The 54712-nt window shown below is 68.9% G+C and carries 62 protein-coding genes and 1 pseudogene (1 of these 63 cut by a window edge); 29 read left to right on the forward strand and 34 right to left on the reverse strand.

What is annotated here, in order from left to right; genetic code table 11:
• The 6 genes and pseudogenes from FNH05_RS00300 to FNH05_RS00325 all read right to left on the reverse strand — a co-directional run.
• Positions 1–589 (reverse strand): annotated as a pseudogene (locus tag FNH05_RS00300) (hypothetical protein); the annotation flags it as partial.
• Positions 586–1215 carry a DUF3558 domain-containing protein gene (locus tag FNH05_RS00305; RefSeq protein WP_144584695.1) on the reverse strand — a complete coding sequence of 210 codons (630 nt, stop codon included), beginning with the start codon at positions 1213–1215 and terminating at the stop codon, positions 586–588. The pseudogene FNH05_RS00300 and the gene FNH05_RS00305, both read right to left, overlap by 4 nt.
• A gap of 16 nt (positions 1216–1231) precedes the next feature.
• Positions 1232–1762 (reverse strand): hypothetical protein, encoded by a 531-nt coding sequence (locus FNH05_RS00310; RefSeq protein WP_144584696.1) that lies wholly within the window; start codon positions 1760–1762, stop codon positions 1232–1234.
• Positions 1763–1985: 223 nt separating this feature from the next.
• Positions 1986–2645: a bifunctional 4-hydroxy-2-oxoglutarate aldolase/2-dehydro-3-deoxy-phosphogluconate aldolase gene (locus tag FNH05_RS00315; protein WP_144584697.1), complete on the reverse strand. Its 660-nt coding sequence runs from the start codon at positions 2643–2645 to the stop codon at positions 1986–1988.
• Complete coding sequence (locus FNH05_RS00320; RefSeq protein ID WP_144584698.1) at positions 2645–3214, reverse strand: nicotinamidase; 570 nt, start codon at positions 3212–3214, stop codon at positions 2645–2647. The genes FNH05_RS00315 and FNH05_RS00320 overlap by 1 nt, the downstream gene beginning before the upstream one ends.
• On the reverse strand, positions 3211–4518 hold the full coding sequence (locus tag FNH05_RS00325) for a nicotinate phosphoribosyltransferase (RefSeq protein ID WP_144584699.1): 1308 nt from the start codon (positions 4516–4518) through the stop codon (positions 3211–3213). The genes FNH05_RS00320 and FNH05_RS00325 overlap by 4 nt, the downstream gene beginning before the upstream one ends.
• 97 nt (positions 4519–4615) lie before the next feature.
• On the opposite strand from FNH05_RS00325, the gene clpS reads away from it, so the two are divergent.
• The 8 genes from clpS to FNH05_RS00365 are packed head-to-tail and all read left to right on the forward strand — an operon-like array spanning position 4616 to position 9021.
• Positions 4616–4915: an ATP-dependent Clp protease adapter ClpS gene (clpS, locus tag FNH05_RS00330; protein ID WP_144584700.1), complete on the forward strand. Its 300-nt coding sequence runs from the start codon at positions 4616–4618 to the stop codon at positions 4913–4915.
• Complete coding sequence (locus tag FNH05_RS00335; protein WP_144584701.1) at positions 4912–5469, forward strand: DUF2017 domain-containing protein; 558 nt, start codon at positions 4912–4914, stop codon at positions 5467–5469. The genes clpS and FNH05_RS00335 overlap by 4 nt, the downstream gene beginning before the upstream one ends.
• Entirely contained in the window at positions 5466–6461 is a 996-nt protein-coding gene (locus FNH05_RS00340) for a P1 family peptidase (RefSeq protein WP_144584702.1), read from the forward strand. Before FNH05_RS00335 ends, FNH05_RS00340 begins: the two co-directional genes overlap by 4 nt.
• A gap of 47 nt (positions 6462–6508) precedes the next feature.
• Complete coding sequence (locus tag FNH05_RS00345) at positions 6509–6760, forward strand: ATP-dependent Clp protease adaptor ClpS (protein WP_246127365.1); 252 nt, start codon at positions 6509–6511, stop codon at positions 6758–6760.
• Complete coding sequence (locus FNH05_RS00350) at positions 6753–7241, forward strand: DUF2017 family protein (RefSeq protein WP_144584703.1); 489 nt, start codon at positions 6753–6755, stop codon at positions 7239–7241. Before FNH05_RS00345 ends, FNH05_RS00350 begins: the two co-directional genes overlap by 8 nt.
• 46 nt (positions 7242–7287) lie before the next feature.
• Positions 7288–7728 carry a M67 family metallopeptidase gene (locus tag FNH05_RS00355; protein ID WP_144584704.1) on the forward strand — a complete coding sequence of 147 codons (441 nt, stop codon included), beginning with the start codon at positions 7288–7290 and terminating at the stop codon, positions 7726–7728.
• Positions 7729–7778: 50 nt separating this feature from the next.
• Positions 7779–8057: a MoaD/ThiS family protein gene (locus tag FNH05_RS00360; RefSeq protein ID WP_144584705.1), complete on the forward strand. Its 279-nt coding sequence runs from the start codon at positions 7779–7781 to the stop codon at positions 8055–8057.
• A gap of 13 nt (positions 8058–8070) precedes the next feature.
• Positions 8071–9021, forward strand: a complete 951-nt coding sequence (locus tag FNH05_RS00365; protein WP_144584706.1) for a PLP-dependent cysteine synthase family protein — start codon at positions 8071–8073, stop codon at positions 9019–9021.
• 87 nt (positions 9022–9108) lie between these two features.
• On the opposite strand, the gene FNH05_RS00370 is transcribed toward FNH05_RS00365, so the two are convergent.
• Together FNH05_RS00370 and FNH05_RS00375 are read right to left on the reverse strand one after the other, a co-directional pair.
• Positions 9109–9471, reverse strand: coding sequence for a group I truncated hemoglobin (locus tag FNH05_RS00370; protein ID WP_144584707.1), 363 nt, complete (start codon positions 9469–9471; stop codon positions 9109–9111).
• A gap of 104 nt (positions 9472–9575) precedes the next feature.
• On the reverse strand, positions 9576–10424 hold the full coding sequence (locus tag FNH05_RS00375) for an arylamine N-acetyltransferase family protein (RefSeq protein ID WP_144584708.1): 849 nt from the start codon (positions 10422–10424) through the stop codon (positions 9576–9578).
• A gap of 127 nt (positions 10425–10551) precedes the next feature.
• Here FNH05_RS00375 and FNH05_RS00380 point away from each other — a divergent pair, with 127 nt between their 5' ends.
• The 3 genes from FNH05_RS00380 to FNH05_RS00390 all read left to right on the forward strand — a co-directional run bounded on the left by FNH05_RS00380 (position 10552) and on the right by FNH05_RS00390 (position 12872).
• Positions 10552–11217 carry a rhomboid family intramembrane serine protease gene (locus FNH05_RS00380; RefSeq protein WP_144584709.1) on the forward strand — a complete coding sequence of 222 codons (666 nt, stop codon included), beginning with the start codon at positions 10552–10554 and terminating at the stop codon, positions 11215–11217.
• The gene (murI, locus tag FNH05_RS00385; RefSeq protein WP_144584710.1) at positions 11214–12014 is read left to right on the forward strand and encodes a glutamate racemase; all 801 of its coding nucleotides are present in this window, start codon (positions 11214–11216) and stop codon (positions 12012–12014) included. Before FNH05_RS00380 ends, murI begins: the two co-directional genes overlap by 4 nt.
• A 90-nt stretch (positions 12015–12104) precedes the next feature.
• The gene (locus tag FNH05_RS00390; RefSeq protein WP_144584711.1) at positions 12105–12872 is read left to right on the forward strand and encodes an MBL fold metallo-hydrolase; all 768 of its coding nucleotides are present in this window, start codon (positions 12105–12107) and stop codon (positions 12870–12872) included.
• On the opposite strand, the gene FNH05_RS00395 is transcribed toward FNH05_RS00390, so the two are convergent.
• A complete protein-coding gene (locus FNH05_RS00395; RefSeq protein ID WP_144584712.1) occupies positions 12840–13805 on the reverse strand; it encodes a lysylphosphatidylglycerol synthase transmembrane domain-containing protein in 966 nt (321 codons plus the stop codon). The genes FNH05_RS00390 and FNH05_RS00395 overlap by 33 nt on opposite strands.
• Positions 13806–13941: 136 nt before the next feature.
• On the opposite strand from FNH05_RS00395, the gene rph reads away from it, so the two are divergent.
• Complete coding sequence (rph, locus tag FNH05_RS00400; protein ID WP_144584713.1) at positions 13942–14721, forward strand: ribonuclease PH; 780 nt, start codon at positions 13942–13944, stop codon at positions 14719–14721.
• Complete coding sequence (gene rdgB, locus FNH05_RS00405; protein ID WP_144584714.1) at positions 14718–15317, forward strand: RdgB/HAM1 family non-canonical purine NTP pyrophosphatase; 600 nt, start codon at positions 14718–14720, stop codon at positions 15315–15317. Before rph ends, rdgB begins: the two co-directional genes overlap by 4 nt.
• Positions 15318–15417: 100 nt before the next feature.
• On the opposite strand, the gene bcp is transcribed toward rdgB, so the two are convergent.
• The 3 genes from bcp to FNH05_RS00420 all read right to left on the reverse strand — a co-directional run bounded on the left by bcp (position 15418) and on the right by FNH05_RS00420 (position 16861).
• Positions 15418–15897, reverse strand: coding sequence for a thioredoxin-dependent thiol peroxidase (bcp, locus tag FNH05_RS00410; protein ID WP_144584715.1), 480 nt, complete (start codon positions 15895–15897; stop codon positions 15418–15420).
• A 22-nt stretch (positions 15898–15919) separates the two neighbouring features.
• Positions 15920–16447, reverse strand: a complete 528-nt coding sequence (locus tag FNH05_RS00415) for a hypothetical protein (protein WP_186382291.1) — start codon at positions 16445–16447, stop codon at positions 15920–15922.
• Positions 16448–16678: 231 nt separating this feature from the next.
• Positions 16679–16861: a hypothetical protein gene (locus FNH05_RS00420; protein WP_144584716.1), complete on the reverse strand. Its 183-nt coding sequence runs from the start codon at positions 16859–16861 to the stop codon at positions 16679–16681.
• A 180-nt stretch (positions 16862–17041) separates the two neighbouring features.
• Between FNH05_RS00420 and FNH05_RS00425 the strand changes: the two genes are divergently transcribed.
• Positions 17042–17773, forward strand: a complete 732-nt coding sequence (locus FNH05_RS00425) for a hypothetical protein (RefSeq protein WP_246127367.1) — start codon at positions 17042–17044, stop codon at positions 17771–17773.
• Positions 17774–17821: 48 nt separating this feature from the next.
• Here FNH05_RS00425 and dprE2 read toward each other — a convergent pair whose 3' ends face one another.
• Both dprE2 and FNH05_RS00435 read right to left on the reverse strand, forming a co-directional pair.
• Positions 17822–18565 (reverse strand): decaprenylphospho-beta-D-erythro-pentofuranosid-2-ulose 2-reductase, encoded by a 744-nt coding sequence (gene dprE2, locus FNH05_RS00430; protein ID WP_144584717.1) that lies wholly within the window; start codon positions 18563–18565, stop codon positions 17822–17824.
• Between the two features lie 90 nt (positions 18566–18655).
• Positions 18656–19192, reverse strand: coding sequence for a DUF4383 domain-containing protein (locus FNH05_RS00435; RefSeq protein ID WP_246127369.1), 537 nt, complete (start codon positions 19190–19192; stop codon positions 18656–18658).
• Between the two features lie 646 nt (positions 19193–19838).
• On the opposite strand from FNH05_RS00435, the gene FNH05_RS00440 reads away from it, so the two are divergent.
• Positions 19839–21176, forward strand: a complete 1338-nt coding sequence (locus tag FNH05_RS00440) for an HNH endonuclease signature motif containing protein (RefSeq protein WP_246127377.1) — start codon at positions 19839–19841, stop codon at positions 21174–21176.
• Here FNH05_RS00440 and FNH05_RS00445 read toward each other — a convergent pair.
• The 8 genes from FNH05_RS00445 to FNH05_RS00480 all read right to left on the reverse strand — a co-directional run bounded on the left by FNH05_RS00445 (position 21136) and on the right by FNH05_RS00480 (position 28566).
• Positions 21136–21534 (reverse strand): NUDIX hydrolase, encoded by a 399-nt coding sequence (locus FNH05_RS00445; protein WP_144584719.1) that lies wholly within the window; start codon positions 21532–21534, stop codon positions 21136–21138. The genes FNH05_RS00440 and FNH05_RS00445 overlap by 41 nt on opposite strands.
• 9 nt (positions 21535–21543) lie before the next feature.
• Positions 21544–22299, reverse strand: a complete 756-nt coding sequence (locus tag FNH05_RS00450; protein ID WP_144584720.1) for a creatininase family protein — start codon at positions 22297–22299, stop codon at positions 21544–21546.
• 85 nt (positions 22300–22384) lie between these two features.
• Positions 22385–23680 carry an FAD-binding oxidoreductase gene (locus FNH05_RS00455; protein ID WP_144584721.1) on the reverse strand — a complete coding sequence of 432 codons (1296 nt, stop codon included), beginning with the start codon at positions 23678–23680 and terminating at the stop codon, positions 22385–22387.
• A 12-nt stretch (positions 23681–23692) separates the two neighbouring features.
• Positions 23693–24730 (reverse strand): ABC transporter substrate-binding protein, encoded by a 1038-nt coding sequence (locus FNH05_RS00460; protein ID WP_246127379.1) that lies wholly within the window; start codon positions 24728–24730, stop codon positions 23693–23695.
• Positions 24731–24858: 128 nt separating this feature from the next.
• Positions 24859–25707, reverse strand: coding sequence for an ABC transporter permease (locus FNH05_RS00465; protein WP_246127380.1), 849 nt, complete (start codon positions 25705–25707; stop codon positions 24859–24861).
• Positions 25704–26453 carry an ABC transporter ATP-binding protein gene (locus FNH05_RS00470; protein ID WP_144584723.1) on the reverse strand — a complete coding sequence of 250 codons (750 nt, stop codon included), beginning with the start codon at positions 26451–26453 and terminating at the stop codon, positions 25704–25706. Before FNH05_RS00470 ends, FNH05_RS00465 begins: the two co-directional genes overlap by 4 nt.
• Positions 26450–27679 carry an amidohydrolase family protein gene (locus tag FNH05_RS00475; RefSeq protein WP_144584724.1) on the reverse strand — a complete coding sequence of 410 codons (1230 nt, stop codon included), beginning with the start codon at positions 27677–27679 and terminating at the stop codon, positions 26450–26452. Before FNH05_RS00475 ends, FNH05_RS00470 begins: the two co-directional genes overlap by 4 nt.
• Positions 27679–28566 (reverse strand): MBL fold metallo-hydrolase, encoded by an 888-nt coding sequence (locus FNH05_RS00480; protein WP_222426463.1) that lies wholly within the window; start codon positions 28564–28566, stop codon positions 27679–27681. The genes FNH05_RS00475 and FNH05_RS00480 overlap by 1 nt, the downstream gene beginning before the upstream one ends.
• A 44-nt stretch (positions 28567–28610) precedes the next feature.
• Here FNH05_RS00480 and FNH05_RS00485 point away from each other — a divergent pair, with 44 nt between their 5' ends.
• A complete protein-coding gene (locus FNH05_RS00485; protein WP_144584726.1) occupies positions 28611–29225 on the forward strand; it encodes a helix-turn-helix domain-containing protein in 615 nt (204 codons plus the stop codon).
• A 186-nt stretch (positions 29226–29411) separates the two neighbouring features.
• On the opposite strand, the gene FNH05_RS00490 is transcribed toward FNH05_RS00485, so the two are convergent.
• Positions 29412–29858 carry a MarR family winged helix-turn-helix transcriptional regulator gene (locus FNH05_RS00490; protein ID WP_144584727.1) on the reverse strand — a complete coding sequence of 149 codons (447 nt, stop codon included), beginning with the start codon at positions 29856–29858 and terminating at the stop codon, positions 29412–29414.
• A 166-nt stretch (positions 29859–30024) separates the two neighbouring features.
• Here FNH05_RS00490 and FNH05_RS00495 point away from each other — a divergent pair, with 166 nt between their 5' ends.
• Positions 30025–30972, forward strand: a complete 948-nt coding sequence (locus FNH05_RS00495; RefSeq protein WP_144584762.1) for an alpha/beta hydrolase — start codon at positions 30025–30027, stop codon at positions 30970–30972.
• A gap of 41 nt (positions 30973–31013) precedes the next feature.
• On the opposite strand, the gene FNH05_RS00500 is transcribed toward FNH05_RS00495, so the two are convergent.
• Positions 31014–31964, reverse strand: a complete 951-nt coding sequence (locus tag FNH05_RS00500; protein ID WP_144584728.1) for a nucleoside hydrolase — start codon at positions 31962–31964, stop codon at positions 31014–31016.
• A gap of 37 nt (positions 31965–32001) precedes the next feature.
• Between FNH05_RS00500 and FNH05_RS00505 the strand changes: the two genes are divergently transcribed.
• Positions 32002–32757 (forward strand): acyltransferase, encoded by a 756-nt coding sequence (locus FNH05_RS00505; protein ID WP_144584729.1) that lies wholly within the window; start codon positions 32002–32004, stop codon positions 32755–32757.
• A 9-nt stretch (positions 32758–32766) separates the two neighbouring features.
• Here the strand turns inward: FNH05_RS00505 and FNH05_RS00510 are convergent, their stop codons facing one another.
• Complete coding sequence (locus FNH05_RS00510) at positions 32767–33306, reverse strand: NADPH-dependent FMN reductase (RefSeq protein WP_222426464.1); 540 nt, start codon at positions 33304–33306, stop codon at positions 32767–32769.
• 146 nt (positions 33307–33452) lie between these two features.
• A complete protein-coding gene (locus FNH05_RS00515) occupies positions 33453–34877 on the reverse strand; it encodes a short-chain fatty acyl-CoA regulator family protein (protein WP_144584730.1) in 1425 nt (474 codons plus the stop codon).
• 226 nt (positions 34878–35103) lie between these two features.
• On the opposite strand from FNH05_RS00515, the gene aceA reads away from it, so the two are divergent.
• The 3 genes from aceA to FNH05_RS00530 all read left to right on the forward strand — a co-directional run bounded on the left by aceA (position 35104) and on the right by FNH05_RS00530 (position 38735).
• Complete coding sequence (gene aceA, locus FNH05_RS00520; RefSeq protein ID WP_144584731.1) at positions 35104–36381, forward strand: isocitrate lyase; 1278 nt, start codon at positions 35104–35106, stop codon at positions 36379–36381.
• An 84-nt stretch (positions 36382–36465) separates the two neighbouring features.
• Positions 36466–38070, forward strand: a complete 1605-nt coding sequence (aceB, locus tag FNH05_RS00525; protein WP_144584732.1) for a malate synthase A — start codon at positions 36466–36468, stop codon at positions 38068–38070.
• 209 nt (positions 38071–38279) lie between these two features.
• Positions 38280–38735 carry a nuclear transport factor 2 family protein gene (locus tag FNH05_RS00530; RefSeq protein ID WP_144584733.1) on the forward strand — a complete coding sequence of 152 codons (456 nt, stop codon included), beginning with the start codon at positions 38280–38282 and terminating at the stop codon, positions 38733–38735.
• Between the two features lie 18 nt (positions 38736–38753).
• Here FNH05_RS00530 and FNH05_RS00535 read toward each other — a convergent pair whose 3' ends face one another.
• The 5 genes from FNH05_RS00535 to FNH05_RS00555 form a co-directional block, all read right to left on the reverse strand.
• Positions 38754–40007: a glycosyltransferase family 4 protein gene (locus FNH05_RS00535; RefSeq protein WP_144584734.1), complete on the reverse strand. Its 1254-nt coding sequence runs from the start codon at positions 40005–40007 to the stop codon at positions 38754–38756.
• Positions 40008–40125: 118 nt separating this feature from the next.
• Entirely contained in the window at positions 40126–41607 is a 1482-nt protein-coding gene (locus FNH05_RS00540) for a 1,4-alpha-glucan branching protein domain-containing protein (RefSeq protein WP_144584735.1), read from the reverse strand.
• A complete protein-coding gene (locus tag FNH05_RS00545) occupies positions 41604–42377 on the reverse strand; it encodes a class I SAM-dependent methyltransferase (protein ID WP_144584736.1) in 774 nt (257 codons plus the stop codon). Before FNH05_RS00545 ends, FNH05_RS00540 begins: the two co-directional genes overlap by 4 nt.
• Positions 42378–42402: 25 nt before the next feature.
• Positions 42403–43230: an ATP-binding protein gene (locus tag FNH05_RS00550; RefSeq protein ID WP_246127386.1), complete on the reverse strand. Its 828-nt coding sequence runs from the start codon at positions 43228–43230 to the stop codon at positions 42403–42405.
• 91 nt (positions 43231–43321) lie between these two features.
• Positions 43322–44164, reverse strand: coding sequence for a DegV family protein (locus FNH05_RS00555; RefSeq protein ID WP_144584737.1), 843 nt, complete (start codon positions 44162–44164; stop codon positions 43322–43324).
• 212 nt (positions 44165–44376) lie between these two features.
• On the opposite strand from FNH05_RS00555, the gene FNH05_RS00560 reads away from it, so the two are divergent.
• From FNH05_RS00560 to mnmA, 6 genes are all read left to right on the forward strand, one after another.
• Positions 44377–45162 (forward strand): electron transfer flavoprotein subunit beta/FixA family protein, encoded by a 786-nt coding sequence (locus FNH05_RS00560; protein WP_144584738.1) that lies wholly within the window; start codon positions 44377–44379, stop codon positions 45160–45162.
• Positions 45163–45180: 18 nt separating this feature from the next.
• On the forward strand, positions 45181–46140 hold the full coding sequence (locus tag FNH05_RS00565) for an electron transfer flavoprotein subunit alpha/FixB family protein (RefSeq protein WP_144584739.1): 960 nt from the start codon (positions 45181–45183) through the stop codon (positions 46138–46140).
• A gap of 172 nt (positions 46141–46312) precedes the next feature.
• A complete protein-coding gene (locus tag FNH05_RS00570; protein WP_144584740.1) occupies positions 46313–47095 on the forward strand; it encodes a GNAT family N-acetyltransferase in 783 nt (260 codons plus the stop codon).
• Positions 47092–47958, forward strand: a complete 867-nt coding sequence (locus FNH05_RS00575) for a lysophospholipid acyltransferase family protein (protein ID WP_144584741.1) — start codon at positions 47092–47094, stop codon at positions 47956–47958. The genes FNH05_RS00570 and FNH05_RS00575 overlap by 4 nt, the downstream gene beginning before the upstream one ends.
• Positions 47959–48029: 71 nt before the next feature.
• Positions 48030–49226: a cysteine desulfurase family protein gene (locus FNH05_RS00580; RefSeq protein WP_144584742.1), complete on the forward strand. Its 1197-nt coding sequence runs from the start codon at positions 48030–48032 to the stop codon at positions 49224–49226.
• Entirely contained in the window at positions 49226–50320 is a 1095-nt protein-coding gene (gene mnmA / locus FNH05_RS00585) for a tRNA 2-thiouridine(34) synthase MnmA (protein ID WP_144584743.1), read from the forward strand. Before FNH05_RS00580 ends, mnmA begins: the two co-directional genes overlap by 1 nt.
• Here mnmA and FNH05_RS00590 read toward each other — a convergent pair.
• Positions 50310–50753 carry a GNAT family N-acetyltransferase gene (locus tag FNH05_RS00590; protein ID WP_222426465.1) on the reverse strand — a complete coding sequence of 148 codons (444 nt, stop codon included), beginning with the start codon at positions 50751–50753 and terminating at the stop codon, positions 50310–50312. The genes mnmA and FNH05_RS00590 overlap by 11 nt on opposite strands.
• 45 nt (positions 50754–50798) lie before the next feature.
• Between FNH05_RS00590 and FNH05_RS00595 the strand changes: the two genes are divergently transcribed.
• Entirely contained in the window at positions 50799–52301 is a 1503-nt protein-coding gene (locus FNH05_RS00595; RefSeq protein ID WP_144584745.1) for a fatty acyl-CoA synthetase, read from the forward strand.
• A 271-nt stretch (positions 52302–52572) separates the two neighbouring features.
• Here the strand turns inward: FNH05_RS00595 and FNH05_RS00600 are convergent, their stop codons facing one another.
• Complete coding sequence (locus FNH05_RS00600; protein WP_144584746.1) at positions 52573–53616, reverse strand: MBL fold metallo-hydrolase; 1044 nt, start codon at positions 53614–53616, stop codon at positions 52573–52575.
• 86 nt (positions 53617–53702) lie between these two features.
• Positions 53703–54329, reverse strand: coding sequence for an LURP-one-related/scramblase family protein (locus tag FNH05_RS00605; RefSeq protein ID WP_144584748.1), 627 nt, complete (start codon positions 54327–54329; stop codon positions 53703–53705).
• A 171-nt stretch (positions 54330–54500) separates the two neighbouring features.
• Between FNH05_RS00605 and FNH05_RS00610 the strand changes: the two genes are divergently transcribed.
• Positions 54501–54712 carry part of the coding region annotated (locus tag FNH05_RS00610; protein ID WP_144584750.1) for a uroporphyrinogen decarboxylase/cobalamine-independent methonine synthase family protein on the forward strand (this coding region is incomplete at its 3' end). 811 nt of the annotated region lie beyond the right edge of the window, so 212 of the 1023 annotated nt are shown.

The raw sequence follows: 54712 nt of genomic DNA on the forward strand, positions 1-54712 counted from the left end.
CGATGGACGGGGTCGCGGTGCTGGGGGAGGTCATGGCGACATCGAGCGCGCTGGGATCGAGGGTGCCGTAGGACGCGGGCAGGCCCGAGGCGTGGGTGGACGACGTGTCCGTCCAGGTATTCATCACGTCGACATTCGCCTGCGCGGCCTTGTTCGCGGCGGCGACCTTGTCCTCGTAATTTGCTTTCGCTGAGCCGAGCGTGACAAAGTTTTCGAGGGTGGACGGCGCCTCGGGGATTGCCGGCACCGGCTGGACCTTGTTTTTCGTGTCGTAGAACGCCTGGGACTGGTTCGCGATCATCGCCGACGCGATGGACATGTGGGAGGCCGCGTCGGCGTGCGCGATCGCGAGCGGCCCGGCGCTCCGTTGTGCGGCATCCCCGGCCGCGCCGGTCCAGCCCTCCTCCATCGAAGAGGCGAGGTGCTTGATCTGGTCGACTCTGTCCTGGTACTGCGACATGACCAGTGACAGTTGAGTGCCCGCCTGCTCGAGCTTCGCCGGGCCTTCCGCGTTCCGGAAATTCTCGTAGATCTGTTGTCCGGACATCGACGACAAGGGGGCGAAGACCTCCGTGAACACGTCACTCATTGTGCCCCCTTGACAGTCTCCACCACAGCATTTGCCACTTTGGCCACGGACGAACAGGGATCCTTGCCGGCGGACCCGATGAGCTGCAGATCTATGATGTGAGTCGCGTCGACGCCAAGCGCCAGTTGGCAGCGACCAGTCCGTCGGTCATCTCTGATCGAGGCGTACGCAGCGGGGTAGCCATCGATCGTGGTCGCCTCGAAGTAGCCATCCTTGAACCAGCCTGTCGGGTTCAGGTCATAGAGGTTTTGCAGACCGTTCTTGCTGTCCGGGACAAGATAAGAAACCGATACCGAATAGTCGAGGTTCGGGCCGTACTTCCAGGTACACATCTTGTCGTTGCCGGTCGGGCTTGACGTGCCTTGCGGGTTGATGGTCAGGTCGCTGGCCTGCTGTGCAGCGATGCTGAGGCACGGATCGGCCGCGAACCTGGACACGTCCAGGAGTTTGGGGATTGTGGGCATCTTGTTCGCGCCGTTGCCGACCGTGCTGGAGATCGAGGTTCCGGGCGCGGTTGTGCCAGTGGCCGGGCTGGGATTGCCGTCGCTGGGCTGCGTGCACCCGCTTGCCGTCAGCATCGCCAGGCAGGCGAGCGCCGCGGTGATGCCGGTCTTTCCTTTGAGCACTGTTCTCCTCTTCCGGTCAGAGCGCGCTGCCGTCCGTCTTGGGGGCTCCGCTGTTCAGGCCCTTGCCGGTGTCCTCGTCCTGCTGGACGTAAGTACCGTTCGCCTTGCGAAGCGCATAAACGTAGGCCTGACAGTACTGTTGCATCGCCTGGTTCTGATCAATCGCCGCAACAATCGACTTTCTTGTGGCCTCGGCGTTCCGGGTTGCCGGATGATCTGGCGACGGTGGCCACGCCTTGAGAGCGGCATCTTTCAGGTTGCGTTCGTCGTCTCGAAGAACGTCGCGGAGCTTCTCCCACTCCGTGATCAGGTCGGCAATCTTCTCGGGGCTGAAGTGGTAGCCGCCGGAGCCGGGTGTGGCGGTCGCGACCTGTTGCGCGCCGGTCGGGGCCAGCCCGACGGACTGGGTCTGGATCTCGGCGTTCAGGCGATCTATGGCGATCTGGGTGTCGATCGCCTGCTCGGCGGCCGAAGGTGGAGCAACGGTCGACGGATCGACGTGACCGTCGAGCACTCCCTGGATCTGACTGCTTCCCTCACCGGCCATGTTCGCTACTCTCCGTAGTTTCTAAGGCACCCTGGGAGAGCATAGCGAGCCAGGCCGCGGCGGACAGCGGTTTCCGGCAAATCGGCATTATCGTGAGCGTCCGCCGCGCCGCGGGCAAGGGGCGAGGTGCGGGCGTGGGGGCCGGCGGGCTCACTGCATCAGTGCTTGCCGTGCCGGGGCGGGCACTGGGAATCGCCACCCCGGCACGGCCGCACGCAGTGGTCTAGACGAACTTCCCCGCGAGGGCCGCCAGTTGCGAGGCGCGCTTGCCCAACTCGTCCAGCCGCCCCCCGATGATCGCGTCGCCGATGACCGGCTCCCCGGCCGCGACCGCGAACGCGCCCGCGCCGAGGTAGGACTCCACCTCCGCGAGGGTTACGCCGCCGGTGGGTACCAGCGGGATCTCCGGCAGCGGCACACGCACCGCCTGGATGTAGTCCGGCCCGCCCAGCGGTGCCACGGGGAACACCTGCACCACCGCGGCGCCGTGACGCCAGGCGGCCTCGATCTCGGTCGGCGTCAGCGCCCCGCACACCACCGGCAGCCCGTACTGCTGCGCCCGGTCCAGCACCTCCCGTGAGAAACCCGGCGTGGCAAGGAAATCCGCGCCCACCGCCGCGCATGCGTCCACATCGGACACCGTGCGGACGGCGCCGGCACCGACCATGGTGTCCGGGCCGAGTTCGATCTGCATGACCGAGATCGCGTCCAGCGCACCCGGGGTGGTCAGCGCGGTCTCGATCACGCGGATGCCCGAGTCGTAGAGCACCTGCGCCACGTCCGGGAAGTAGTCGGTGTCGTCGGCGCGCAGAACCGTGATGACCCTGCTCGCGGCCAGCCGCTCACGGAACCGGATGTTCTGCTTCTTCAACGTCGCGCGCATCAGCCGACCCGAGGGGTTCCGGTGAGGGCCACACCCGCGGCGGACAGTTCCGCCAGTGCCCGCTCGACGGTGTCCGCGGCGACGCCCGCGGTCAGATCCAGCAACACCCGCACCGAAAAACCGGCGCGCGCGGCGTCCAGTGCGGTCGCCCGCACACAGTGGTCGGTCGCGATGCCCACCACGTCCACGGCGCTCACCTCCCTGGAGCGCAACCATGCTTCGAGCGTCTCACCACTGTCGGTGGCGCCTTCGAACCCCGAGTAGCCGTCGCTGTACTGGCCTTTGTCGAACACCGCGGCGAGCGCCGAGGTGTCCAGTGCCGGGTGGAAGTCCGCGCCCGGCGTGCCCGCCACGCAGTGGCGCGGCCACGAACGCACGAAGTCCGGCTCGTCGCTGAAGTGGTCACCGGGATCGATGTGGTGGTCACGCGTGGCCACCACGTACTCGTACCCGCCCGCGGTGAGGTACCCGGTGATCTTCTCCGCGGTCGCCGCGCCACCGGCCACGGCGAGGGAACCGCCTTCGCAGAAGTCGTTCTGCACGTCCACCACGATCAGTGCCTTGCTCACTTCTTCTCCTCGAGGAACACGGTGGGGATCGCGGGTTCGCCGTGGGACAGCTTCAGTCCCTCCCACGGCAGGCTCACCAGGCCGCGCCGCAGCCGCCGGCGGGCATCATCCAGCGTAGGCAGGTTCTCCACCGGCTGTCCCGCCTTCAGCAGCGGAATCTGCAGGATGCGGTCGTGCGCACCGGGCTCCGGTGGCGCCGCGGTGGGGAAGACGACCTCCTCGATCGCGGTGCCGGTCGCCTTGTGGCGTCGCAGCGCGCCCTTCTGACCACCCCGGGAAGCCTTGTTCTCACTGCGTTTCGCCACCGGTCTGCCGTCGACTTCGACCAGTTTGTAGACCATCCCGGCGGTGGGCGCGCCGGATCCGGTGACCACGGAGGTGCCGACGCCGTAGGCGTCCACCGGTTCGGCGCGCAGCGCGGCGATCGCGTGCTCGTCGAGATCGCCCGACACCACGATCCGGGTGTCCTTGGCGCCCAAGGCATCGAGCTGTTCCCGCGCCTTGCGGGCGAGGACCCCGACATCCCCGGAGTCGATGCGGATCGCGCCCAGTTCCGGGCCCGCCACCCGCACCGCCGTTTCGATCCCCGCCGTGATGTCGTAGGTGTCGACGAGCAACGTGGTGTCCGTGCCCATCTTTTCCACCTGGGCGCGGAAAGCATCCTCTTCGCTGTCGTGCAGCAACATGAAGGCGTGCGCGACGGTGCCGCGCGTGGGAATGCCGTACCGCCGCCCCGCCTCCAGGTTGGAGGTGGTCGCGAAGCCGGCCAGATAGGCGGCTCGCGCCGCGGCCACGGCCGCGTACTCGTGGGTGCGGCGGCTGCCCATCTCGATGATCGGCCTGCCGTGTGCGGCGGCCGACATGCGCGCCGCGGCGGAGGCGATGGCGCTGTCGTGGTTGAGGATCGACAGGATCAGCGTTTCGAGCACGACGGCTTCCACGAAGCTGGCGCGCACGGTCAGGATGGGCGAGCCGGGGAAGTACAGCTCACCCTCGGGGTAACCCTCGACGTCGCCGGTGAACTCGTAGTCCGCCAGCCACGAAAGGGTCTGGTCGTCCACCACAGAGGTGGCGGAAAGCTGGGCGATTTCCGCATCCGTGAAGCGGAAATCGGCGATCGCGTCGAGCACTCTGCCGGTGCCGGCGACGACGCCGTAACGGCGCCCGTCGGGCAGGCGGCGGGCGAAGACCTCGAACACGCACGGGCGGTCGCCGGTGCCATCGGAAAGGGCGCTGGCCAGCATGGTGAGCTCGTAGTGGTCGGTGAGCAGTGCCGTGCTACCCGGCGTCTCGGGGAAAGCCATGGCGATCAGCCTATGAGGTAGCCCTAGCGCACCCCGAGTCACCCGAACGGACCGACCACCGATCCACGGCCCCGGAGATCCGTGACACCATGGACCCATGACCACGCCTGTCTTAGCCGAACAGACGCAGGTTGATCCCACCGGGGCCGAACTCGGTGCCGAGGACAGACCGTGGCAGACCGTCGTGTGGAACGACCCCGTCAACCTGATGTCCTACGTGACCTACGTCTTCCAGAAGCTGTTCGGGTACACCCGCGACCACGCGACGAAGCTGATGCTGGACGTCCACCACAAGGGCAGGGCGATCGTCTCGTCGGGGACAAAGGAAAAGGTCGAAGGTGACGTGACCCGGCTGCACGCGGCCGGCCTGTGGGCGACGATGGAGCATTCTTCGTGAAGACCTGGACGCGGCAGGGCGGCCGGCTGCTCGCCGGATTCGAACAGCAGGAGGCGGCCGTGCTGCGCGGGCTGGTCAGCCAGCTCGAGGACATGCTGCAGGCCCGTGCCGAGGAAGCCCCACAGGATCCCCTGTCCGAACTGACCGGGATCCGCACCGGCCCGTCGGCTTCACCGGACGACCCGGTGCTGTCACGGCTGCTGCCCGACTACCACCGGCTCGACCCGGACAACCCGACCAAGGAGGATCTCGACTCCGCCGGGGCGTTGCGGTCGCTGCACGAGCCCGAACTGGTGGACGCGAAGGTCGGGGTCGCCAAAGTGGTGATGCAGACCCTGCCCCGCGACGGCGGGGACGTGCAGCTCACCCTGGAGGAGGCCGACGCCTGGCTGTCCGCGCTCAACGACGTCCGGCTGGCACTGGGGACCGCGCTGGACGTCACCGAGGACATGCCCGACGAACTGCCCGAGGAAGATCCACGCTCGCCGCACCTGGGTGTGTACCACTGGCTGACCTGGGTACAGGAGAGCCTCGTCCAGGCGATCACCGCGTGATCACCGACGTACCGGGGGTGCTCGTCGGCCACCACCACCGGATCGGACCGGGCTGGGCGACGGGCACCACGGTGGTCCTGACGCCCGAGGGCGCGACGGGCGCCGTGGACCAGCGCGGCGGCGCGCCCGGCACCCGGGAAACCAATCTGCTGGAGCCGGAAAACCTCGTGCAGCGGGTGCACGCGATCTGCCTGTCCGGCGGCAGCGCCTACGGGCTGGCCGCGGCGGACGGGGTCATGCGCTGGCTGTCCGAACGCAACCTGGGGCTGCCGGTGGGGACCGAGCCCCACCAGGTGGTGCCGATCGTGCCGGGCGCGGTGATCTTCGATCTGCCGCGCGGCGACTGGGGAAACCGGCCCGACGCCTCGTTCGGGTACCGGGCCTGCGAAGCGGCCACGGCCGGCCCGGTGCCGCAGGGCACCGTCGGGGCCGGCGCCGGTGCTCAGGTCGGTTCCCTCAAGGGCGGGATCGGCACGGCGAGCGAAGTGGTCGACGGGTTCACCGTCGGCGCGCTCGCGGTGGTGAACGCGGCCGGTGAGGCGGTGCGGTTCGACACCGGCCTGCCCTACGCGGCCGATCACGAGGTGGACGGCGAGTTCGGCGTCACCTGGCCGGACCGGCCGGGCCAGGCTTCGGCACCCGGCACCGATCTGAACACGACCATCGGTGTGGTCGCGGTGGATGCCGCGTTGTCCAAGGCGGAATGCCGCCGCATCGCCGTGGCCGGGCAGGACGGTTTGGCGCGGGCGGTCCGCCCCGCGCACACCATGTTCGACGGCGACACCGTGTTCGCACTGGCCACCGGAGCCCGTGAACTGCCCGCCGGACAGGGACCGTTCGGCGAACGGTCCCGCGCGCTCGCGCTCGACGCGCTCTGCTCCGCCGCGGCACGGGTCTTCGCCCGCGCGATGGTGCACGGACTGCTCAATGCCGAGCAGGCGGGCGGCGTCCCCGCTTACCGCGATGTGTGGCCGGAGGCGTTGCCCGCGTAACCGGCGCGAGCGGTAACGGCGGGACGCGCAAAAGGGATCTCATCGCCGTGGAAGATGAGCGGCCCTGGGCGGTCGTGGTGCACAACGACGACGTGAACACCCACATCGGGGTGGCTTACGCCGTCCGTGAGGCCTATGGCCTCCCCGCGGAACGCGGACTGATGCTGGCCGATGACGTGCACAACGCCGGCGAGGCGGAGCTGACCTGGTGCTCCGGCCGGGAACAGGCGGAAGAGACGGTCCGGCAGCTGCAACTGCTCGGGCTGCGGGCCACCGTGCGCGGAACATCTCGTGGCTGACTTCGTCAACGCCTGGCCGACCGGTGACGGCGGCGCCACGATCGTCATGTCGGACAACGCCGCACTGAGCCTGCGCTCGCTCGTCACCCGGTTGCGCACCGCGCTGGAACCCGGCCGGAAGTCGCTTCCGGATCATCGGCTGTTCCCGGACGCCTACGCCGGCAAGCGCGAAAGCGAAGACTTCCGCGCTCGCCACGGAGCCGAGATGCGCGCCGAGGTCATCGCGGCGGCCGACCGGGTGCTGGCCCACTGGGCGGGCGAGCCGCAGGTGACGCTGGACCCTGGCAGGCTGCGGGACTGGTTCCTCGTGATGGGGCATGCGCAGAGCCTGTTCCGCAAGCCGAACCGCTGGCACCGGCGCCGCCTCGACCGGCTGTTCTCCGACCCTCGTACTGGCGAAGGCATGGAGGTGTTGTGGCTGCAGCGGGTGCAGTACCTGCTCGCCACGGCCGCGACGGGAACCCCAGCTCCGCCGTGCTGAGTCTCACTCTGTGAACACCCTGTGTCCGGCACGTAGGATATCGCTCGTGCTTCGGATCCGCCGTGAACTGGTTGACGAGATCGTCGCGCACGCGCGCCGGGACCATCCGGACGAGGCGTGCGGGGTGATCGCTGGGCCCGAGGGCACCGACCGGCCCGAGCGCCACATCCCGATGCTCAACGCCGCGCGCTCCCCGACGTTCTACGAGTTCGACTCCGGTGACCTGCTCAAGCTCTACCGCGAGATGGACGCCAACGGTGAGGTACCGGTGGTCATCTACCACTCCCACACCGCGACCGAGGCCTACCCCTCGCGGACCGACGTGTCCTACGCCTCCGAGCCGGAGGCGCACTACGTGCTCGTGTCCACCCGCGACACCGACACCGAGGAGTTCCGCTCCTACCGGATCGTCGACGGCGTGATCACCGAGGAGCCCGTCGAGATCGTGGACGGCACTGTCGACGGCACTGTCGACACTACGGAATAACGCGACCGTTCCCAGCGTCTGCCCTTACAGAAACCAAGCGGAGGTAACCCATGGCCGTGACCGTGTCCATCCCGACCATCCTGCGTACGCACACCGACGGCCAGAAGTCCGTCGAGGCGTCCGGCAAGACGGTGCTCGAGGTGATCGACGACATCGAGTCCAGGCACGGCGGTCTCAAGGCTCGCCTGGTCAAGGAGGACAAGCTGCACCGCTTCGTCAACGTCTACGTCAACGACGAGGACGTGCGCTTCGCGGGCGGCTTGGACGCCGAGGTCAAGGACGGCGACACCGTGACGATCCTGCCCGCGGTGGCCGGCGGATCGCGCTGAGCAACGAATCTCCATGGCTCGCTACGAATCGCTGCTGGACGCCCTCGGCGGCACCCCGCTGGTAGGTCTGCCCCGGCTGTCGCCGGGGCCCGACGTACGCCTGTGGGCCAAGCTCGAGGACCGCAACCCGACCGGCTCCGTCAAGGACCGCCCGGCACTGGCGATGATCGAGGCCGCGGAGCGGGAGGGCAGGCTCCGCCGCGGTTCGACGATCCTCGAGCCCACCTCCGGCAACACGGGCATCTCCCTGGCGATGGCCGCGAAGCTCAAGGGCTACGGCCTGGTGTGCGTCATGCCGGAGAACACCTCCGCCGAGCGCAAGCAACTGCTGCAGGCCTACGGCGCCCGGATCGTGTTCTCGCCGGCCGCGGGCGGCTCCAACGAGGCGGTGCGCCTGGCCAAGGAACTGGCCGAGAAGAACCCCGAGTGGGTGATGCTCTACCAGTACGGCAACCCGGCCAACCCGGACGCGCACTACCGCACCACCGGACCCGAACTGCTCAAGGACCTCCCCACGATCACGCATTTCGTCGGCGGTCTCGGCACCACCGGCACCCTGGTGGGGGTCGGCCGGTACCTGCACGAGCAGAAGCCGGACGTGCAGATCATCGCGGCCGAGCCGCGCTACGGAGAACTGGTCTACGGGCTGCGCAACCTCGACGAGGGGTTCGTGCCCGAGCTGTACGACCCCGAAGTGCTCAACGGCCGCTACTCCGTGGGCGCCTATGACGCACTGCGCCGCACCCGCGATCTTCTGGAGCAGGAGGGCATCTTCGCCGGTATTTCCACCGGCGCGGTGCTGCATGCCGCGCTCGCCGTCGCGGAAAAGGCCATGGCCAGGGGAGAGCGCGCGGATATCGCGTTCATCGTGGCGGACGCGGGCTGGAAGTACCTGTCGACCGGCGCCTACAGCGGCACGCTGGACGAGGCCGCGGAACGGCTCGACGGCCAGCTCTGGGCCTGACGCGCCGGCTGCCCCTCGAACGACGCCAGGACGAGACTGCCGGAAGGGTTCCCCGGGCGGGGCCGCCGCGGGGAACCCTTCACGGTTTCAGGCGGCCGACGAAACGATGTCGCCCGACAACGGGGCCACCGCGCCGATGATCGCGTCGACCAGGTCCTGCGGGACCCCAGCGGCGATCAGCGACTCCGTCAGGTACTTCGCGACCAGGTCGAACTCGTGCCGACCGATGCCCCGGCCGCGGTGGACGTCCTTCATCGACAGACCCGTGTAGGGCTCCGGGCCGCCCAGCGCCGCCGCGAAGAACTCGACCTGCTTGCCCTTCAGGCGCGACATGTTCGAGCCGGTGAAGAACACCGCCAGTTCCGGATCCGCGAGCACGCGCTCGTAGAAGTCGTCGACAACGGCGATCAGGGCTTCCTGCCCGCCGATCTGCTCGTAAATACTTGCCACGCTGGCCTCCGGTTCGTGCTGGGATGCCCCTTCAGGGAACCGCCGGCGTGTTTCCCGTAAGTAAGCGCGGCGTCAACGGTTTGCAAGCGAGTTCTCACCGGGAGTTATTTGCTTTGCCGCGCGAGGTGAGCTTCGTGCTGGTCCACCGCCTTCCGCCACAGCTCGTCACGCTGTTCCGGCCGGTAGGAAGCCGAGGACAGGCCGAACACGTCGGTGAGCGCCGACCACCACTGCTCGGGCGACTCCAGCACCGTGCGTGACGTTCCCGACGCCTCGATGCGGGTCAGCGTCAGTGCCCGGACCAGGTTGATGCTGTCGGCATCGCGCCGCTGCACCGTGAGGGTCCGGAGGAAGGGGGACTCCGGGGACCGCGACAGGTGCTCGTGCTTCTCGGCGAACACACTCATCCCGACCGGTTCGGGGGCGAAGTCCATCGCCGTGAAACTGCCGTTCTCGTCGTGTTCGAAACGCCAGCCACCCGGCGCGACAGGGGAGTGGCGCAGCCCGAACCGATAGGGCCCCTGCTGGTAACTCCCCTCGACCAGCGGCAGGGGCGCGTACAGCCCGTCACCCAACCCCACGTCGACGAACCAGCCCTCGTCCCCGAGCCCGGTGACGGTGAGCGCGAGGTGATTGCCGTGCACGCCCGGCTCGTCCCCCGGGTTGTGTGCGCCTCCGCGATGCCGCGTCACCTGATAGCCGAGCGCGGCGAGCAGCGCGGCGAAGGCGCCGTTGAGGTGAAAGCAGTAGCCCGTGCGACCGTCTCGGACGATCCTGGCCGCGGACTCGGCCGGATCAAGCCCGCCGGGCTGCCCCAGCTGGATGTCGAGCGAGTCGTAGGGCACGCGGGCGATGTGCGCGGTGTGCAGCCGGTGCAATGCCCCGGCACTCGGCGGCTCGGGGTCGGTGATGCCGAGCCGGGCGAGGTAGCCCTTCATGTCGAGTTCGATCACGATCCGGAACGGTAACGGAACCCACCGACATTTCCGGCCCGCTTTTTCCGGCCCCGAGGCCAAGGAGTCGAAGTCAGGGTTTTCACCCGAGGCCGCTGACCTCGAAGTTCGTCTACCGTCTTCAGATATGAGCAGCCTGCCAACGCCCCCCACGCCTCCGGCTCCGGCACCCACCGGGCAGCGCAAGAGGATCCTGCCCGCGCAGCCGAAGGCGGCGGCCCTCGTCATGCTCTCCTTCACGGCGTTGCTGTACGTCATCGAACTGGTCGACGTCGCCCTCGGTGGGCGGATGAACGGCGAGGGCGTCGTACCGCGCACGCTGTCGGGGCTCGACGGGGTGGTGTGGGCCCCGCTGCTGCACGCGAGCTGGTCGCACCTCGCGGCCAACACCGTGCCGGTGCTGGTGTTCGGGTTCCTCGCCATGGCCACCGGGCTGACGCGCTGGATCGTGGTGACCGCGCTCATCTGGGTGATCAGCGGGCTCGGCGTGTGGCTGACCGGCCCCGCGGACACCTCCACCATCGGCGCCTCCGGGCTGGCCTTCGGCTGGCTGGCGTACCTGCTGGTGCGTGGCCTGTTCAACCGCGCGATCGGCCAGCTCCTCGTGGCCGCGGTGCTGCTGGCGCTGTGGGGCGGCACGCTGTGGGGGCTGCTGCCAGGAGCTGACGGCATCTCGTGGCAGGCGCACCTGTTCGGCGCGCTGGGCGGGATCCTGGCCGCATGGCTGGCCGCCCGCGCCGACCGGAGCCGGGCCGGAAAGGCCGCCAAGGCCCCCGGTAGCCTCGAGGCGTGAGCAGTCGCGAGGCCCCGATCGGCGTATTCGATTCCGGCGTCGGGGGGCTGACGGTCGCCCGCGCCATCCTCGACCAGCTTCCTCAGGAACAACTGCGCTACGTCGGTGACACCGCGCACAACCCGTACGGTCCGCTGCCCATCGCCCGGGTCCGCGAACTGGCGCTCGCCGCGCTCGACGAGCTGGCCGAAGGCGGGGCCAAAGCACTGGTCATCGCCTGCAACACCGCCTCCGCCGCCTGCCTTCGCGACGCGCGGGAACGCTACGACGTGCCCGTGATCGAGGTCGTGCTGCCCGCCGTCCGCCGGGCGGTCGCGGCCACCCACACCGGGCGGATCGGCGTCATCGGAACCGAGGGCACCATCCGGTCCCGTGCCTACGACGACGCGTTCGCCGCCGCCCGCGACACCGAGATCAACAGCGTCGCCTGCCCGCGTTTCGTGGACTTCGTCGAGCGGGGGATCACCTCGGGCAGGCAGGTGCTGGGACTCGCACAGGGCTACCTGGAACCGCTGCTGCGCGCCGGGGTGGACACCCTGGTGCTCGGCTGCACGCACTATCCGCTGCTCACCGGGGTCCTGCAGATCGTGATGGGCCCGGAAGTCACCCTCGTGTCCAGCGCGGAGGAGACGGCGAAGGACGTGGTGCGCGTGCTCACCGAGCTGGACCTGCTCGCCGAGCGGGACACCCCGCCCGAACACGAGTTCATCGCCACCGGCTCACCGGAACCGTTCACCCGGCTCGCCCAGCGGTTCATGGGTTTCGCCCCGGGCGTGCTCACGCCCGTGAGCCGCTGAGAGGCGAACGGCCGAACCACGCCCGCCGTTCGTACCCATCACCACACTTGCTGGCACCTTAGCGGAGCGTGACGTGGCAGGGTGTCGCTCGTGCGATTGACGATCCTCGGCTGCTCCGGCAGCGTTCCTGGCCCGGGCAAGGCCGCATCGGGATACCTGCTGGAGGCGGACGGCTTCCTGCTCGCGCTCGATTTCGGCAACGGGACCTTCGCCGAACTCCAGGCCAGGCACAACCCGTTCGACCTCGGCGCGCTCCTGCTCACCCACCTCCACCCGGATCACTGCGCCGACTTCAGTGCGCTGACCGTGCTCCGCCGCTACCACCCGGCGCCCCCGTACGACGTGCTGAAGCGTCCGCTGCCGGTGTACGCGCCGGAAAACGCCGCGGTCCGGCTGGCGAAGGCCTACGCACCGAACGACACGGAGCTGGCCGAGACCGATCTTTCGGACATCTACCGGTTCCAGGTACTGGACAACGACGAGGTGCGGGTCGGGCCGTTCGAGGTCCGCGCTCTTCCGGTGGACCATCCGACCGAGGCGTTCGGGCTGCGGATCCGCCACGGCGGCCTGACGTTCGTCTACACCGGCGATACCGGCCCTTGCGGCGCACTCGACGAGTTGACCCGCGGTGCGGATGTGCTGCTCTCGGAGGCGACATGGACGGACTCGCCGGAGCGGCCGCCGGGGGTGCACCTGTCGGGGCGGCAGGCAGGCGCGCTTGCTCGGCGCAGCGGCGTGGGACGGCTGCTGCTCACCCATGTCGCCCCGTGGAACGACCGGGAGGCCATCCTCGCCGAAGCCGTGGCCGAGTTCCCTGGCGCCGTGCTAGTCGAGCAAGGCATGAGCTTCGACCTTTGAGCGCGTGTGGAGCAGCAGCCAGCACAGCAGGCCGACGGGGATGATCAGCCAGCACGACAACATCCGGTAGGCCAGCACGGTGGCCGTCCCGGTGGACTCGGCCGCTCCCGCCGACGCCAGCCCGGCCAGCAGGCTGACTTCGATCACCCCGATACCGCCGGGGGTGAGTGGCACCTGCCGCACGATCTGCACCGTCAAGTACACGGCGGCGAGGGCGATCAGGCTGGTGCCGAGGCCGAACGCCCGGGCCGTCGCGACCAGGCACAGCAGGTCGGTGAGCCAGTTGGCCACGGCGGAGCCGAGCGCGAGCACCCAATGCCGCGTCTCCACGGAACGCGCGGTTTCCAGGGTGCCTGCCAGCGAGGCCAGCAGGCGCGACCCGGGCAGGCGCCGTGGCAACCACCGCACCGTCAGGACCAGCAGGACCAGCGTGGCCGGCACGGCGAGCGCGCCGACCGCGGTCAACACCGGATGCGCATGCCAGGCGCCGGGCAGGTGCGGGGCGCCCCAGGCGAGCGCGCCGGCGGCGTAGAGGAGGACGAGACCGAGGGCCGACAGCAGTCCGGACAGCACCATCACGGCCATCGCGGCGGAACGGTTCGCGCCGTCGGCACGGAACTGGCGGAAGGCATAACCGGCGGAGACGGCCGCGCCGGCCGGAAGGCTGATCGACAGGGCGGACCTGCTGTAGGAGACGGCCAGCATCCGGTGCCGGGGCACGGTCACGCCGAACGCGATGAGCAGGCGCCGCTGCTGGCGGGAGAAGGCGGCCATGGAGGCGAACTGCGCGAGCGCGGCGAGGGTCAGCCAGCGGCTGTCGGCCCGTTCGAGCGCATGAAGAAGGTCGGACGGAGCGGGAAAACGGTGGCGGAGGGTCAGCAGCATCACGGCGAGCGCGACCAGCACACCCGCGATCTTCGCGGCTCGCTTCATCGCGCCCCCTCCGTTTCCCGCCGTCCATGATGCCCCGGCGGTGGCGTATTGAGTCAACGTGTGTTGAATTACAGGACGGGTGACGCCAGGGTGCCGTGCGTGACGCGCGAGTCCTGCGGGGATCTAGGCTGCACGCGTGGTACGTAAAGATGGCAGGAACGACGACCAGCTCCGCGAAGTCAAGATCACCCGTGGTTTCCAGGACTGGCCCGCCGGCTCGGTGCTGATCGAGTTCGGCAAGACCAGGGTCCTCTGCGCCGCGAGCGTCACCGAAGGAGTGCCGCGCTGGCGGGCAGGTTCCGGGCTCGGCTGGGTGACCGCCGAGTACGCGATGCTGCCCTCGGCCACCCACGACCGCGGCGACCGCGAGTCGGTCAAGGGCCGGATCGGCGGGCGCACACACGAGATCAGCCGGCTCATCGGGCGGTCCCTGCGTGCCTGCATCGATCTGTCCGCACTGGGCGAGAACACCATCCACCTCGACTGCGACGTCATCCAGGCCGACGGAGGCACCCGCACCGCCGCGATCACCGGCGGCTACGTCGCCCTCCACGACGCGGTGACCTGGCTGGCCGCAGCCGGACGGCTCGCCGATCCGAAACCACTGTCCGCCGGGGTGTCCGCGGTCAGCGTCGGCGTGGTCGACGGCCGGGTGCGGCTGGACCTTCCCTATGAAGAGGACTCCCGGGCCGAGGTCGACCTGAACGTGGTCGCCACCGACGCCGGTACGCTGATCGAGGTGCAGGGCACGGGCGAGGGCGCCACCTTCACCCGGTCCACTCTGGACAGCATGCTGGACATGGCGCTCGCCGGCTGTGAGGAGCTCAGTCGCAAGCAGGCCGCTGCCCTCAAGGAACCCTACCCGGGAGAGCTGCCGGAGCCGCAGACCGCCAAGAAGACCAAGGGCGCGAAGTGACCAGGCTCTTGCTGGCCACCCGCAACGCCAAGAAACTCGGGGAACTGCGACGCATCCTCGAGGCCGAAGGCCTCGGCGGGATCGAGGTGGTCGGACTGGCCGATGTCGAGGAGTTCGACGAGGCTCCCGAGACCGGTGCGACCTTCGAGGAAAATGCTCTCGCCAAGGCTCGGGACGCTGCCGCCGCCACCCGCCTGCCGTCCGTGGCCGACGATTCCGGCCTCACCGTCGACGCACTGAACGGCATGCCGGGGGTGTTGTCCGCCCGCTGGGCCGGGCGGCACGGCGACGACCAGGCCAACCTGGAACTCGTGCTGGCCCAAACGTCCGACACCCCGGACGAGCGCCGCGGCGCCGCCTTCGTCTGCGCGGCCGCCCTGGTCGTGCCCGGCGCAACGGAGGCCGTGGTCCGCGGCGAATGGCGCGGCACCCTCGCCCGGAAACCTCGCGGCACCAACGGTTTCGGCTACGACCCGATCTTCCTCCCGGAGGGGGAGGCCAGGACCTCGGCCGAACTCGACCCGGCGGAGAAAGACGCCGCCTCCCATCGCGGGCGCGCCCTTCGCGCGCTGCTGCCGCATCTGCGCGGACTCTGAGACCCTAACCTTCGCCGGAGACCGGGCCACGGTCTCCGGCGAAGGTGGATCCGCGACCCTCCTGGAAAGTCGCCCACGGCGTCCACGCCGGAGAGAAGCCTCAGGAGGCGAGCGAAAGGTCCTTCATGAGCTTGGCGACGTGACCGGTCGCCCGCACGTTGTACCACGCCTTCGCGATCTTGCCCTCCGGGTCGACCACGAACGTCGAGCGGATGACCCCCTGCACCACGCGGCCGTAGTTCTTCTTCTCCCCGAAGGCTCCCCACGCGGTGAGGACGGACCTGTCGGGGTCGGAGAGCAACGGGAAGGTCAGCTGCTCGGATTCGACGAACTTCGCCAGTTTTTCCGGCTTGTCGGGCGAGATGCCCAGCACCTGGTAGCCCGCGCCGTTCAGTTCGGCGAGGTTGTCGCGGAAGTCGCACGCCTGCTTCGTGCAGCCAGGGGTGCCCGCGGCCGGATAGAAGTACACGACGACGTGCCGGCCTCGGAAATCCGACAGCGAGACCTTGTTGCCCTCGCTGTCCACGAGTGTGAAGTCGGGGGCGGTGTCGCCGGGGGAGAGTCGCTGCTGGTCGCTCATGTGCCGAGCGTATCCCGCCGCCTCAGGCGGAGCCGTGATAGACGGCGACGACGGGACTCGTGGCGGTCGGCCGAAGGGACAACGCCATCTCGACAGGCTGGTCGGGGACCGCGAACGCCAGCGTCACCTGCACGTCATGGGCGGGCTGAACGTCCTTGCCCGCGTCCACGATCCCGCTGTAGCCCTGGGGCGAGTCCACCACCTGCTTGGCGGCCCCGCCTGCCACGTTCGCCGAGACGATCAGGCCCGACAACTTGTACGGCTGAGCACTGTCGTTGCGGATGGTGAGTTCGAAGGCCACCGCCCGGTCACTGTGCGGATAGGCGCTCACACTCGGCCGGAACGACTTCGGGGCAGAGACCGAGATGGTGATCCCGTCGGTGAACCGGTATTGCTCGCCGAAACCGACGGTCTGCTGCTGTGGGGTGGCGGCCTGTACCGCCGGGGAGCCGCCGTCCGGAAGTGCCCCGCTGCCGACCTGCGTGGGCGCGCCGCACGCGGTGAGCCCGAAGAGGGCAGCCGCGATCAGGACGTGCCGTCGGGTGCGCACAGGGGAAACTTCCTTCGCTCGTCGGGTGGGAAGCCGGCTGGTCCGTTCGGGGTAGTTACTTATGCCGGGCCGGACCTACTGTGGCGGGAACCGGGCGCCGGGGCGAGCGACTCGAGGCGGTTGACGCGGACCTGGTGTAGCCCCGTGGCCGATCCGTGACCGGAACGCTGAACCCGCGTGACGGCCGTCACTCGCTGTTCGCTAATGCCGATTGCCGGTTTTTCCCGCAGTTCACGAAGCGAGGGCGAGGAACAAGATGAAGGCGCCGACGGCGATCACCCACATCACGATGAGCCAGCCGAAGTCACGCCACGGGTCGATGGTGTGGTTGTCCTCGCCGGGAACGTAGACACCGCGCTGCTCGAACCAATCGGCCCACCGGCCCATCCTCTGCAAACGGTTGTGACTCGGCATCGCTCCACCCCCTCCCGCGTCACCGTACGGCCGGAAGCCCCGCCTGTCCCTCCGCTACCTCGACGTTACGCAGTGTGGAAAGTTGCCCCAGATAGATGTGATCCCAGACACTAATATCGCAACGAACAGGTAACGGCGGTTCAGTATGTTGCCGTCAGTGACGAGCGAAGGGATGTGAGGGTGGCCAGCAACGAGATGGATCCCCGAGCGGGTGAGGCCTGGGAGCCGGTGACCGTTGCCGAACTGTTGCGACGCGAAGGCCTGACCCAGGAACTGCCAGTGGTGAAGGACCCACTCGCGGACGCGCCCACCGAGCGCATCCCGGTTGGCGAACTGCTGCGCCGCGAAGGTCGCTGGGACCGGCGCAAAGCGGGCAAGGTCGGGGCGGTCGCCGCCGGCGTCGCCGCACTGGCCGGCCTGGCGGTCACCGCCTTGACAGCCAGTCACCTGCACGAGACGGCGGCGTCCACCATGGGTGGTAGCGGCGGCCCGTCCATCGGACCGGACCCGAGCACCACGCAGGTCACCACATCGACCGTGCTCGTCGCCAGCACCAGTCAGACCGCCGAGAATGCTGCCGGCGCACAGACACAGACCGGCCATGCCTCGCCCAGTAGTTCGGCAGAAACCAGCCGCCATGCGAGCGCCACGACCAGCCAGCCTGCCTCCTCGTCCGCTCAGTCGACGGCAGGGAAGCCGGTCATCGTGCAGCCATTGACGACCACCCAGTCCGCCGTCCCGTCCACCGAAACCTCCCCGTCCGGCACCGCTCCCACAACGGCGAATTCGTCCCCGGCGGCGACGTCGACATCCCACACGCCGCGCTCGCCGTCCTCCAGTGCCACTGGACAACCCATTCCAGGCTTGCTGAACTCGGTCACCGGGCTTCTTGGCGGGCTCCTCGGCGGCTGACCGCTACCGGCCCGCTCAGGACCAGGGCAGGCAGTCGGCGGCAGTCGATCAGCGGGGCAACCTGCGCCAGACGGCTCGGGGGAGCAGGCGCATGAGGAAGAATACGGGGCGGAGCACTGCCGGAACCCACACTTCACTCCTACCCCTCTTCAGCGCCGCCACGGTCGCGTCGGCCACCTGGTCGGGTGTGCTGGAAAACGGAGCGGGAGACATGCCCTCGGTCATCCTGCCGATCACGAATCCGGGGCGCACGAGCAGTAGGTGCACGCCGCTGCCATGCAGAGCGTCGGCCAGACCGCATGCGAACCCGTCCAGCCCGGCCTTTGCCGATCCGTACACGTAGTTCGCCCGCCGGACCCGGACTCCCGCCACCGAGGAAAACACCACCAGCCGGCCGTTTCCCTGCTGGCGCAGCAGTGTGGCCAGTTCGGTCAGGATGTGCACGTGCGCGATGTAGTCGGTATGTGCGATGGACACCGCGTGGGCAGCCTCTCGTTCGGCGCGCTGCTGATCGCCCAGCAGACCGAAGGCGACCACCACGACGTCGAGAGGCCCATGCTGCGCCACGATCGCGTCCAGCATCGGACGATGGCCGGACAGGCCGTCGGCATCGAACTCCACCCGGATCACGTCGGTCGCACCAGCTTCACGCAGCAGGCCCTCCTCATCGGAGAGTTCGCCACTCCGCCGCGCCGCCAGCACCACCTTCTTGCTTCCGCCGGCGACGAGCCTCCGGGCGACCGCGAGCCCGATTTCGCTACGACCGCCGAGTACCAATACCGTTCCGCTCACGGTCAGCAGTCTGCCCGAAGCCTGCCACGCTCACCCCGACGACCATGATGTCCCCGGATGTTCCGGCAGCGTGCTGGACTGAGGCCCTGGTCAGGGTGCGGCCGTATGCCGGCGATGGAACCAGGAGCCGCGCCGACGTCGCTGCGAATCGTCGGCGCTCGGCACGGCGGTAGTTCCATAGGTGCCGGGGGGCAGGTGCGAACTCGGCGGCATTGGCCCAGCCGCCGTCGGGACGTGAATCGCCTTGCGCGCCGGCACGATCGCCATGACGAGGCCGAGAAGCGCCGTCGCGATGTGCAGCCAGTTGTCCGCCGCGTTGAGGTTCAAGGGGTTGCCGAGGCCTGCCACCGGGTTTCTTGTGATCACCCCCGTGATCATCAACCCCCATGCCGACAGCAGCCCGTACCCGATGAACAGAAGCCAGCCGAAGGTGCGGGACAGGACGGACGTGGTCGTGCAGAGGAGGCCGATGAAGCCGACCACCACGTGCACCAGATTGTGCAAGGGGTTGATCATGAACCCGATCAGCATCACATGCTGATTCCCGGTGAACGCGGTGAACCCAGTGCGGAGGAACCCGAGGATCCCGCCCACCAGGTACACAAGCCCGACCAGGGCGGCGAGCACTTGTGTCGGCTGGACACCGTGAACACGGATGTGTGCCTCTTCCGAACGAGTCATCTCCTCGTCCCCCTTGCTCCGACGAGTACCGCGTTTCCGCAGCGCTGTGCCGCGATCCGGGTACCCGGGCGCTCAAGGGGCAAACTGGCGCGCCCTCGTGGCGAGGAGGCGATCGTCAGGTTCGTAGGTGCGTCCACCATAACGCCATTACCCGGGGCGCCGAGACTTGCTGCGAAGGATGGCGTGCCGGGCTCTCGGCGTCGGGCTTCCCCGAGGAGTTGCGCCGGCACCTGGCACTGGCACCCCGTACTCGGCGTGGCGTCCGCAGGCGAGCCCTGGGCCGCCCGGGTGGTCGGCTGCGAGCTCGTCCTGTGTTGATTCGCTCTAACGGGCGATTGGCCGAGATTATCTTTCGACCCGGTGCGGTCTCGATGAGGCATGCTGGTGTGCGATGGAAGTCATGAATGGACCGTTCACTTGTATGCGAGTGGAGGAATCTGTCTGAATAACTTGCTGTTATGGTGCTCTGGCCCGAAATGACTCTGGTGTTGTAGGCCTCATTCGGATAGCATCTCGTGAATTTTATTCATATCTGTCGTTGTTGAGATTTTCGGTGTTGATTCGTCGCGGTGGAGGTCTCTAGCTTCGAGGTATGTACAGACCAATGCACCTCAGTGCTGATCAACCGAAACCCATAGTGCTGACTCCGCTGTCCTCGGTGTCGGCGCCGGTCGGCAACCTCGACCGGCAAGGGCTGTTAGCGGAGATCGTGGAAGCGCGTCGTCATGTGAACCGGTGGCAGGCTCGGGAGCTGGCCGCGATCGAGGCCTTTGCCGCCTCGGCCGAAGGAGCCAGGGGCGTGGCCAAGGAATTGGCCCTCGAGCTACGGATGAGCGAGCGTCAGGCTGCGCGGCAGATAGCGCTTGCGAGCGCACTGGCGACCCGGCTCCCCGAGAGCTTCAAGGCGATGTTCCGGGGCGATCTCGACCCCCACCGGGCCTCGAAGATCGCCGAACCGACCGCGATGCTCAGCGATGACCTTGCGCGAAAGGTGGATTTGCTCGTTGCGGACCGGATCTGCGAGAAGGATGCGTACGCGGTTCGTCGTTGCGTCAACAGGGTTGTCGCGAACGTGGACCCCAACGGGTACGCCAAGCGTTCACGGGAACGACGACGAACCCGTCGTGTCGAACTTCGGCACGAGGAGGACGGGATGTCCTCGCTGCGTGCTTCCTTGCCTGCGGAGGTTGCCTCGTCGATCTATGCGCGAGTCGACCGTGTCGCCCGGCGTTTACGCGGCAAGAGGGACCACCGGACCCTGGACGCGATCCGGGCCGACGTCTTTGCCGACCTGTGCCTTGGCGATCACAAGGGACGCAAGGTGGATCCGAGGGCCGAGGTGTTCATCTACCTGGACTTCTTCACCTGGCTCAAACTGCGCGACAAGCCCGCCGAGATGGCCGGGCACGGGCAGATCCCCGCTTGGCTGGCGCGCCGGATCGCCAAGGCGCCGGGCAGCGTCGTGCGCCGGATCCTCACCGATCCGGTGAGCGGACACCCGATCGACTCCGGTCGCCGTCGCTATCGCCCACGCAGCAGCACAGATGCCTTCGTTCGTATCCGCGATCGCGAGTGTCGTACTCCGGGCTGTCATCGGCCCGCCCAGGTCTGTGACCTCGATCATGTCCAGGCCTGGGCCCGAGGCGGTGTCACGAGCACCGGCAATCTCTGCGGGCTGTGCAGTAAGGACCATCGGCTCAAGGACGAGCCCGGTTGGCACTATGAGATGTCCGGTGACCAGCTGGTCATCACCACTCCCACGGGAAGGCAATACCGCTCGGCGCCGGAACCGCTGCACGACCCGGTGGAGGACTCTCCGCCTCGATCCCTGGTCCCGCAGGACAAGTCAGTCCCGGATCCTTCGAACCGCGATCAGGACCCGGCGGTGCCTACTGCCACCAACCCTCCTGACGAAGGTGATCAAAAATGATCTGGTCGACCCGTGACACTTTGTTGCGGTCCCTATAGCCGAGCCACGAGAACTCGGCGATCTCATGGCACGGTTGCAGAGAACCGCGGTAGTCGGCGGTGTAACAGGTCATCCGTACGGCCACCCCCTGTGGATGACCGTCGGCCTGGGCTTCGAACGTGCCGAAGTACCGTGCACTGGCGGGGACGACCGCCACCGTCAGTTCCTCTTCGATCTCACGCACAAGCGTGTCAAGATCGGACTCGCCCGGTTCTCGTTTCCCTCCGGGGAGGTAGAACACGTCCTTGTCACGGGAACGAGTTGAGAGGATCCTGTTGTTCTCCAAGCGGATCCAGGCAACCTTGTCAATGGCAGACATCGACGTAGACTAGCCCACCTCGAACCGGGCGACCTCCCGCAAGGCAGCAGCACACTTTTCCACACCGGCTTCGAAGAGTTGCTTGCCCAGTTCCGCGTTGGCTCCTGTGGGGTCGCCGATCGTGCCGTCAGTGCCGAAGTCATCGCTCAGCCAGCCGAAGCTCACCTGCTTACCGAAACCGATGTATTCGTAGGCGGTAAGGGCCTCGGGAACCGAGCGCACGGCGCGGTCCAAATGGACGAGGTCCGGACGAAGGTGCAGCATCACAGAAGTTTCGGTCAGTCCGCCGTGTACCCCCATGCCCAGTTCGCCGGCAGGTGAGACACCACCTTGGTCGGCCGGAACCCCCGGATGCATCAGGAACGTGTGGAAACCGAAGCGGCGTCGTAGCTCTCGGCATGCGACCTGCAGCAAGGCCGAATTCCCACCATGGCCGTTAACGAACACCAGACGTCGCACCGGGCTGGCGGCGAGCGAGTTACCGATGTCGACGAGCATTCGCATTACGGTGTCCCAAGACAGCCAGATGGTTCCGGAAGACCAGGCATGCTCGTCGGACTTCGTGAAGGGCAGCGCTGGCAGCAGCCAAAAGCCGTCACCTGCTACGGCTACGGCTGCCTCAGCGGTGGCCGAGGCGACTGTGAAATCGGTGGACAGCGGCAGATGCGGACCGTGCTGTTCGATCGCGCCCAGAGGCAGCACTGCAACCGAACTGGCGCTCAGCTCTGCTGACTCGGGGCCCGTCAGTTCGATGAACTGCGGCATCAATACTCCTCAGAGATTTCGGTAGTGGACCTTCGGTCCTGGCGGGGGCACCCCGCGAGCCGTTGGGCAGCCCGCGGCGCGCTCGTCACAGGGCCAGCTTGCCGGGGTTGAGCAGGCCTCGTGGGTCGTTTTCGGCGAGGACCGCCCTTACACCGTCGATGCGCCGTTCGAGGATCCATGTATGCGGGCTGTGGATGGATACACCCATCGCCGCGAGCTGTGCCATGCCGTCGTAGACCTGCTCCGGTGATTCGTAGCGTGCCATCAGCATGCCCACTACCTGCGTTTTCATCAGTTCCAGATGCAGGAGCGTTTCCGGGAACACGGCCCGTACGGAACCGGGCGATGTCCACAGGAGCTCACCGGCTACTTCGAGGTGGAAGTAGCCGGGCTCCTTCCGCTGGAGGTGGAACGTCGAGTGGTTGAACGACAATGAACTGACTCGATCGGCACCGTTCGGGCCTTCCCGGACAGCCAGTACCTCGCCGCCTCCGTCTGCAACTCTGCGGCGCAACTCATCGATCGTTTCGGCTCGGGCGATGACCCGTACACTGAGCCGAGTGGGGTCGAGTGCTGTGTCGGCAGGCAACGCCGCAACGATCGGGGCCTCATCCAGCGAGGCAAGCCGGGGCGAAGGCGATACCGATCGCAGTGAGCAAAGGAAATCGGCCGCACTACTGTAGTCGGGCCAAGCGGTGAAGAACCCGACCCAATCGTAGGCCGGTGTCAGTCCTACGGTAGCCCGGGCGATGATTCCGGTTGTGCCGTAGGCGTGGACGTAGGGCAGGGTGGCGGATCCGGTCACCTTTCGGAGCATGCCGCTGCCGTCGCACACGGCCACGTCGAGTGCTTTGACGAAACCGTCCGCGTTCGTGCCGTGAATGAGGGAGCCGGTGCCGCCGCTGCCCCCGGCCAGGAAGCCACCAAGCGTGGAACCTTTTGTGGAAGGGAAGATCGGCAGTTCCTGTCCGGTCTGGCGGACGGCGTTGTCGAGGTCGCGCATGCGAATCCCGGCTTCGGCCGTGACGACGCCGTCTTCGATTTTCACGAGTGTGCGGCAGCGGCTGACGTCGAGCACCAACCCGCCCTGCAGAGGGATGGCCTGGCCGTAGTTTCCCAAGCCGGTGCCCCGGGGGGTGACCGGCACGCCCATTTCGTAGCAGTGCCGGAGCACGATGGGGATCTCATCGGCCGAACGCGGGGTCACCACCAGGTCGGCTCGTCCGGCAGGGAGTTTCGCCTTGAGAATGGGGGACATTTGTGCCCAGTCCACCGAGGCTCGTTCGAGCCGGACAGGGTCGAGGGACACGGACTCCTCGCCGAGATCGGCCCGGATGCGTTCGGTGAGCCGGGCGATCGGCAACTCTTGCACGCTCGTCACGCCGCTACCCCTTTACTTGAGAGTCATGCTCGGATCGATGAACTGGTTGGTGGCCAAGTCGGAAGCCTTCAGACCGTCCTTCACCTTGGCGCCGCTCGACTTGAGGATCGGGCCGAACGTGTCGAGAGCGGACTGCACACGGGTTTGGTCCATGCCGCCGAGCGCGCCGCTGCTGTCGTTCGCGACGATGCCGAGGTCCTTCAGAGCCTTGGCGGCGTAGTCGGCGACACCCTCCGAATAGGTCCAGCTGTCGTTGAACTTCTCGACCGCCTCGACGAGAAGTTTGTTGGCTGTGCCCGGGTTCGTGAGGTAGTTGATCTGGGCCCTCTGCAGGATCGGCACCAGCTTCTTCAAGCAAGGTGAAAGCTTCGCCAGGTCTGCGGTGCGGACGGACAGCGCTTCCGGGTAGACGTTGTAGCCGACGTCGGAAAGAAGCTGGTACTTCACCGGCTTGTTCCAGGACGGGACCTCGTGCTGGTACACGTAGGGCTCGGCAGTCGCGTACCCTTGTTGGACGAGCTCGGGGCTGGCGACGAACCGGGCCGGGGCGCCGTCGTAGCTGGTGTCGAACTGGCTGACCTTCACCAGACCCTTGTCCGACAGCAGAGTCGAGTAGACGGTTCCGCTGGACACGACGACCTTGACCTCAGACTTGCCGATGTCGGCGATGCCCGTCCATGTGGGATGCGTGGCGGGGTCCCACATCAGCATCTGTGGGCTCTTCTCCAGCGGTGCCACCACGGCGGTCACCGGTTGGGTGCTGGATGCGGAGATGGCCGCATCCGTGGTGACCGCGCCGAGCGTGATGGACTGGTCGACGTACATCTGGGACGGAACACTCTGGAAACCGATGGCACCGCCACCGGACCGGACCTCGATTTTCACTCCGGTGTCCATACCGTCGATCACCAGCGGGCCGCTGACGCGCTTCTTGTCGGCGTCGATGGTGTAGCCCTGGCCCATCAGCTCGTAGGCCGCGGCGTGTTCGGCCTCCGGTTCCCAGTCTTGCTGGACGACCACGGTGGAGGGGCAGACGCCGGTCAGGTTCACCGCGTCGGAGGGCGGAGCGGCGCTACTGGCGGCGGATCCGGAGGAACTCGAGCCGCAGGCGGCGAGGGTAGTGACCAGTGCGGGGACGAGCAGGCCGGCGAGGAGTCGGGTGGTACGCATGGAGGCTCCTAGGAACGTTTGCCCACGACGAGCTTGCCGAGCGCGGTGAATACCGCGAAGACGGCGATACCGAACAGGGAGGCGAGGATGATGGCGGCGAACAGGTCGGTGGACTGCAGGCGGGCACGGTAGACGTCGAGCAGCGTGCCGATCCCGGGTTCACCTTGCTTGAAGAAGAAGTCGCCGACGATGGCGCCGATCACCGACAGGCCGGACGAGGTGCGCAGCCCGGTGAAGATCGACGGTAATGCGGCGGGCAGTTGCAGCTTGGTGAGCCGCTGCCAGCGGGTCGCCTTGTTCAGGGTGAACAGATCGTGCGCACCCTGACTCGCGGAATGCAGGCCGAACAACGTGTTGGCTATCATCGGGAACAGCGCGATGATGACGCACACGATGACCCGGCTGGTGAAGCCGTAGTCGAACCACAGACCGATCAGCGGCACGATCGCCAGGATCGGCACGGTCTGCAGGACGACCGCGTAGGGGTAGACCGCCCGCTCGACCCAGCTTGCCTGGCTCATTGCGATGGCGGTGAAGATGCCGAGCACGGAGGCGGTCGCCAGACCCACCAGGGCCACTTCGGCGGTCAGCCCGAGTGCGGTGAGCATCGGCTGGAGGTGCTTCCAGTTCCCGAAGGAGTCCAGGAGCACCTGTTCGGGTGGCGGTACCAGGAAGCGACGGCTGGGGGAGAGCAGCAGGTAGCTCATCGCCAGCCACAGTCCTATCGCCACGACCAGGGCCGCGATCACGGGGATCGCGGTGCGCAGGGCCGACGACATCGGACCGCCTCGGCGTCGCCGTCCGGTGCCCGCGGCGCTGATCCGGAACAGTTCTCTTTCCTTGACCGGTGTGCTCACTCCGAACTCGCTTTCAACGCGGCGGACACTTCGCCCGCGATCCGAGCGAAGTCGGGGTGGTAGCGGATCTCCGGCGAGCGCGGGAACTCGAACGGAACGTCGATCTGGCGCACGATCCGGCCCGGTCTCGCCGACATCACGGCGACCCGCGTGGACAGGTAGACGGCTTCGCTCACCGAGTGCGTGATGAACAGTCCGGTGAAACCCTGAGTGCGGAACAGGCGCTGCAACTCGTCCTGCATGCGCAGTCGGGTGATTTCATCGAGCGCGCCGAACGGCTCGTCGAACAGGAAGATCTCGGGGTCGAGGATGAGCGCCCGAGCCAGGGACACCCGCATCCTCATGCCGCCGGAGAGCTGGCTGGGCAACTGCTTTTCGAACCCGGCGAGCCCGACCACCGCCAGTGCCTCGGCGGCCTTGCGGCGCCGTTCCTCCTTCGGCATGCCGTGCAGTTCGGCCGCCAGTTCGACGTTCTTGGTGGCGGTGCGCCATTCCAGGAGGGTAGGATCCTGGAAGAGGTAGGAGATTTTGTCGGTATCGGCCAGGACCTCACCCGTGGTCGGTGCAGTGAGTCCCGAGGCAAGGCGCAGCAGGGTGCTCTTCCCGCAGCCCGATGGTCCGACAATGCTGACAAAGTCGCCGGGGGATAGATCGAGGTCGACGGCGCGCAGCGCCTGAGTGCCTGTGTCGAAGGTTTTTTCCACTCCCGCGAAGCGGAGTGTGCCTCGGGTGAGTACGGCGGTCATGCTGGCCTCACGGTGGGTTCGGGGTAAGGGGTCAGTGCGGTCCGCCGGTCGACAGTGGTCCGGCTGACAATCCGTCCGTTGTGGACGACGATGCGGGCATCGCCGGGCCCCGCGAGGGCGTCGGCGAGTGAAGCGGCTTGCACGGCGACGAAGTTCGCGCGCGCGCCCACGGTGGGCCCGGCGGGCGGGAGCCCGAGCACGGCGCGACCCCCGCTGGTGACGGCGGCGAGGGCGGAGTGTGCGTCCAGGTGTCCGGCAGTGATCAACAGAGAGGTGGTTTCGAAGGGGTCGGCGCGACCCATCGGGTTGAACGGGTCGCGGATGTTGTCCCCGCCTGCGGCCAGGTCGACGCCGGCGTCCAGCAGTGCTTGCAGCGCGGGCAGACCGCGGGGCCGTGGCGCCGGATAATCTCGGCCCTGCAGGTAAAGGTTGGTGATCGGCAGGGTGATGATGCCGACGCCTGCCGCCCGGATTTCGCGGACGGTCCTGGCGAGGGGTTCCGGGGGCAGAGAGCCGAGGCTCACGCAGTGGCTGGCGGTCACCCGCCCCGCCAGGCCGCGTTGCCGGACCTGCCGACACAGATGGGCCAGGGAAAGTACATGGGCACCGAGTTGCTCGTCGGTGTGCAGGTCGACTGGAAGGCCCAGTTGCTCGGCGAGATCGAGCAGGCGGGTGGTGTCGGCTTCGGGGTCGCGCCACAGGTGCGGCGCGCCGCCGATCAGGTCGATGCCAAGCTGTGCGGCTTCGATGACGAGCGAGTCGGAGGAGTCTTCGCGCGTAAGCAGTGCGATCTGCAGGTCGAGCAGGTCACGGGTCTCTTCGCGGAGTGCGAGCAGGGCTTCGACGCCGCGCAGCGGATCGGGCCCGGGCAGCACGTCGACATGGGTGCGGATGGTGGTGATGCCGTGGGCAAGGTACTGCTCCAGCGCATGCCGGGCGCGGCGATGGATGTCGCCGGCGGTCATCGTGCCGGCGTAGGACAGCCAGCTGTCGATGGCGGACCGGAGGTCGCCGTAACGCTGGGGCACATGTCCCCAGCTGAATGCCTTGTCGAGGTGGGCGTGTGGTTCGGTGGCGGCGCTGAGCAGCAGCCAGCCCGGCAGGTGCAGGTCCCCGACCGTGGTGGATTCGCGCACCGCGGTGACCACGCCTTCGACCACCGTGACGTCCACGACGGTACCGTCCACAAGAGACACCCCGGTGATGAGGTGCACTGGTTCCAGCATCAGCTCACCTCCGGGGCAAAGATTGCGAAACCGTCGAAGTCGTGTCGCAGCAGCGGATTGCCGAACGGGTCGGCGTAGGGCACCGGCCGGGTGCGGCCGTCGCGTACGGCGGCGAAGGCCTCGGCGGCCTGTGCAGGGAAGGAGCCGGGAAGCACGCAGCGCAGGTTGTGGGCGACGAGTACCTGTCGCGTGGGTAGGTCGGCCAGCCGTGCGGTGGTGCCGGCGAAGACGGCGATGTCGCTTTCCGGGAAGTGCGCCCAGAAAGCCGCGGCGAGGAGCGTGTCGCCGGCGAGGAGGGATCCGGTGGTCTCGTCCCAGAGGCACAGGCCGTCCGGCGAGTGCCCGGGTGTGTGCAAGACCCGCAGGACACGGCCGCCGAGGTCGAGCAGTTCCCCGTCGGCGAGGGTCCGGGTCGGGCGGATGGCGGGGATCCGCCAGCCGGAAAGGTCCGGAATCGGCCGCAGGGTTTGGGCTTCGGTGAGAGTGAAGAAGGTTTCGTAGTCCAGCCGGGCGAATTCGCCGAACCGCTCAACCGTGCGCCGGGCGAGTTTTTCGTACTCTGTGCGCCATTCCGCGGGCGCTTCGCCGTGCGCGTCCGCGCCGACGGGATGGACCGCGATGTCGATCGCGTGGGGCGCCAGTTCCGCGTTGCCACCGCGGTGGTCGAAATGGTGGTGCGAGTTGACCACGAGCAGTGGGAGGTCGGTGATCGTGCGCACCTCCCGCAGGATCGAGCCGATTCCCATTCCGGTGTCGAACAGCAGGGCTCGTTCGTCACCGAGTACGAGGAAGCTGTTGACGTGCCCGGGTTCGCTGAGGACGTACACGCCGTCGGCGAGTGGCCGGATCGCGAACCAGGGGGCGGGGTCAGCTAATGTTGATGTCATCAACATTGACCGTAAGGGTCCTTTATTTCCGGGATGTGAACACCATGGATCAGGAAGCGGCAGACCGGTTGGTGGGCACTCCGCGACAGCGCATGGGGCAGACCGTCCGCGGGTTGCGGCACCGCCGGAAGCTGACGCTCGTGCAACTGGCCGGGCTGACCGGGCTTTCCCATTCGTTCCTCAGTCAGGTCGAACGCGGGCTCGCGCAGCCGAGCATGCGGTCACTGCACCGGATCGCGCAGGCGTTGGGGGCCACTCAGGACCAGTTGATCGCGGGCGCTACGGAAGGGGGTGCCGAGGTCGCGGTACTGCGACGGGGTGAGGGAGTGCCGATTCCGACGGTGGATCGCGTGCCGGGCAGTACCGGGGCGGCCCGGCAGCTGCTGTCCGGGCCCGGTGGTTTCTTCCCGACCGAGTTCGTGGGGCTGGACAAGGAATTCGGCGAGTTCTTCCGCCATGACGGCAATGAGTTTCTTTACATAGCCGAGGGTGTGGTCGAAGTGGACCTCGGCGATGTCACCTATGTGCTGGAGCCGGGGGACTGCCTGCGTTACCCTGGCGACCGCCCGCACCGTTGGCGCGGTATGGGCCAGGGCCGGAGTCGCGTGCTGATGGTCCACACCGGAGTCGCGGTGCACCCTCTGGCCGGCGACAGGTAGCGGGCCGGGGCGTGCGGTCGGCACGCCAGGATCCGGGACCATGGTCACGGGTAGTTCATGCAGTTCCGGAAGTCTGCCCATGGCGACCGCCGGGAGGAGTTGTATTTCGGTCTACTGACTGCCCATCTCTCTCGGGTTGATCGCTTCGTCTTGTGGCCGCGGAGCCTCTTTCCGCGGCGCCGGGAGTCAGCGGGCGAGGCGGTAGTTCTGGACCGAATCCGTCAGTTGCCGAAGCGTGTCACGCAGATCGTCGAGCGCCTGCGGGTTCAGTCCCATCGCGTCGGCGATGGTGTCCGGCAGGCAGGTGGCCCGCTCCTGGAGTGCGATGCCGGCCTCGGTCGGGGTGACGCTGACCGAGCGTTCGTCCTCGGCTCGGCGCTCCCGCCGGATGAGGCCGAGTTTCTCCAGCCGTTTGAGCAGCGGTGAGAGGGTGCCGGAGTCGAGGTCCAGTGCCTTGCCCAGTTCCTTGACCTGGCGGCTGCCGTGTTCCCACAGGACGAGCATGACCAGGTACTGCGGATAGGTCAGGCCGAGTTTGTCCAGCAGGGGCCGGTACAGGTTGGTGACCGCCCGCGAAGCGGCGTACAGCGCGAAGCACACCTGGTCGTCCAGGCGTGGTCCGGAATCCGGCATGGTGGCGCACCTCCTGCACCCCATCGTGCCGTGCCATGGAGGAGGGAGGCGGCGGGGGTGTCCTGCATCCCAGATGATGCCACTTGATTTAGTTGCACACAACTTAATTGTGCTCTACATTCTGTTCGTGAGGTCCGTTCCGGACCACCTGACCCAGGAGGCAGCCATGACCGCGAATCCCCGCCAACTCGTGCTCGAACCCGCCGCCCAGGCCTTCGCCGAGGCCACGGACAACCCGCCGTACCTGTACGAACTCGAACCGGAGAAGGGGCGTGCCACCGTCGACGAGGTGCAGGCCGGTGAGATCGCCAAGCCGGACGCCGACCTCGAAGACACCACGATCGACGGGGTGGCCGTGCGGATCGTCCGCCCGAAGGGTGCCGCAGGCCCGCTGCCGGTGGTGGTCTACCTGCATGGTGCGGGCTGGGTGTTCGGCAACTCGCACACCCACGACCGGTTGATCCGCGAACTCGCCGCGGGCACCGGCGCGGCCGTCGTCTTCCCCGAGTACAGCCGCTCGCCGGAGGCCCGCTACCCGGTGGCCATCGAGGAGAACTACGCCGTCGCCAAGTGGGTCGCCGAGCACGGTGCGGAGAAGAACCTCGACCAGTCCAGGATCGCCATCGCGGGGGACTCGGTGGGTGGGAACATGACCGCCGCGGTCACCCTGCTCGCCAAGCGCCGCGGCGGGCCGCGGTTCCGGCAGCAGGTCCTCTTCTACCCGGTCACCGACGCTTCCTTCGACACCGGCTCCTACGAGCAGTTCGCCGACGGCTACTTCCTGACCCGGGCCGGCATGCGGTGGTTCTGGGACCAGTACACGACGGATCCGGCGCAGCGCGCGGAAACCACCGCTTCACCGCTGCGGGCGGGCGTGGACGAACTCGCCGGCCTCCCGCCCGCCCTGGTGATCACGGCGGAGGCGGACGTCCTGCGCGACGAAGGAGAGGCCTACGCGGCCAAGCTCCGCGGGGCCGGGGTGCCGGTGACCGCGGTGCGGTACCAGGGGATCATCCACGACTTCGTGATGCTCAACGCGTTGCGCGAGACGCACGCCGCGCAGGCCGCGATCACCCAGGCGATCACGGTCCTGCGCGAGGCGCTGACCGACTGACCGGCGAGCCGGACAGAGGCCTGCCGGACAGCTTGCAGGACTCAGCGCGTGAGGCGGGCGAGCACGAAGTCCCGCAGGCCGTCGAGGTCGGTGTCCGTCGCGACCTCGACGGCGCTCCCGCTTCGGTCCTCGTTCCGGACGGCGGCGCGGCGCCGGTCCACCAGCGTGGCGCCGCGGCCCGGGCCGAAGGAGCACTCGACCTCGAGGGGAAGGGCTTCGGTGCGCAGGATGCCCGGGTTGATCGCCTCGGCGACCGCTACCGCGTCGTGGAGCGCGATCCCGTCCCAGCCCAGCGTTTTCCGGTACGAGGCCAGGTAGTCCGGCGTCAGCGCCTCCAGCCCGGCACCGACCGGACCGGTGCCGGCGAGCTTCGCCAGCCACGCGGTGTCCACCGCGCAGCGGTAGGTCAGGTCGAGGGGGACGAGCACGCGCGGCAGGTCCTCCTCCACCAGGACCCGCCTGGCGGCCTCGGGGTCGCTCCAGATGTTGAACTCGGCCGCCGCCGTGGTGTTGCCGTGGGCGAGTCCACCGCCCATCACCACGATCCGGCCGATCTTCTCTCGCACCTCGGGATGCGCCGCCAGCAGCAGCGCGATGTTGGTGAGCGGACCGATCGGGACGAGGGTGACGGGTTCCTCCGCCGCCTCCAGCAGCGACACCATCAACCGCACCGCTCCGCCGGGTTCCGGCTCGCGGTCCGGCTCGGGCAGCGAGCCGGACCGGCCGGACAACCCGTCGGCGCCGTGGACGTGGGCGGCGCGGAAGGGCTGCGGGTGGATCAGGGGCCGGGAAGCGCCCGCGGCGACCGGGACGTCCGCCCGGCCGCACAGTTGCAGCACCCGCAGCGCGTTCCGGGTGGTGGATTCCAGGGAGACGTTGCCGTACACCGTGGTGACCCCTAGCAGGTCCACGTCCTCGCTCAGCGCCGCGAGCGCGATCGCGAACGCGTCGTCGACGCCGGGATCCGTGTCGATGATCAACTTTGTCCCCATGGCCCGCCTTTCCGCCGGTACTGGCTACCCTCAGGCTATGACATCGATGTGGGGATCACCGGTGCTTTCCCGGATCGGAGCCTGGCGTCGTGCCCGCCGGGACCCTCGGCAGGCCCGCTTCCTGACCACCGATTCGCTGCGGTGGGTGCTGCGCAACCGGGCCTACACGCCCTGGTATCTCGTGCGTTACTGGCGCCTGCTGAAGTTCCGGATCGCCAACCCGCACATCATCCTGCGCGGCATGGTCTTCCTCGGCAAGGACGTGGAGATCCACTGCCGTCCCGGCTACGGCCGGATGGAGATCGGCCGCTGGGTGCACATCGGCGACGGCAACGCGATCCGCTGCCACGAGGGGTCCCTGCGCATCGGCGACAAGTCCGTGTTCGGCCGCCAGAACGTGGTCAACGGCTATCTCGACATCGAGCTGGGTGCGGCCACCCTGGTCGCCGACTGGGTCTACATCTGCGATTTCGACCACGTCACCACCGACATCACCCTGCCCATCAAGGACCAGGGCATCGTCAAGTCGCCGGTGCGGATCGGGCCGGACACCTGGATCGGCACCAAGGTTTCGGTGCTGCGCGGTACGCGCGTGGGCCGCGGCTGTGTCCTCGGGGCGCACGCCGTGGTGCGGGGCGACATTCCGGACTACGCCATCGCGGTCGGCTCGCCGGCCCGGGTGGTGCGGGACCGGCGGGCCGACTACGAGGCCGACGCGGAGCGGCGCGAGGCGGTCAAGGACATGGCCCGCAAGGCGAACAAGGCGTTGCAGAAGACGCTCGGCGAGTCGTGATCCGGCCCGCTAGCCCGCCGCGTGCTTGACCAGTGCGGCCACCGCGGCGGCGATGGCGGAGCGGGCGTCCTCGTCGTTCACCAGACCGTCTTCGCCGACGAGTTTGCGGCTGACTGCGACCTGGGTGCAGGCGTCCTCGACGATGTCGACGCTCAGGTAGCCGAGCACGATGCGCAGTGAGGCGTGGGCGTTCGCCGCCCCGGTCGGCGCCCAGGACGCGTTGATCCACGAGACCGGCTTGCCGTACAGCGTCTCGGCGCCGACCGACCAGTCGAGCAGGTTCTTGAACGAACCGGGCATCGCCCCGGCGTACTCGGGGGTGCAGAACAGCACCGCGTCGGCCCGGCCGAGGCGCCGGCGAAGGTCGGCCACCGCCGGGTGCAGCGGTTCCCGGTCGTCGTCCGGGTTGAAGTGCGGAAGGTCGGCGAGGCGGTCGAAGGTGTCGACCTCGACGCCTTCGGGTGCCACGGACGGCACGGTCTGGATCACGGCCGCGTTGGTCGATCCGTCGCGCAGGCTTCCGCAGACGGTCAGCAGGTGAAAGGTCACGTCGCCAACCTAGTGCTCCCGGCCCTCCCGGATCATGATCTTCCCGGTTCCCGGAGTGATGGCCGGTGGTGGGCCGCCGGGGCCGGGGTGTCGCCTTGGCGGGATTCCCTCGTGGCGCGGATCCGGCGGACCAGGGCCGGGCCTCTTCAGCTCGCGGGCACCGCCGGGTAAGGCACGAAGGTACTGGTGTTCTCGTCCACGGTGAGCTGCTTGCCGATGGTCGGGAAGGCGCGCTGCGGGCAGGCGGGCCGGTCGCACACCTTGCAGCCCATGCCGATCGGCGTGGCCGCGGCCCGGTCGTCGAGGTCAAGGCCGGTGGAGTAGACCAGCCGCTTGGCGTGCCGCAGCTCGCAGCCGAGGCCGACGCTGAACATCTTGCCGGGGCTGCCGTAGCCGCCGATGTTGCGGGCGATGGTCCGCGCCACCCAGAAGTAGCTCTTGCCGTCGGGCAGGGTGGCGATCTGGGTGACGATCTTGCCGGGCGCGGTGAAGGCCTCGTAGATGTTCCACAGCGGGCAGGCACCGCCGACGCGGGAGAAGTGGAACCCCGCGGCCGACTGCCGTTTCGACATGTTTCCCGCCCGGTCGACGCGGACGAACGAGAACGGGACGCCTCGCATCTTCGGGCGCTGCAGGGTGGACAGGCGGTGGCAGACCGTCTCGAACCCGACCCCGAAGTGGTCGCACAGCCGCTCGATGTCGTAGCGGAACTTCTCGGCGGCGGTCAGGAACGGGCCGTAGGGCAGGATCAGCGCCCCGGCGAAGTAGTTGGCGAGCCCGACCCGGGCGAGCGAGCGGGCGGCCGGGCCGGAGAAGGCCCACGAGTCGGCCAGTTCCGTGATCAGGTCGTCGTACTCCAGCAGCGCGATCTGGGAGGCCATGCGGAAGGCCCGCTGCCCGATGCGCAGGCTCGGCGCGAGCCGCAGGACACGCGCGGCGGGCTCGTACCGGTGCTGCTGCCCGGCGGCCTCGTCGATGCCCTCCGTGGTGATCTGGACGCCGTAGTGGTCGGTGAGGCGGTCCTGGAGTTTCTGGTGCACCCCGCCGCGCCGCAGGTCGATGTCGCCTGCCATCTTCTCCGCGCGTTCGTCGAGTTCGGCGACGTAGTTCTCCCGCTCGTAGAAGAAGTCCCGGACCTCTTCGTGGGGGAGCGGGGCGGCGGCGCTGCCGTGCAGACCCATGCCGTTCTCGGTGACCAGCGCGGCCGTGGCCTCCACGGCGTTGCGGTAGCTGCGGTGCAGCTTCACCAGGGCCTGGGCGATGTCGGGCAGGTTCGTGGCCAGTTCGTTGAGTTCGCTGGTGGTCGCCTCGAGCCCGATCGCCTCGTCCAGGAGTGCCTCCTTGACGTCGGCGACCAGCCGTGCGGTGTCGTTGTTGGCGAAGAACTCGGTGTCCACACCGAAGGCCTCGGTGATCCGCAGGAGCACTGGAACGGTCAAGGGGCGGGAGTTGCGCTCGATCTGGTTGAGGTAGCTGGGGGAGATTTCCAGCAGCCGGGCGAGGTCGGCCTGGCTCATCGACCGGCTCTCGCGCAGATGCCGCAGCCGCCCGCCCGCGAAAGTCTTCTCCATGGCCTGCCTTCCTGACGTAGATCTTCCGGGCCTTACCGATCAAGAAAACGGTTCAGTCCCCGACTTTTCCAGTGTCTGCGAAACCCGGTTTCGCAAACTTTGCAACATCCTACGAAAAATTGGCAGAAATTTGCAAATTGGAGCTGTGGTCACGTTTCCCCTGCGTATGTCATGGTCTGGGCAGACCGCGAGGCAATCGCAAAGTTCGCAAAGGTGGAGACATCCAATGGCACAGAACTTCGAGCAGGCAGCCGCAGAGCTGGCCAAGCAGTGGGAGACCGACCCCCGGTGGAAGGGTGTCAAGCGGTCCTACAGCGCGGCTGATGTGATCAAGTTGCGCGGCAGCGTGGTCGAGGAGCACACCCTGGCGCGCCGCGGTGCCGAGAAGCTGTGGGACCTCCTGCACACCGAGGACTACATCCACGCCCTCGGCGCCCTGACCGGTAACCAGGCCGTCCAGCAGGTCCGCGCGGGCCTGAAGGCCATCTACCTGTCGGGCTGGCAGGTCGCCGCCGACGCCAACCTGGCCGGGCAGACCTACCCCGACCAGAGCCTCTACCCGGCCAACTCGGTGCCCGCCGTGGTCCGCCGGATCAACAACGCGCTCTCCCGCGCCGACCAGATCACCTGGGCCGAGGGCAACAGCGATATCGACTGGTTCGCGCCGATCGTCGCCGACGCCGAGGCCGGCTTCGGTGGCCCGCTCAACGCCTTCGAGCTGATGAAGGGCATGATCGCGGCCGGTGCCGCGGGCGTGCACTGGGAGGACCAGCTCGCGTCCGAGAAGAAGTGCGGTCACCTCGGCGGCAAGGTCCTCATCCCGACCAAGCAGCACGAGCGCACCCTCAACGCGGCCCGTCTCGCGGCCGACGTGCTGAACGTGCCGTCGCTGATCGTCGCCCGTACCGACGCCCAGGCCGCGACGCTGCTGACCAGCGACGTGGACGAGCGTGACCGCAAGTACCTGACCGGCGGCCGCACCTCCGAGGGCTTCTACGAGGTCACCAACGGCATCGACCCCTGCATCGACCGCGGTCTGGCCTACGCCGAGTACGCCGACCTGCTGTGGATGGAGACCTCCGAGCCCGACCTGGAGGTGGCCCGCAAGTACGCCGAGGCGATCAAGGCGAAGTTCCCGGACCAGATGCTGGCCTACAACTGCTCGCCGTCGTTCAACTGGAAGAAGCACCTGGACGACGCGACCATCGCGAAGTTCCAGCGCGAACTGGGCCACATGGGCTACAAGTTCCAGTTCATCACGCTGGCCGGCTTCCACGCGCTCAACTACTCGATGTTCGACCTGGCGCACGGCTACGCCCGCGAGGGCATGACCGCCTACGTCGACCTGCAGGAGCGCGAGTTCGCGTCGGAGGAGCGGGGCTACACCGCCACCAAGCACCAGCGTGAGGTCGGCACCGGCTGGTTCGACCTGGTTTCGACCGCGCTGAACCCGGAGAGCTCCACCACCGCGCTCAAGGGTTCCACCGAGGAAGCCCAGTTCTGATTCCCCCTTCGGCGCCAAGGTGACCCTTCCCGGTCGCCTTGGCGCCGAAGCGCCCTTTCTCCCGTTGTCGAAGAGAGGCCCGTCATGCCCACTAGGTTCACGTCCCGGATCGACGTTGCCGGTCCCGCCGGGGAGCGGTTTGACGAGATCCTCACCCCGGCCGCGGTGGACTTCATCGCCCGGTTGGACAACGCCTTCGCCGGACGCCGGCGCGAACTGCTCGACGCCCGCCGCAAGCGGCGGGAACGCCTCGCCTCGGGCGAGGAGCGGCTCGGGTTCCTGGCCGAGACGCGCGTGATCCGCACCGACCCGTCCTGGCAAGTGGCGCCGCCCGCGCCCGGCCTCGAGGACCGGCGGGTCGAGATCACCGGGCCCACCGACCGCAAGATGACGGTCAACGCGCTGAACTCGGGCGCCAGGGTGTGGCTGGCCGACTTCGAGGACGCCACCTCGCCGACCTGGGCCAACATCATCGGCGGTCAGCTGAACCTCTACGACGCGATCCGCCGCAACATCGACTTCACCACCGGGACCGGCAAGCGCTACAGCGTCGGGGACAGCCCGGCCACCATCGTCGCGCGCCCCCGCGGCTGGCATCTGGTGGAAAAGCACATCCGCATCGACGGACGGCCCGTGTCGGCCAGCCTGGTCGACTTCGGCCTGTACTTCTTCCACAACGCGCGCCAGCTCCTGGCGCGGGGCAGCGGCCCGTACTTCTACCTGCCCAAGCTGGAAAGCCACCTCGAGGCGCGGCTGTGGAACGACGTGTTCCGCCTGGCGCAGCGGGAGCTCGGCATCCCGCAGGGCACCATCCGCGCCACCGTCCTGATCGAGACGATCACCGCCGCCTTCGAGATGGACGAGATCCTCTACGAGTTGCGGGAGCACGCGGCCGGGCTCAACGCGGGCCGGTGGGACTACATCTTCTCACTGATCAAGAACTTCGCCGGCCACGGCGCGGACTTCGTGCTGCCGGACCGGGCGCAGGTCACCATGACGGTGCCGTTCATGCGCGCCTACACCGAACTGCTGGTGCGCACCTGCCACCAGCGCGGCGCCTACGCCATCGGCGGGATGGCGGCCTTCATCCCCAGCAAGGACCCCGTGGTGAACGCCACCGCGATGGAGAAGGTGCGCCAGGACAAGGAGCGCGAGGCGGCCGACGGTTTCGACGGTTCGTGGGTCGCGCACCCCGGGCTGGTCCCGGTCTGCGAAGCGGCCTTCGACGAGGTGCTCGGCGGCTGGCCGAACCAGCTCGGCAGGCTGCGCGAGGACGTCCAGGTCACCGCGGAGGACCTGCTCAACGTGGCCGGCGCCGGTGGCGAGGTCACCGAGAAGGGCGTTCGCGCCAATATCAACGTGGCCCTGCGCTACATCGATTCGTGGCTGCGCGGGACGGGTGCCGCGGCGATCTTCAACCTGATGGAGGACGCGGCCACCGCCGAGATCGCCCGCTGCCAGGTGTGGCAGTGGGTGCGCAACGGCACGAAACTCGGCGACGGCACGGCGATCACCGGCGAACTGGTGCACCGCTGGCTGGACGAGGAACTGGCCGAGGTCCGCGCGGACCTCGGCGAGACCAACCGGCTCGGCGATGCCCGCGAGATCTTCGTGGAGACCGCGCTGGGCGAGAAGCTGCCCAGCTTCCTCACCACGGGTGCCTACGCCAGGTATCTGACCGATCTGTGATCCGCACCGACGGTCGTTTTCCTCCCTCCTGACGGGAAAACGGCTCGCGCTGCTCTCTGGCCGGACAGCGCGGGGAAAGGCCCGGTAGGCGCCCCAACTCCTACCGGGCCCTTTTCCTGTCCGCAGGCCGGAGCACCACCACCCTGGACATGGAGAACGGTGGTTCTCTACGCTGATGGAGAACCATCGTTCTCACTTCAGGAGTGCCCATGTCCCGCCCCCCGTTCCCGCCGTTCGACGAGATCACCGCCGCGCAGAAGGTGCAGGCCGCCGAGGACGCGTGGAACACGCGCGACCCCGGGAAGGTCGCCCTCGCCTACACGGAAGACTCGGTGTGGCGCAACCGGGACCGCTACGTCGTCGGCCGCGAGGAGATCGTCGCGTTCCTCACCGGGAAGTGGGAACGCGAACTGGACTACGCGCTGCGCAAGGAGCTGTGGGGCTTCCGCGGCAACCGGATCGCGGTGCGGTTCCAGTACGAGTCCCACGACGCCTCGGGGCAGTGGTTCCGCAGCTACGGCAACGAACTGTGGGAGTTCACCGACGACGGCCTGATGCGGCGCCGGGAGGCCAGCATCAACGACGTCCCGATCGCCGAAAGCGACCGGCGCATCTTCGGGCCCCGCCCCGAGGCCGAGCGCGGCCGGTCGATCCCGGTCTTCTGAGGACGCCCGCCGGCCGGGTCAGGGGTGGAAGATGTTGCCCGTGGGGATCTTGGGACGGCCGAGTTCGGCCGGTTCCCCGGCGCGGGCGCGCCGGTAGACCTCGACGGTCGCCTCCGCAATGTGCGCCCAGTTGAAGTCCACGGACAGCCGGGCGCGGGCCGTGCGGGCGCGCCGCTTCGCCGATTTCCGGTCGCGCAGCACCGAATCGACGGCCGTCCGCAACGCGACGACATCGCCGGGATCGAACGCGAGCCCGGTGATGCCGTCGATCACCACCTCGCCGAGCCCGCCCGCGGTCGAGGCGATCAGCGGCGCCTCCGAGGCGGCCGCCTCCAGCGCCACGATCCCGAACGGTTCGTACCGGCTGGGCAGCACCACGGCGTCGGCGGCGGCGAGCGCGGCCCGCAGTTCCCGGTCGGGCAGATGGCCCGCGAACCGGACCGCGCGACGGATGCGCAGCTTGCGGGCCTGTTCGACGAGCGGTTCGAGGTGCCGCCCGCGCCCGGCGACCACGACGCGCGTACCGGGGTGGTCCCGGCGGATCTGCGGCAGCGCGGCCAGCAGGTCCTGCACGCCCTTCTCCCATTCCAGCCGCCCGAAGTACAGCAGCAGCGGTTCGCCCTCCGGCGCGTAGGCCTGGCGTGCTTCGGCGATCTCGGCGGGCGGCACCCGCCAGCCGCGTTCCTCGATGCCGTTGTGGATCACGGTGATGTCCTCGGCAGGCACCTCGAACAGGCCGGCCACCTCGGTGCGCATCGCCTGCGAGCAGGTGATCAGCTCGTCGGCGCGGTTGGCCAGCCACCATTCCGCGGAGTGCACCTGCTGGTTCAGCGGATGGGACAGCCAGCCGGAGTGGCGGCCCGCTTCGGTCGCGTGGATGGTGGCGACCAGTGGCACGCCGGTCGCGTCGGCCAGCGCGATCGCGGGGTGGGCGACGAGCCAGTCGTGCGCGTGGATCACCTCCGGCTGCCAGGTGCGCAGCAGGGTGAGCCCGGCGCGGACCATCGCATGCCCCATGGCCAGGGTCCAGGCGACGAGGTCCTGCTCGAAGGTGACGTGCATCGGGTCCTCGGCGACCCGGATGATCCTGACCCCGTCCACCATCCGGTCGGTGGTGGGATGTGTGTGCGCGTCGGTGCCCGCGACGTGCCGGCACAGCACGACGACCTCGTGCCCGTCGCGCGCCAGATGCCGGGCCAGGGCGTGCACATGGCGGGAGAGCCCGCCGACCACGACGGGCGGGTATTCCCAGGACAGCATCAGCACGCGCATGAGGGGAGGTTACTCACAAGTCAACTTGCACCAGAACTGCCGGAATGCCCTCGCCCGCGAGATAGTGACTTTGGTCACCCGTCGTTTTCCCTTTTTGTGACACGGTTATCGCCGACCGTCACCGGTCCGGTCGCAGGAGCAGACGGGCGTCCAGATGACCGAACACCCGGTCGTCCAGCGGCAGCGGGACCCCCTTCTTGCCCTGGGCCAGTGCGTCGAACCGTTCGGTGTGCACGCGGGCGCGGCGCCGCGCGTAGTCGGCCGCGGAATCCTTGGTCACCATGAAGGCCCAGTCGCTGGAGAGCGCCAGCATCGCCTCGTTGACGGCCAGGTCCAGCACCGGGTCGCGCAGCGCGGGCGCGGTGAGCGCGAGCAGGCGGCGCTGCAGGGCGGCGTTGGCCTCGACCATGTCCGCCACCTGCTCGCCATCCCAGACCCGCCAGTCCTTGCCCGAACCCCAGGACGAGGCGGGAAGGTCGACGGGGGCGCCGAGGTGCCCGGCTTCGAGCGCGCCGCGCAGCGTGCTCACGCGGACCCCGGCTTCGGGCAGGGCCCGCAGAACGCCCTCCAGCCAGGCAGGCCCTTCGTGCCACCAGTGGCCGAACAGTTCGGTGTCGAAGGCCGCGACCACCAGCGAGGGCCGGCCGTGCTGCTCCCGCAGTGCGCGCAGGCGCGCCACCACGGTGTCCACGAAGTCCTTGACGTGCAGCCGGACGGTCTCCGCGGCGAGGGCGGGATCGTAGGGCGCCTTGTCCTGCGGGGCGATCTGCTTGCCGGTCACGCGGGAGGCCTTGAGCCCCACTTCGTGCGCCCACGTGTGGAAGTCGCGGTAGTGGGCGTGCCCGGGGTAGCCCGCCTTCGGCGACCAGACCCGGTAGGTGACTTCGAGATCGCGCCCGAAGCACACCACGTCGGAGGAACCGACGGGGCGTGCCGCCGCGGTGTCACCGTGCAGGGACGGGCCGTCGACGAGGAAGCGGCGGACCCCGGCCGCCGCGTACCCGTCCTCCATGCCCGGCGCGTACCCGCATTCCGGGGCCCAGATGCCCTCGGGGCGGTGCCCGATGCGCAGTTCGGTGTCGTCCAGTCCCGTGCGCAGCGCGAAGGACCGGATCCGCTCGTCCAGCAGCGGCTGGAACGGGTGGGTCAGCGGACCGCCGATCAGCTCCAGCACCTCACTGTCCACAAGAGACCGGAGCAGGGGTGAAAAGCCGTGGCGCCACGTGGTTTCGAAATCCTCCTGCGCGGAGGTGGCGGCCAGGTACTCGGCCGCGGCGAGGTCGCGCAGCACCTCGTCGGACCGCCACAGGGTGCTGGCCTGCAGGGCTCGCAGCTGCCAGTGCCCGAGCCATTCGTGGAAGGTCCGCAGTGCGTACGGGTCGTCGAGCTGGGCGGCCAGGACGGGGGTGACTCCGAGGGTCAGCACGTCGCGCCTGCCCTCCTCGGCGAACCGGCGCAGCAGGTTCGCCACGGGAAGGTAGGAGTGGGCCCAGGCCTGGTAGAGCCATTCCTCGCCGACGGGCCAGGAGCCGTGGTGCGGCAGCCAGGGCAGGTGGCTGTGCAGGACCAGGCAGAAGGTCCCTTCGGGGTTCGTGCTCATGGCCGCACCGCCACCGCGATCAGGTCGAGGCTCTCGTCGAGGCGCTCGTCGTGGATTTCGAAGTCGCCCGCGCCGATCGCGGTGATCTCGGCCAGCAGTCCGGCAGGCCAGCGGGCCTGTCCCGGCAGCTCACCCATCACCACCTCCAGTTGCGCGTCGATGATCGACCCGCCGTGGCGCTCGTCCAGCGCCCGTAGGGCGGGACCGTGGTGCAGGCCCCGCAGCGACTCCACCGCGAACCCGGCCTCCCGCAGCAGAGCGTCCAATTCGGACGCGGAGAGCTCGCGCGTGTGGTACGGGTTGAGCGGCGTGTCACTGCCGGGGGAGAACGTGATGCGGTTGGGGGTGGTGACCACCAGGCGGCCGCCGGGCCGCAGCACGCGGAAGCATTCGGCGAGAAAGCCCGCCTGGTCCCACAGGTGCTCGATCACCTGGAAGTTCGCCACCACGTCCACACCGGACGACGCGACCGGCAGCCAGGCGAGGTTGCCGCGGACGGGGTGGACCTCGGGGTAGCGGCGCGCCACGTGGTCGACGGTCGGTTCGTCGTAGTCGATACCCACCACTCGCCGCGCCTGCCGTGCGATCAGCGCGGCGCCGTAGCCCTCGCCGCAGCCTGCCTCCAGCACCGTCGCCCCGGCGCAGACGGGCGCCAGCGCCAGGTAGGCCGCCTCATGCCGCCGGAACCAGTAGTTCTCCTCCGGTATCCCCGGCACGGTTCGTTCCCCGGTGAGGTGCAGCGCTTCGGCGCGCGCGGATGAGGTGGTCACAGGCCCAGACCCTACTGGCCGCTGTTCACGGCCACTTCCGCAAGACGACCGACCACGAGGAGTCGTCGATGCGGAACTCGGGCACCGGCGATCCGGCGCGGGCCATCGCGGAGCGGATGCGCCAGATCCCGCGGCCGAACCGGTTGACGTAGCCGAGCGCCTTCATCGCCCTGGCAAGGCCGGGGTTGCGGTAGTCGTTGACCCGGTCGAAGTTGTCCGCCCTGACCTGCCCGAACGGGCCGCCGGGATTGGTGACCTCGATCCGGTCGTCGAACCAGGCGATGCGCACCGGCGCGTTCGAAACCTCGTACTCGCGGTGCATGATCGCGTTCATGCACATCTCGCGCAGCGCCTCGAGCGGATAGTCGGGCAGCTGCTCCTCCCGGAACAGTTCGGTGCCCTCGGCGAGCCGGGTGCGCAGGTGGCCGGCGAGCAGCGCGCTCAGGCGGGTGGCGGTGCCGACGAGGTTGCCCCGCAGCTCGTGCTGGTCCACCACGGGGGCATCCAGATCCGTGCCCTGGTAGCGGATGAACTGCACGTACGCGCCCGGCACGTGCGCGCTGGGGTCCTTGCCGAGGGCGAGCACACCGAGGGCGGTGGGCATCCCGCCGGGCGTGGTCAGTCGCAGCCAGGCCAGGTCGGCCTCGACCGGCCGCTGGTTCTCCTCCAGCGACTCGACGGCCACGAAGGCGGGCAGGTAGGTGGTGCGGAACAGGCGGATGTCCAGATCGCTTTCGGTCGCGGTGAGCACCGGCCGGGCGTCGAACGGAGCGGCGGCGAAGCGCTTGGTTTCGGCGAGCAGGGCCTGCTCGTCCGGACCCGCTTCACGAGTGATCGTCCCCGACTGGTGCACTCAGCCGCTCCCTTGCGTTCAAGCACATTGAGATGGGGGTTAACCCTATCGGGTGAGCTGGCTGATCCGTTACAGGTCCGCCCCGAACTGTTCAGGCGGGTGACACGGTGATGCTCACGGCCCCCGGGCCGACGTGTGCGGCGATCACCGCGCTGGCCTCCACCACGATCAGTTCCCGCAGGTGGGGGATCCGCTCCCGCAACTCGCCGACCAGGGTGAGCTCGCGGTCGCTGGGCCGGAAGCAGGACACCGCCAGTTCGGCGGGCCGGTTCCCGGCCCGCTGGGCGGCCACCTCCGCCAGCCGGGCGAGCGCCCGGCGGCTGCCAGGCACCCGCGCCAGCGGAGCCACCTCGCCCTCCTTCAGGGTGAGCAGCGGTTTGATCGACAGCGCGGTGCCGAACAGGGCGGAGGCCGCCCCGATCCGCCCGCCGCGACGCAGGTACTCGAGGGTGTCCACGTAGATCAGTTCGGAGCTGCCGGTGAAGCGCCGTTCGGCCGCCTCCATCACGCGGTCGACCTGCCCGCCCGCGGCCGCGGCCCTGGCGGCCGAGAGCACGCCGTAGCCCAGGCTCATCCCGGTCGTGGCGCTGTCCAGCACGTAGACCGGGGTCCGGACCTGGTCGGCGGCCTGGCGGGCGGCCTGCACGGTGCTGGACATCCGGCCGGACAGGTGCAGGCTGACCACGGCGGCGGCGCCCTTGCTCGCCGCGTCCTGGTAGGCCCAGAAGAACGCGCCGGGGTCCGGGGGCGAGGTTCTGACGTGGTGTCCCGCCCGCAGTGCCTTGACGACCTCGGCTCTGTCGAACCGGTTCTCGTCGTCGATCCGGTCCGCCACCTGCAGCTGGAGCGGGATCACCTGGACGCCCCATTGGCGGACGAGCTGGCTGGGCAGGGAGGCCGTCGAGTCGGTCACGACCGCAACGTGGTTGGACACGGGGTGTGAGGCTAGCCCGAAAGGGCTATTCCGTGTACCCCATCGGTAGAGCGGCTACCCACGGTAGCCCCAACGCCGGGAAAGAATACTGGGACCATGGTCCCAGTAATTTGGCGATCGAGGTGAATGCCGTCACCTCGGCGGGCCAGCGCCGGGAACCTTCCCTACGCTACCGGCTAGTAGGGCTGATATCGGGAGGTCGAAGGGGACCCATGACAAAGATTGTTGTCCTGGTCAAGCAGGTGCCAGACACCTACTCGGAGCGCAAGCTCTCCGACGCTGACCACACGCTGGACCGCGAATCCGCGGACGCCGTGCTCGACGAGATCAACGAAAAGGCCGTCGAAGAGGCCCTCAAGATCAAGGAAGCCGGCGAGGGCGAGGTCACCGTGATCTCGGTCGGGCCCGACCGCGCCACCGACGCCATCCGCAAGGCGCTGTCCATGGGCGCCGACAAGGCGATCCACGTCTCGGACGCGGCGCTGCACGGCTCGGATGCGCTGGCCACGGCGAAGGTGCTCGCGGCCGCGATCGGCAAGGTCGACGGCTACGACCTGATCATCGCGGGCAACGAGGCCTCCGACGGCCGGGCAGGGGCGATCCCCGCCATCCTCGCCGAGCTGCTGGGCCTGCCGCAGCTGACCTACGTCCGCGAGCTGACCATCGACGGTTCCACCGTCAAGGCCGACCGCGAGACCGAGGACGGGCTCACCCATCTCGAGGCCGCCCTCCCGGCGCTGGTGAGCGTGACCGAGAAGATCAACGAGCCGCGTTACCCGTCCTTCAAGGGCATCATGGCCGCGAAGAAGAAGCCGGTCGACACCCTCACGATCGCCGACCTCGGCATCGACGCGAGCGAGGTCGGCCTGGCCAACGCCGCGTCCGTCGTGGCCGAGGCGGCCCCGAAGCCGCCGCGCCAGGCCGGGCAGCGTGTCGAGGACGAGGGCGACGGCGGCGCGAAGATCGCCGAGTTCCTGGTCGGCCAGAAGCTCATCTGAGGGTAAGGAGACGAATCAATGGCTGAGGTTCTGGTTCTCGTCGACCACGTCGACGGCGAGCTGAAGAAGTCCACCTTCGAAGCGCTGACCGCCGCCCGCGCGCTGGGCGAGCCGTCGGCCGTCGTGGTGGGCGCGCCCGGTACCGCGGGCAAGTTCTCCGAGGCCCTCGGTGCCTACGGCGCCGCCAAGGTCTACGTGGCCGAGTCCGCCGACGCCGCGGGCTACCTGGTCACCCCGAAGGTCGACGCGCTGGCCCTGCTCGCCGAGCGGGTCTCCCCGGCGGCCGTCGTGGCCTCGGCTTCGGCCGAGGGCAAGGAGGTCACCGGCAGGCTGGCCGCGCGCCTCGGCGGCGCGCTGCTCTACGACGCGGTCGGCGTCAACTCCGACGGCACCGTCGAGCAGTCCATCTTCGGTGGCGCCTACTCGGTGAAGACGAAGGCGGCCAAGGGCCTGCCGGTCATCTCGGTCCGCCCCGGTGCGGTCGAGGCCGTCCAGGCCGAGGGTGCCGCGGCGCAGGAGAGCATCGAGCTCCCGGCGGTGGACGCGGCCAAGTCGGCCAGGATCACCGGGGTCGAGCCGCTGGTCGGCGGCGACCGCCCCGAGCTGACCGAGGCCTCGATCGTGGTCTCCGGTGGCCGCGGTGTCGGTTCCGCCGAGAAGTTCGAGGTCGTGGAGAAGCTGGCCGACTCGCTCGGCGCGGCGGTCGGCGCCTCGCGTGCCGCGGTCGACTCCGGCTACTACCCGGCGCAGTTCCAGGTCGGCCAGACCGGTAAGACGGTCTCGCCGCAGCTGTACATCGCACTGGGCATCTCCGGGGCCATCCAGCACCGGGCCGGGATGCAGACCTCGAAGACGATCGTCGCGGTCAACAAGGACCCCGAGGCGCCGATCTTCGAGATCGCCGACTTCGGTGTCGTGGGCGACCTGTTCAACGTCGCCCCGCAGCTGACCGAAGAGGTCGCCAAGCGCAAGGGCTGATCCCCTTTCCGCACAGCCCGCGAGGCCGCCGCCATGGTGATTCCGCCATGGCGGCGGCCTTTCGGTTTCCGGGTTTTCCGAAGCCGGGGTACCGGGGGTTCACGCAAAGTGCATAAAGACGTCATACCGCGGGGGTCCTGATGGTCGCCGTGGCCTCGGTAGACCTACATCCATGACGCGGTCACAGCTACTCGTCAGCACCGATTCGCCCGGTGACGAACCCGCCGACGGTGCTCCCCGCTATTCACTGCTCGTCGCCTCCGAACCGGAAGAAGTCGTTGCCGCGCAAAGACTTCGGTATCTCGTCTTCGCGGAAGAAATGGGCGCGACCCTGCACACGCCATCCCCGGGGCTCGACGTCGACCGATTCGACGAGTTCTGCGACCACCTCGTGGTGCGGGACGACAACACCGGCGAAATCGTCGGTACCTACCGCATGCTCCCGCCCCAGCGCGCGGCCGAAGCCGGCGGCCTCTACTCCGACACCGAATTCGACCTGGGCAATCTGGACGACCTGCGCGGCTCGCTGGTCGAAACCGGCCGTTCCTGCGTGCATCCCGACCACCGCAGCGGCGCCGTGGTGAGCCTGGTGTGGGCGGGCATCGGCCGGTACATGCTGCTGGCCGGGCACCGCTACCTCGGCGGGTGCGCCTCGGTGCCGCTGACCGAGGGGGGCACCTACGCCGCCGGGGTCTGGGACGCCATCCAGGCCAAGCACTACGCGCCCGAAGCCCAGCGCGTCACCCCGCTGAACCCGTGGGAGACCGCCGGGATCGCCCGGCCGTCGCGCGCGATGCTGCCGCCGCTGCTCAAGGGCTACACGCGGCTGGGGGCGAAGGTGTGCGGACCGCCCGCGCACGACCCGGACTTCGGCGTCGCCGACTTCTTCACCCTGCTCGACCTCCAGCAGGTCGACGAGCGGTACCTGAAGTACTTCCTGGGCGGCGGGCGGTGAGGCACGCGTGGATGCCCGTTTCGCCGTGCGGCGACGGGTGTCTCACGACGGGCGCGCCCACCGTTTCCCCGGTGCGGCGGCTGCTGCGGTGCGCTGCGGCCGCCGCCGCGGTGCTGCTGGCGTTCCTGGTGCTGCCGCTGCTGCTGGTGGTCCGCGGCCGGGTGCGGGAGCGCTTGGTGCGCCTGGTGTTCCGCTCGGTGCTGCGTGCTTTCGGGGTGCGTCTGGTGGTGCACGGCGGCGAGGAACTGGCCGCCGTGGACGGCCGGGGCGCGCTCGTGGTGAACAACCACATTTCGTGGCTGGACATCATCGCGGTGAACGCGGTGCGGCCGATGCGGGCGCTGGCGAAGCGGGAGATCGCGGACTGGCCGGTGCTGGGCACCCTGGTCGCGCGCGGCGGCAGCATCTTCCTCGACCGGGAACGGCTGTCCACGCTGCCCGCCACGATCGCGGAACTGGCGGCGGCGCTGCGGGCCGGTTCGCTGGTCAACGTCACGCCGGAGGGCACCACCTGGTGCGGGTTGGCCTCGGGCCGGTTCGCCACGGCGGCCTTCCAGGCCGCGATCGACGGCGGGGTGCCGGTGCGGCCGATCGCGCTGCGGTACCGGCTGGCGGACGGCCGGGAGACCACGCAGCCCGCGTTCATCGGCCCGGAGTCGCTGATCGACTCGCTGCGCCGGGTGGTGCGCCTGCGCGGGCTGGTGCTGGAGATGACCGTGTGCGAGGAGATCGCGCCGGGACGGGCGGCCGACCGCCGCGAACTCGCCGCGCTCGCCGAATCGGCCGTGCACTCCGCGCTGGGCACCGTGCGGACGCCCGCCCGGCGCCGCCGCCGGCCGGTGGGCGTGCCGCTGGCGGGGTGAGGCAGGCAACTGTCCCGGGAGGCCCCTGTGGCCACCCAAGGGGCGATCAGACGGTCTACCCTGGTTAAGCGATGACCTATCTCGACCATGCGGCGACGACCCCGATGCTGCCGGAAGCCGTTGCGGCGATGAGCCAGGCGCTGTCCTCCGTGGGCAACGCCTCCTCGCTGCATTCCTCCGGACGCCGGGCCCGCCGGATGGTCGAGGAGGCCCGCGAGGGGATCGCCGCCGCACTGGGCGCGCGCCCCTCGGAGGTGATCTTCACCGGGGGCGGCACCGAAAGCGACAACCTTGCCGTCAAGGGGATTTACTGGGCGCGCCGCCAGGCCGACGACCGGCGCCGCCGGGTACTGGCCAGTGTGGTGGAACACCACGCCGTGCTCGACGCGGTGGGCTGGCTGGCCGAGCACGCCGGGGCCGAGGTCACCTGGCTCGAGGTGGACGCCCACGGCCGCGTGCAGCCGGAGACGCTGCGCAAGGCCGTCGAGGCCGACCCCGGCGCGGTGGCACTGGTCACCGTCATGTGGGCGAACAACGAGGTCGGCACGGTCAACCCGATTCCCGAACTGGCCGCGATCTGCGCCGAGTACGGCATTCCGCTGCATTCCGACGCCGTGCAGGCCGTGGGCGCGGTGCCGGTCGACTTCGCCGCCTCCGGCGTCAGCGCGCTGACCCTGACCGGGCACAAGCTCGGCGGTCCCTACGGTGTGGGCGCGCTGCTGCTCTCGCGCGATACCCCTTGTGTGCCGCTGCTGCACGGCGGCGGCCAGGAACGCGACGTCCGTTCCGGCACCCTGGACGTGCCCGCGATCCACGCCTTCGCCACCGCGGTCCGGGCCGCCGTGGCCGAGCTCGGGGAACGTGCGAAGATCGTGTCCGCGCTGCGGGACGAGCTCATCGAGACCATCCTGCGCGAGGTGCCCGACGCGGTGCTCAACGGCGCGCCGCCCGGTGACGGGCGGTTGCCCGGCAACGTGCACTTCACCTTCCCCGGCTGCGCCGGGGACAGCCTGCTGATGCTGCTCGACGCCAAGGGCATCGAATGCTCGACCGGTTCGGCCTGCACGGCCGGGGTGGCCGAGCCGAGCCACGTGCTGCTCGGGATGGGCGCGGACCCGGTGTCGGCGCGCTGTTCGCTGCGGTTCTCGCTCGGGCACACCTCGACGCGGGAGGACGTGGCGGCGGTCGGCCGGGAGATCGCCGCGGTGGTGGCCAGGGCCCGGCAGGCGGGACTGTCCGGGATGCGCAGGCAGAAGCAGGAGGTGTGATGCGGGTACTGGCCGCGATGAGCGGGGGAGTGGACTCGGCGGTGGCGGCCGCCCGCGCCGTGGACGCCGGGCACGAGGTCGTCGGGGTGCACCTCGCGCTGTCGGCGAAGCCCGGCACGCTGCGGACCGGGTCGCGCGGCTGCTGCACCATCGAGGATTCGCGGGACGCCCGGCGCGCTGCCGACATCCTCGGGATCCCCTTCTACGTCTGGGATTTCGCCGAGCGGTTCACCGAGGACGTGATCGAGAGCTTCGTCGGCGAGTACGCGGCGGGCCGCACCCCGAACCCGTGCGTCACCTGCAACGAGAAGATCAAGTTCGAGGCCCTGCTGGACAAGGCGATGGCGCTCGGGTTCGACGCGGTGGCCACCGGGCACTACGCGCGCTTGTCCATTGTGGATGGCGTGCCAGAGCTTCGGCGCAGCGCGGACGAGGGCAAGGACCAGTCCTATGTGCTCGCTTCGCTCACCCCGGAACAGCTGCGCCACTCGCTGTTCCCGCTCGGGGATTCGCACAAGAGCGACGTGCGGGCCGAGGCGGAACGGCGTGAACTGGCCGTGGCCCGCAAGCCCGACAGCCACGACATCTGCTTCATCCCCGACGGCGACACGAAGAAGTTCCTGGAGCGCAAGCTCGGTGAGCGCCCCGGCGACCTCGTCGACGCCGAGACCGGTGCCGTGCTCGGACGGCACACCGGCGTGCACGGCTTCACCATCGGCCAGCGCAAGGGACTGGGGCTGGAACAGCCCGCGCCGGACGGCAGGCCGCGCTACGTGCTGTCCCTGGAACCGGTTTCCGGCACCGTGAAGGTCGGCCCGGCCGAGCGGCTCGCCGTCCGCGAGATCCACGCCGACCGGCCCGTGTGGCCGGGCGAGCACCCGATCGAGGGCCCGACCGAATGCGTGGTCCAGGTCCGTGCGCACGGCGGCACCGCGGAAGCGGTGGCCGAGGCCGGGGACGGGGCCGAAACGGTGCGGATCCAGTTACGGGAGCCGCTGCGAGGAGTGGCGCCCGGCCAGGTCGTGGTGCTCTACCGGCCGGAGCCGGCGGGCGATCTCGTGCTGGGCAGCGCGAAGATCACCGCTACAGCGTGAGCTTGAAACCCTTGTGGCTGGCGGTGAAACCCAGCCGCTCGTAGAACCGGTGGGCGTCCGTGCGCGTGCCGTCGGAGGTCAGCTGGACCAGGGCGCAGCCGCGGCGGCGCGCCTCGTCGATCGCCCACCGCATCAGCTCGCCGCCGAGCCCGGCGCCCCGCCGGTCCGCGCGCACCCGCACCGCCTCGACGAGCGCCCGCGTCGCGCCGCGCCGGGACAGCCCGGGGATGAAGGTCAGCTGCAGGGTCCCGACGATCCCGCCCGCGTCCTCGGCCACCGCGAGCAGTTGCCGCGGATCGGCGTCGATCTCGGCGAAGGCCCGCCGGTACGGCTCGAAGTCGTCGAGTGACTCCCTGGCGCTGCCCAGCCTGTCGTCCGCGATCAGGGTCACGATGTGCTCGACATCTCCCGCCCGGGCACGTCTAATGTGGATTTCGTTCACTCACCCGAGTATGGCACCGTCGCCAGGAGGGTTCCCATGACCTCACTTCGCTCCAGTACCGTCGCGGACATCCTCCGGCGCAGCGCCGCCAGGACGCCCCAGCGCGTGGCGCTGCGGTTCGCTGACCGGGAGTGGACCTACGCCGAGCTCGACGCCACCGTCACCCGGGCCGCGGCCCACCTGCTTTCGCTCGGCCTGGCCAAGGGCGACCGGGTCGCCGCCTACGGCAAGAACTCCGACGCCTACCTGATCGGTTTCCTCGCCTGCGCCCGCGCCGGACTGGTGCACGTGCCGATCAACTACAACCTCACCGGCGACGAGCTGGACTACCTGCTCACCCAGTCCGGCAGCTCGCTCGTGCTGGCCGATCCGGCGCTGCTGCCAAGGATCGAGGACCGGGTGCGGGCCGTTCCGTTGCGTGACACCGAAGACTCGCTGCTGCGGACGGCGAGTTCGGGCGCGGTGCCCGAACTGGACGCCGAGGTGTCCGACACCGATCTGGTGCAGCTGCTCTACACCTCCGGCACCACGTCCCGGCCCAAGGGCGCCATGATGACGCACCGCGCCCTCGTGCACGAGTACCTGTCCTGCCTGGCGGGCCTGGACCTCGCCGCCGACGACGACCCGCTGCACGTGATGCCGCTGTACCACTCCGCGCAGATGCACGTCTTCCTGGTTCCCTGGCTGGCCGTGGGGGCGACGAACACGCTCCTGGAGGTGCCCGATCCGGGCGAGATCCTGCGGCGCCTCGCCGAGGACCGGCACGGCGCCTTCTTCGCCGCCCCGACCCTGTGGGTGGCGCTGGCCAACCACCCCGACTTCGCCACGCTCGACCTCGGTGCGCTGCGCAAGGCGTACTACGGGGCGTCGATCATGCCGGGACCGATCCTCGAGCGGCTGCGGGAAGCCATGCCGCAACTGGGTTTCTACAACTGCTTCGGCCAGTCGGAGATCGGCCCGCTGGCCGCGATCCTCGGCCCGGCCGACCACGCCGAGCGCCCCGAATCCGCGGGCCGCGCGGCCCTGTTCGTCGAACTGCGTGTGGTCGACGACCAGGGCAACGACGTGCCGGCGGGCGAACTCGGTGAGGTCGTCTACCGCTCGCCTCAGCTGTGCCTGGGGTACTGGGACAAGCCCGAAGAGACCGAGGAGGCCTTCCGCGACGGCTGGTTCCACTCCGGTGATCTCGTGCGCCAGGACGAACAGGGCTACCTCTACGTGGTCGACCGGATCAAGGACGTGATCAACACCGGCGGGGTGCTGGTCGCCTCGCGCGAGGTGGAGGACGCGCTGTACACGCATCCGGCGGTCGGCGAGGTCGCGGTGGTCGGCGTGCCGGATCCGAAGTGGATCGAGGCGATCACCGCGGTCGTGGTCTCCAAGGACGAGGTGACCGCGGACGTGCTGGTCGAGCACGTGCGGGAGCGCCTGTCGGCGTTCAAGGTGCCGAAGGCGGTCCACTTCGTGGACGAACTGCCGCGCAACGCCTCGGGCAAGATCCTCAAGCGGGAGCTGCGCACGAAGCTGGGCGGCGCCTGACGATTGCCGCGTTCCGGGCACGTCCGCCGGGCGAGTCCCACGCTCGTGCGCATGTGTCCCACCTTCAGTCAGGTGAGTCCCACGCTCAGGCGGGTGTGTCCCACGCGCAGGCAGGAATGGGCGCCGTGAGGGGCCCCCTCACAGTCGAATCGACCGTGAGGGACCCTTCACGGCCAACATGCACGCGACATTGCCGGAGCCCTGGCCGATACGACCGTGAAGGGACCCTTCACGGCACAGTGCCAGGGCGGGCACCTGTCGTCGGGAACGGTTACGGCAGGCGGTAGCGGAGCACGCCGTCGGCCTCGGTGGCGGCCAGTTTCCCCTGGTAGACCAGCAGATCCAGGTGTGCCTTCGTCTCGGACACGGCCAGCATCTGGTTGAACGGGTCGAGTTCGGCGAGGCGGCGCTCCCGCCGGGTCCACCCCAGTCGCTGCGCGGCCTCGTAGGCCGTGGTGGCACCCGCCACGACCGTGTCGGCGGTGGTGGCCAGCCGCTGTTCGTGGTGCGCCAGCAGTTCGTCCACCCGCTGATGCACGCTTTCCGACACCGGGCCGTGCGCGGGCAGCATCCGGCGGTCGGGCATGCCGCGCACGAGCCGCAGCGAACCGAGGAAGTCCCGCAGCGGCATCTCCGTTTCGGCGGGCTGGAACCCGATCGACGGCGTGATGTGCGGCAGCACGTGGTCACCGGTGAACATCAGCCCCGCGGCGCCGTCGTCGAAGACCACGTGGCCCGCGGTGTGGCCGGGCGTGTGCACCACGTCCAGTTCGCGTTCCGGCAGCACGGTGAACCGGCCCTCGGTCAGCCACTGGTCGGGGTCTTCCCAGAGCGTCGTGTCGCTTTCGGCGGGCTGGTCGCCGAACATCTTGCGCAACTCGTCCACCACCGGGTCCGCACCGGCCTGCCACAGCAGCCGGATCTGCGCGGTGATGGGTGTGCCCTGCGGGTTCGCGGTGATCTTCAGCGAGGCCTCTTCGTGCTCGCCGAGCGCGATCTTGTTGCCGAACTCCCGGCGCAGCGCCACGGCCTGCGTGTAGTGGTCGCGGTGCACGTGGGTGACCAGGAACTGGCTGATGTCCCCGAGTTCGGCCCCGATCGCGGCGAGCGCGGCGCGCAGTTGCTCGCGGGCCTCGTCCAGCGCCCAGCCGGAGTCGATCATCACCAGGCTGGTGCCGTCGGTGATGGCGTAGACGTTGACCGCGCGGAGGCCGTCATTGGGCAGCGGCAGCGGGATCCGGTAGACACCGGGCGCCACCCGGTAGATCCCGGGTTCGGCCCACGGACGTGCTGTGTCCTCGGCGAGTGGTTCCACGCGACCTCATCGTCCCTTCGCTCCCTGTTCGATTACTGTGAAACGATCGGGGACGGATTGTCTACACGCTCACGTTGAGACGCGCGTCACGTGTCGCCTTCGCCCTGCTTGAGTGCGGTGTCGACGGTCAGCGCCGAGGCCACCACCATGCTGGCCAGTGGATCGGCGAGATGCCCGTGCACCTCGACCACGTAGTTGTCGGCGGTGGTGAAGGCCTCCTCGAGGTACCCGGCGAAGGTCTTGGTGATCCGCGCGACCTCCGCGCCGGCCCGGTCGGTGATCGTGAAGTTCCACGCCCGCCAGTTCTCGGCGCGCAGTTCGCCGACCGGTTCGCCGCGCGCGGTGAACGAGAACCGGATCTTGCCGAACACGTTCTCCTGGTTGATCTCACCGATCGGGGAGTCATCCGGGCGGGTGACCAGGAATCGTGATCTGACCATTTTCGCCGGACGCGTCACTTTCAGTACGACACTGCCGCCGACATCGCGGACCTCAAAACGGTGAGACAGTTGGCGGTCGTAATTAGTCAGCAGCCTCACGGCTTTCCGGAACAGGCTTTGACCCACCTCGGCCACGGCGCCGAGCGGGTGGCCGTACTGGTCGAAGACCCCGAATTCGCTGACCGTCTCGACCAGTCTGGCCTTCTGGTTGACCACCAGGATCGGCTCGGTGAACAGCGTGCCACCGCCGGCGCGCCGTGAATCGCCTGTCATGGTTTCAAAGCCTAGCCACGGAAAACCGGTGGCGGGAGCGTCCCGGCGAATTGCGGAGAAATGTCGGAATCCCCGCCTCGCCGCGGCTTCCGATGCGCTTTCGCCCAAATCCGGACGCGGCGCGCGGGGTGCCGGGGCGGCCGCATCGCGACACCGGTCACAATGGGGGCCGTGACTGAACGAGCCTGGCCCGCCGGAGCCGCCACCGGGATCGGTTCCCTGCCGGGGTCCGATCCCGCCGAAGCGGCCGCCGTCGTCTTCGGTGAGTTGCCCGAGTTCCCGCACCTGCCCGAACTGCCCGCCCGGGGCGTCGGCGCCGATCTGCTCGGCCGCAGCGCCGCGCTGCTGGTCGACCTCGCGGTCGAGGTCGTGCCCAGCGGGTA

The organism is Amycolatopsis rhizosphaerae, assembly GCF_007713715.1.
Taxonomy (GTDB): Bacteria; Actinomycetota; Actinomycetes; order Mycobacteriales; family Pseudonocardiaceae; genus Amycolatopsis_E; species Amycolatopsis_E rhizosphaerae.

What these genes read in the sequence shown, in the direction of transcription:
- aceB (WP_144584732.1), top strand. Translation starts at nt 36,466, where the DNA reads ATGCCCACTAGGTTCACGTCCCGGATCGACGTTGCCGGTCCCGCCGGG.
- FNH05_RS00325 (WP_144584699.1), bottom strand. Translation starts at nt 4,518, where the DNA reads ATGGCTTTCCCCGAGACGCCGGGTAGCACGGCACTGCTCACCGACCAC.
- FNH05_RS00445 (WP_144584719.1), bottom strand. Translation starts at nt 21,534, where the DNA reads ATGTCTGCCATTGACAAGGTTGCCTGGATCCGCTTGGAGAACAACAGG.
- FNH05_RS00500 (WP_144584728.1), bottom strand. Translation starts at nt 31,964, where the DNA reads ATGGGGACAAAGTTGATCATCGACACGGATCCCGGCGTCGACGACGCG.
- FNH05_RS00380 (WP_144584709.1), top strand. Translation starts at nt 10,552, where the DNA reads ATGAGCAGCCTGCCAACGCCCCCCACGCCTCCGGCTCCGGCACCCACC.
- FNH05_RS00535 (WP_144584734.1), bottom strand. Translation starts at nt 40,007, where the DNA reads ATGCGCGTGCTGATGCTGTCCTGGGAATACCCGCCCGTCGTGGTCGGC.
- FNH05_RS00505 (WP_144584729.1), top strand. Translation starts at nt 32,002, where the DNA reads ATGACATCGATGTGGGGATCACCGGTGCTTTCCCGGATCGGAGCCTGG.
- bcp (WP_144584715.1), bottom strand. Translation starts at nt 15,897, where the DNA reads ATGAGCGACCAGCAGCGACTCTCCCCCGGCGACACCGCCCCCGACTTC.
- aceA (WP_144584731.1), top strand. Translation starts at nt 35,104, where the DNA reads ATGGCACAGAACTTCGAGCAGGCAGCCGCAGAGCTGGCCAAGCAGTGG.
- clpS (WP_144584700.1), top strand. Translation starts at nt 4,616, where the DNA reads ATGACCACGCCTGTCTTAGCCGAACAGACGCAGGTTGATCCCACCGGG.
- FNH05_RS00365 (WP_144584706.1), top strand. Translation starts at nt 8,071, where the DNA reads ATGGCTCGCTACGAATCGCTGCTGGACGCCCTCGGCGGCACCCCGCTG.
- FNH05_RS00530 (WP_144584733.1), top strand. Translation starts at nt 38,280, where the DNA reads ATGTCCCGCCCCCCGTTCCCGCCGTTCGACGAGATCACCGCCGCGCAG.
- FNH05_RS00605 (WP_144584748.1), bottom strand. Translation starts at nt 54,329, where the DNA reads ATGACAGGCGATTCACGGCGCGCCGGCGGTGGCACGCTGTTCACCGAG.
- FNH05_RS00360 (WP_144584705.1), top strand. Translation starts at nt 7,779, where the DNA reads ATGGCCGTGACCGTGTCCATCCCGACCATCCTGCGTACGCACACCGAC.
- FNH05_RS00580 (WP_144584742.1), top strand. Translation starts at nt 48,030, where the DNA reads ATGACCTATCTCGACCATGCGGCGACGACCCCGATGCTGCCGGAAGCC.
- FNH05_RS00480 (WP_222426463.1), bottom strand. Translation starts at nt 28,566, where the DNA reads ATGACATCAACATTAGCTGACCCCGCCCCCTGGTTCGCGATCCGGCCA.
- mnmA (WP_144584743.1), top strand. Translation starts at nt 49,226, where the DNA reads ATGCGGGTACTGGCCGCGATGAGCGGGGGAGTGGACTCGGCGGTGGCG.
- FNH05_RS00570 (WP_144584740.1), top strand. Translation starts at nt 46,313, where the DNA reads ATGACGCGGTCACAGCTACTCGTCAGCACCGATTCGCCCGGTGACGAA.
- FNH05_RS00595 (WP_144584745.1), top strand. Translation starts at nt 50,799, where the DNA reads ATGACCTCACTTCGCTCCAGTACCGTCGCGGACATCCTCCGGCGCAGC.
- FNH05_RS00515 (WP_144584730.1), bottom strand. Translation starts at nt 34,877, where the DNA reads ATGGAGAAGACTTTCGCGGGCGGGCGGCTGCGGCATCTGCGCGAGAGC.
- FNH05_RS00315 (WP_144584697.1), bottom strand. Translation starts at nt 2,645, where the DNA reads ATGCGCGCGACGTTGAAGAAGCAGAACATCCGGTTCCGTGAGCGGCTG.
- FNH05_RS00440 (WP_246127377.1), top strand. Translation starts at nt 19,839, where the DNA reads ATGTACAGACCAATGCACCTCAGTGCTGATCAACCGAAACCCATAGTG.
- FNH05_RS00475 (WP_144584724.1), bottom strand. Translation starts at nt 27,679, where the DNA reads ATGCTGGAACCAGTGCACCTCATCACCGGGGTGTCTCTTGTGGACGGT.
- FNH05_RS00495 (WP_144584762.1), top strand. Translation starts at nt 30,025, where the DNA reads ATGACCGCGAATCCCCGCCAACTCGTGCTCGAACCCGCCGCCCAGGCC.
- FNH05_RS00490 (WP_144584727.1), bottom strand. Translation starts at nt 29,858, where the DNA reads ATGCCGGATTCCGGACCACGCCTGGACGACCAGGTGTGCTTCGCGCTG.
- FNH05_RS00565 (WP_144584739.1), top strand. Translation starts at nt 45,181, where the DNA reads ATGGCTGAGGTTCTGGTTCTCGTCGACCACGTCGACGGCGAGCTGAAG.
- FNH05_RS00470 (WP_144584723.1), bottom strand. Translation starts at nt 26,453, where the DNA reads ATGACCGCCGTACTCACCCGAGGCACACTCCGCTTCGCGGGAGTGGAA.
- FNH05_RS00540 (WP_144584735.1), bottom strand. Translation starts at nt 41,607, where the DNA reads ATGAGCACGAACCCCGAAGGGACCTTCTGCCTGGTCCTGCACAGCCAC.
- FNH05_RS00450 (WP_144584720.1), bottom strand. Translation starts at nt 22,299, where the DNA reads ATGCCGCAGTTCATCGAACTGACGGGCCCCGAGTCAGCAGAGCTGAGC.
- FNH05_RS00560 (WP_144584738.1), top strand. Translation starts at nt 44,377, where the DNA reads ATGACAAAGATTGTTGTCCTGGTCAAGCAGGTGCCAGACACCTACTCG.
- FNH05_RS00485 (WP_144584726.1), top strand. Translation starts at nt 28,611, where the DNA reads ATGGATCAGGAAGCGGCAGACCGGTTGGTGGGCACTCCGCGACAGCGC.
- FNH05_RS00310 (WP_144584696.1), bottom strand. Translation starts at nt 1,762, where the DNA reads ATGGCCGGTGAGGGAAGCAGTCAGATCCAGGGAGTGCTCGACGGTCAC.
- FNH05_RS00420 (WP_144584716.1), bottom strand. Translation starts at nt 16,861, where the DNA reads ATGCCGAGTCACAACCGTTTGCAGAGGATGGGCCGGTGGGCCGATTGG.
- FNH05_RS00395 (WP_144584712.1), bottom strand. Translation starts at nt 13,805, where the DNA reads ATGAAGCGAGCCGCGAAGATCGCGGGTGTGCTGGTCGCGCTCGCCGTG.